Below are 56,477 nucleotides of genomic sequence, written 5' to 3' on the forward strand. Positions count from 1 at the left end.
CGGGGCGCCGGCTGTCGGATCGAAGTCAGGATCCGGTCGGCCGGCGCTCGCCGTGCACCCGGATCAGGCCCTCGACGCCATCCCGGAAAGTCTGCGCCACCAGCTTCGGCTCGAAGAGACAGCCGGCCGCCATGGCACCGTCTCGCAGCATCACGAAGTGGCGGGCGGCGGCCTCCGAGGAGTCGTCGGCGACCTCGGCCAGCAGCGGGGTGAGCGTCTCCAGGAACCACTGCCGGTGCGCGATGATCTGGACGTGCACCGGGTTGCCGGGATTCGGGTACTCGGCGGCGGCGTTCAGGAAGGCACAGCCCCGGAAGCCCGGTGACTGGATGTTCGCGACGATCGCACCGGCGATCGCGAGCAGCGCCTCGGATGGTGACGGGGCGGCGGTCACGGCTGACTCGATCGCGCCCCGCTCCAGCCGGTGGACCTCGCGCAGATAGGACAGCACGAGGTCCTCTTTGCTGGGGAAATGCCGGTAGAAGGTGGCCCGGGTCACCTTCGCGTCGGCGATGATCCGGTCGACTCCGATCGCGTGGATCCCCTCGGTGTAGAAGATCCGCATCGCCGTCTCGAGCAGCCGCTGTCGCGCCGCTGAGGAGCGGGCGCCGATTTCGCCGTCAGTCACGGGACAATGGTAAACGAACAGAACGTTCGTTCTTGTGTCGGCGCGGGGGTCGCCCGCGCGCGACAGCGAAGGAAGACAGAACGTTCGTTCTACGGCAGATCCCGCACCTACACGTAGCCGTGCTGCCCCAGCTCCTTCAAATGATCGACGAGCTGTTTGACCTCCTGCGCCCGCTCCCGCGGACAGACCAGAACCGCGTCCGGCGTGTCCACGATGACCAGGTCCCGGACGCCCATCGCCGCGACCAGCCGCCCCGACGACGGGACCACCACCAGACCTTCCGTCTCGCGGAGCAGGACCGTGTGCTTCTCGGCACCGGTGTCGTGCCCGACCACCACGTTCCCGGCCTGGTCCGCGGTCAGCACCTCACCCAGCGTGTGGAAGTCGCCGACATCGTTCCAGCCGAAATCGCCGGGGACGGTGCCCACCCGGCCGACCGAGGCGGCGCCTTCCATCACGGCGTAGTCCACCGAGATCTTCGGGAGGGTGGGCCAGACGTCGCCCATCACCTCCTCCTGCTCGGCGGTCCCCCACGCGGCGGCGATCCGGCTGACCCCGGCGGCGAGCTGTGGCTGCTGGCGGTGCAACTCGGCGAGGAAGGCGTCGACACGCCAGACGAACATGCCGGCGTTCCACAGGTAGGTGCCGGACTTCACGTAGCTCTCGGCCACGTCGTACGTCGGCTTCTCCTTGAATTCCTCCACCTTGACCACCGGGCCGTCACCGACGGCGGCGCCGCACTGGAGGTAGCCGTATCCGGTCTCGGGCCGGGTGGGGGTGATGCCGAGGGTCATCAGCAGGCCCTGGCTCGCGCCTTCCATGGCCTGCCGGATGACGCCGGCGAACGCCTCCTTGTCGGCGATCAGGTGGTCGCTCGCGAACGATCCCATGATGGCGCCGGGGTCGCGCCGGGCGATGACGGCGGCGGCGAGGGCGATGGCCGCGCACGAGTCCCGGGGTGACGGCTCGATGAGGACGTTCTCGTCGGGGACTGCGGAGAGTTGCCGGGAGACGGCGGCGGCGTGGGCCACACCGGTCACCACGAAGACCCGATCGGGTGATGTCAGCGTGTCCAGCCGGTCGACCGTGGCCTGCAACAACGACGCCTCGGTACCGGTCAGGGGGTGCAGGAACTTGGGATGACCGGCGCGGGACAGTGGCCACAGACGGGTTCCGGTGCCACCCGCCAGCACCACTCCGTACAACACAGCCTGTTCGTCGCTCATGCGCGGAGAGTTTAGTAGATGATCAAGCGGCGACCCGATTCCACGTTGTTACATGTACCTCCGCGCTTGACGCCCAGGTGAACTCTTTGGCACGATCCGCGCCCGCTTTGGCGAGCGTTCCGCGGCGCTGCTCGTCGTGCAGCAGATCGGCCAGATCCTCGGCGATCCGCTCCGGCGCTTCCGTCGTATATGCGACAGCGTCGCCACCGACTTCGGGCAGGGAGAGCCGCGGCGTGGTCAGCACCGGGGTGCCGCAGGCCATCGCCTCCAGGATCGGCAGCCCGAAGCCCTCACCGAACGACGGGTAGCAGGCGACGAGTGCGCCGCCGAGGAAGCCGGGCAGGTCCGCGTACCGCAGATAGCCGGGCCGCAGCAGCCGCAGGTGGGGTGGGACCTCGGCCACCGCACGGTCGATGTCGTCGTCGTGGCCCTGACCGCCGGCCAGCACCAGCGCGGGCGGGTGCGGCCAGTCGGCGACGGCGCGGGCCCAGCCACGGATCAGGTTGGGCACGTTCTTCCGGGGCTCCTTGGCGCCGAGGAAGGCGACATAGCCGGTGTCGCCGAGGCCGAGCCGGGCGCGGACCCGGGCCTTCTCGTCGGCGGTCGGCGAGTGGAACGCGGTCTGGTCGACGCCGTGGTAGGCCACGTCGATGCGGGTCGGGTCGGCGTCCAGCAGCCGGATCAGCTCGTCGCGGGTGGCCTTGCTGGGCACGATCACCCGGGCGGCCCGGCGCAGCGACGTCTTGATCGCGCTGCGGAAGAAGGTCCGCTTGGTGTTGTCGTAGTGCTCCGGCTCGGTGAAGAAGGTGGCATCGTGAACCGTGACGGTCACCGGGCAGCCGGTCCGCAGCGGGCAGGTGTAGAACGGCGAGTGCAGCACATCCGCGTTGACCTGCTGGGCGAGCAGCGGCAGACCGGTTTGCTCCCAGGCGAGACGGGCCGGCCGGTGCACGATCGCCGCGGGGCCGGGGATCACCTCAGCACTCGGAAGCATGCGGCGGTAACGCTCCGCATCGGCCCGCTGGGAAACGACGGCGAGGTCGACGCGGTCGGGGCTCAGCTGCCCGAGGGCGCCGAGCAGCCCGTCGACATATCTGCCGACACCGCCCCGGTCTGCGGGGACACTGGTGGCGTCGACAAGCACTCGCGGGGGGCGACCGGGGGTCACGAGGCATCTCCTTGGCGTCTCTGACGTACCGATGCGGTGGTACTCACCTACCTGTACGGCGATGGAACCACCGTCGGTTCGAGGGTACGCCGGGATCGCTTCGGCGAGGTGTCCGCGACACCGCCGATCATTGCGGTCCTGTCACGGCCATTACTGTGTGTGATCCGCCTATGGTGTGAGGCGATGAAGACGACGATTCCGCAGGTGTTCACTTCGGCGGTCCGGCGGGATCCGGCCGCACCGCTGCTGACCTGGTATGACGATGCCACCGGGGACCGCACCGAGCTGTCCGGGATCACTCTCGACAACTGGGTGCAGAAGACCGCGAATCTGCTGGTCGACGGGGTCGGCCTGGGCCACGGCGACGCGGTGGCGCTGTTGCTGCCCCCGCACTGGCAGACCGCGGCGCTGCTGCTCGGGGTCTCGGCCGCCGGGCTGGCCGCCGACCTGGACGGCGATCCGCAGCCGGTGGAGGCGCTCTTCACCACCCCGGACCGGGTGGACGCCGCCACCAACTGGCCGACCATGGACCGGTACGCGACCGGCCTGCTGCCCCTGGCGATGCCGCTGCGTACGGTGCCGGACGGCTACACCGACTATGTGGCCGAGGTCCGCAACTTCGGTGACCACTTCCGGGGCGCGCCGGTCGACCCGGCCGACCGGGCACTGGCCGGGCCGGTCGAGTTGAGCCACGCCGACGTGGTGGCCGCGGCCCACGACCGGGCCGCCGAGTTGGGGATCACGGCCGGCGCCCGGGTGCTGATCGACACCGCCGGCTACCCGGATCCGGCCGACTGGCTGCTGGCCCCGCTGGCGGCCGGCGCCTCGATCGTGCTCTGCGCCAACCTGGACGCCGCGAAGGTCGAGGCCCGGGCGGCCACCGAGAAGGTCACGCTGACGCTGGTGTGACCCGTTCGGCGTACAGGTCGGCGAAAGCGGTCAGCGACTCCGGGTTGGCCAGGGCGCCGGTCGCGGCCGCGGTGTCGACCGGGGTGCCGGTGAGGATGCGTTTCACCGGCACCTCCAGTTTCTTGCCGGAGAGGGTGCGCGGGACCGCCCGGACCTGGTGGGCGGCGTCCGGGACGTGCCGTGGGGAGAGGGCCGCGCGCAGTTCCCGGGCGATCCGGGTGCGCAGTTCGCCGTCCAGTTCGTGACCGTCGGCCAGGACGACGAAGAGCAGCAGTTCGCCGTTCGGGTCGCCGGGGGTGTCCAGGTGCACCACGAGCGAGTCGGTGATCTCCGGCAGGCTCTCCACCACGGCGTAGAACTCGGCGGTGCCCAGGCGTACGCCGCCGCGGTTGAGGGTCGCGTCGGACCGTCCGGTGATCACGCAGCTGCCGTCCGCCTCGACGGTGATCCAGTCGCCGTGCCGCCAGACCCCGGGGAAGACGTCGAAGTACGCCTCCCGCAGCCGGCTGCCGTCGGTGTCGTTCCAGAATCCGACGGGCATGCTCGGCATCGGTGCGCTGATCACCAGCTCACCGAGGCGGCCGACGACCGGGGTGCCGGATCCGTCGTACGCCTCCACCTTGGCTCCGAGGATCCGGCTGGTGATCACCCCGGCCCGGATCGGCAGCAGTGGCACCCCGCCGACGAAGCCGGTGCACACGTCGGTGCCGCCGGACAGTGACATCAGCCGTACGTCCGGGTCGACCGCCTCGTACACCCAGGTCCAGCCTTCGGCGGGCAGCGGCGCCCCGGTCGATCCGATGCCCCGCAGGCGCTTGCCGGGGGTGAGCCCGGCTTTGCGGCAGGCCATCAGGAACGGCGCGGAGGTGCCGAAGTAGGTGATTCCGGCGGTGTCGGCCAGGTCCCAGAGGGTGTTCAGCGTGGGCCAGCCGGGGTCGCCGTCGAAGAGCACGATGGTGGCGCCCACGGCCGGGCCGCTGGCCAGGTAGTTCCACATCATCCAGCCGGTGGTGGTGAACCAGAGGAAGCGGTCGCCGGGGCCGAGGTCGTGGTGCAGGGCCAGGATCTTGAGGTGTTCCAGCAGGATTCCGCCGTGCCCGTGGACGATCGGTTTGGGCAGGCCGGTGGTGCCGGAGCTGTAGAGCACGTAGAGCGGATGGTCGAACGGCACCGCGGTGAACTCCAGCGGGTCGTCGCCGGTCAGGTCGTCCCAGTCGCCGCCGTCCGGGTCGAGGTAACCGATGGTGACGACGTGTTCGATCGAGCCGATCGCGTCCCGGATCGCGGTGATCTCGGAGCGCCGGTCGACGTCCTTGGCGCCGTAGCGGTAGCCGTCCACCGCGACCAGCACCTTCGGCTCGATCTGGCTCCATCTGTCGATCACGCTGCGGGCGCCGAACTCCGGCGCGCACGACGAGAACACCGCGCCCAGGCTGGCGGTGGCCAGCATCAGCACGTAGGTCTCCGGAATGTTCGGCGCGTAGGCGGCCACCCGGTCCCCCCGCCCGACCCCGCGGGCCTTCAGCCCGGCACGCGCCCTCCGGACGTCTTCCCGCAGCTGCCGGGCGGTCACGGTGCGGGCTTCCCGCGATTGGGAGTACGCCAGGATCACCGCGTCGTCGTCCTCGAACCCAGGCAGGCGCAGCACGTTCTCCGCGTAGTTGAGCGTGGCCCCGGGGAACCAGCGGGTCCCGGGCATCGCCGCCGAGTCCAGCACGGCGGTGGCCGGCTCGTGCCCCACCACCTGGAAGAAGTCCCAGATCGACTGCCAGAAGGCGGACAGGTCGGTGACCGACCACTCCCACAGTGCGGCGTAGTCGGCGAACGCCAGCCCGTGTTCGGACTCCAGCCAGGTCAGATAGCGCCCGATCCGGGAGGTGTCCCGGATGTTCACCGGCGGCTCCCACAACAATGTGCCCGCCGTCACCCCACCTGTCGTCATCACCACACCTTAACGGTGTCTCAGTCGCCCGCCCGGTGCTCGGATCGTGCCCTCTGGATGGCCGCGCGCCGGGCCAGCCGGTGATCGCGGCGGATCATCGCCTCGGTGAACCGGCGCTTGTCCTCGTCCTCCTCGGGCAGCACCGGCGGCACCCCGCGCGGGTTGCCGGCCACGTCCACCGCCACGAACACCAGGTAGGCGGTGGCCACCGGGGTCGGTGCCGGGCCGACCGCGTCCCAGCGCTCGGCGGCCAGCTTCACCCCGACCTCCATCGAGCTGGTCCCGGTCCAGTTCACCTGGGCGTACGCGTGCACCAGATCGCCCACCCGGACCGGCTCCAGGAAGACGATCTCGTCGATCGCGGCGGTCACCGCGGTCCCGCCGCTGTGCCGGGCCGCCGCCGCGCCGGCCACGTCATCCACGAACTTCATCAGTACGCCACCGTGCACGGTCCCGTAGAGATTCACGTCGACCGCGGTCATGATCCGGCTGAGAGTGACCCGCGACAATGCGGTCAGGCGGCCGGGATGCAGTTCTTCCATGGTCGTACGGTATTCGTGCCAGTCGTCCGTGGCCGGTACCGGTTCGTTTGCCGCCGAGCGGTAGCGTTCCGGATCATGCGTCACCTCAGGTCGATCTTCTATGCACTCGTGCTGGCACCCTCCATCTGGGTGCTCATCGGCGTCGGTTTCACCAACGACCTGAGCAGCCGCGGCCGGGACTTCTTCTCCGTCGAGTCGATCAGCGGACTGCTGCTGGTGATCTTCGCCGGCATCCTGTTCACGATCCTCGCGCTCTTCCCGATCTCCCCGGCCGGCCCGGCCCTGGCCGGCGCGGCCTTCCTCGGCGTGACCATCTGGGCGTGGAACTCCCCCGCCGAGTACGCCGCCCTCTGGGCCCCCGAGGTCGCGAAAGAGGGCTTCGACCTGAGCCGGCCCGGCTACGGCCTGGCCGCGCTGCTGGCGTTCCCACTGCTGTGCACCGCGCTGAGTGCCCGGCGCTGGGCCCGCTACGAGCCCCCGGTCCTGCCGATCATCGGTGAGATCGGCCGGTTCAGCGGTTCCGCCAAGGCGCCCGGCATCCCGGTGGCCATCGAGCAGACCACGATCATCCGCACCGACGCGCCGGTCGCCACCCGGAACACCCCGGCCGCCGACCGCACCGTCGCCATCAACTCCCCGGCACCGGCCGACCGCACCGTGGCGATCAACTCCGCCTCGCCGGCCGACCGTACGGTGGCCATCAACTCCGCGCCGCCCGCCGACCGGACGGTGGCGATCAACGCGGACCGCACCGCACCGCTCGGAACGGGCGCCCCGGCCGCCGACCGCACCACGGTCCTCGGCTCCGGCGCGCCCGCCCCCGTGGCGCCGCGCCCGGCCGCCTCCCTGCCGCCCGCGCCTGCCCCGGCCGCGGCACTTCCGGCCGCCCCGGCCCCCGCCACGCCGCAGCCCGCCACGCCGCAATCCGCCGTGCAGCAATCCGCCGTGTCCCGGGCCGCCGCGGATCGGACCGTGGCCATGCCGAGCGTCGACCGCACGCCCGCCGCACCGGCCACCCCCGCCGCACCGATCAAGCCGGTGGTGCCGGCCGCGCCCGCGGTGCCCGCGTCGCCGGTCACGGCCACGAAACCCGCCGCGCCCGCGGTACCCGTTATGCCCGCCGCGCCCGCGGTACCCGTTATGCCCGCCGCGCCTGCGGTGCCCGCTGTGCCCGCTGTGCCCACGGTGCCCGCCAAGGCTTCCGCGTCCGTCAAGCCGCCGGTCACCGCCTCGGCGTCCGTCAAGCCGGTCCCGCCCGCCCAGCCCCAGCTCCCCTCGGTTCCCCAGCAGCGCCAGCCGCAGACGCTCCAGCAGGCCGGCCCGGCACGCCCGGCCCAGCCCGCCCAGCCCGTCCAGCAGGCTCCGTCGGCGAAGAACCGGCAGCAGGCCGGCCTGGCGCAGAGCCTCCAGCAGGCCGGCCTGGCGCAGGGTCTGCGACTGTCCAACGCACCGCAGCCGGCGAAGCCCGACGAGGCGGAGCCCACCACCTACGTCAAGCCCCCGGCCCCGAAGGACTCCTGACCCAGGGGTGGCCGGAACGGCTCAGTTCAGGGTCCACTTCTGGTTGGCGCCGGTGGTGCAGGTCCAGATCTGCAGGCGGGTGCCGTCGGCGGAGGTGTTCCCGGCCACGTCCAGGCACTTGCCGGAGCATTGGTCGACCAGCCGCTGCGATCCGTCCACAGTCCACTTCTGCGAGCTGCCGGTGTGGCAGTCCCACAGGTGGGCGACGGTTCCGTCGGCGTTACCGGGTCCGCTGACGTCGAGGCACTTGCCGAGTGACCGCAGGGTCCCGTCACCGGGCCGGCTCCACTGCTGGGCGGCGGTGCCGTTGCAGGTGTAGAGCTGGACGGCGGTGCCGTTGGCCGCGTTCGCCCCGGCCACGTCGGCGCATTCGCCGGCCAGGCCGGTGACGGTTCCGGCGGGTGCCGGGCTTCCGGTTCCGGACCAGGTGAAGGTCGCGGTGGTACGGGCCGGCAGGGTGTACACGAAGGACTGTGTCCCCCAGTTCACCCGCACCGACTGGCCACGTCGCGTACCGTCGCCCGCGTTGTCTCATCACCCGGTTTCACCGCGAGGAGGATACGACCTCACGCCGGCGCCAGCGCACCGCCGAACCGTAGAGATACATCGCGGCGAGCACGCCCGGCCCACAGCGGACGGCGAGCACCCCGGCCAGGCTGGGCCCACCCCAGGAATCGGAGTAGGTCGACGGATCGGCCACGTCGATCAGGAACGGCTGGGCCACCGCCCGCGCGATGAAAAACGCCGCTACGACGATCCCGAGCACCTTGAGCAGCACCTTCATAACCTCGACGGTAGGAAGGCGGTCATCCGGCCGCATCGGGAAGATCCCCGATGCGGCCCGTAATACCCGCGCCGAACCTGCCGATAAGGGTGCTGCAAAGGCCGAACCAATCGAGGGGGATCGCCGTGGGATCGTTCGGACTCCGATCGTTGAGCATCCGTGCCGCGCTGCTCGCCTCCGCGGGCATCGCCCTGCTGGTGGCCCTGGTCGTCGGCACGGTCGGCATCCTGCGGACCCAGTCGACCGCGGACGCGACCAAGGATCTCTACGACCGCTCCCTGATCCCGCTCGCGGTGGTCAAGGACATGCAGCAGCAGATCTGGCACGGCCGCTGGGCCAGCCTCTCCCAGCTCACCAACGACGACGCCGCGAAGGCCAAGGCCTACGGCGAGGAGTCGGCCAAGCACTACGACCTGGTGACCACCCGCCTCGCCGAGTACACCGCGCTGCCGCTCAGCGCCGACCAGCGGGCCTCGATCAGCACTTTCCAGGCGAGCTGGGGCGAGTACCTGGAGCTGCGCAAGCAGTCGACGGCGCTGAAGAACGCCGGGCGGCTCGTGGAGTGGCAGCAGTTCCGCAGCGAGAAGCTGGGCCCGGCGGTCGCCGAGGCCGTCGAGCAGCTCGAAGCCCTGGCCGCCAGCTCGGCGGCGGACGCCGCCGCGAAGGCCGCCGACGCGCAGCAGGCGGCCGGCCGGGCCCGCCTGACCATCGGCGGGGTGCTGCTCGCCGGAGTGCTGCTGGCCGGCGGGTTCGCCCTGATGATGGCGCGGGTGCTGAACCAGCGGATCACCGCCCTGCGGGAGGTCGTCTCGGCGATGGCCGCCGGTGACCTGACCGAACGGCTGGAGGACAACGCGGCCAACGAGATCGGCGAGATGTCCCGATCGGTGCACCAGGCCGTCGGCCAGATCCGGCACACCATGCGGACCGTCTCCGACATCAGCACCGGGCTGGCGTCCCGGTCCGGCGAGCTGAGCGGCGCCAGCCAGGACCTGAGCCGCAGCACCGACGAGGCGTCCCAGCAGGTCGGCACGATCGACACCGCGGCCAACGAGGTGAACGCCGGGGTGCAGGCGGTCGCCAGCGGCGCCGAGGAGATGGGCGCGGCGATCCGGGAGATCGCTCAGAGCGCCGCCGAGGCCGCCCTGGTCGCGGCACAGGCGGTCGAGGTGGCCGGGGAGGCCAAACAGACCATGGTGCAGCTCGACGCGTCGTCCGCACAGATCGACTCGGTGGTCAAGACGATCACCGCGATCGCCGAGCAGACCAACCTGCTGGCCCTGAACGCCACCATCGAGGCGGCCCGCGCCGGGGAGACCGGCAAGGGTTTCGCGGTGGTCGCCGGCGAGGTCAAGGACCTGGCCCAGGAGACCGCGAAGGCGACCGAGGAGATCAGCACCCGGATGGCGCAGATCCAGACCGACACCCGGCTGGCGGTCGAGTCGATCTCCGGCATCGGCGAGATCATCGGCCGGATCAACGACTTCCAGAACACCATCGCCTCGGCGGTCGAGGAGCAGAGCGCCACCACCCAGAACATGACCGGCGACCTGAACCGGGCGGCCGGCGGCAGCGCCGAGATCAGCGGCGGCCTGGCCCGGGTGGTCGAGGTGACCGGCGCGACCCGGGACGCGGCGATGGCCACCTCGGTCTCGGCCGACGACCTGCGCGACAACTCCCAGCGCCTCCGCGACCTGGTGTCCCGCTACCGCCTGTAGGGGTGCGGGGGGATTTCCGGGAACGCCGATGTGACGGTACCGTACCGCCCTACCGTCGAGTAACATGTGCGCGTTCGTACCGGCGTCCTTCGATCCCCTGAGGAAATGATGGCCAGCGACTGGTTCACCTTCCGCCGATGACCATCCGGACTGTTCTCTTCGTGCGGAACTCGGCCGGCAGCGGCCCGGGGCGGCTGCCCGGCTGGCTGGCCGAGGAGGGGCTGCGCACGCACGTGGTCGAGGGCGACCGGATTCCGGCGGCTCCGGGGGCGTACGGCGGAATCGTGTTGCTGGGTGGGGGTTTCCTCCCGGACGCGGACGACGATCATCCGTGGCTGGCCGCCGAGCGGGAGCTGGCCCGGGCCTGCGTCGCCGGCGGCGTGCCGCTGCTGGGTGTCTGCCTGGGCGCGCAACTGCTGGCCGCGGCGCTGGGCGGCACGGTCACCGGCGATCACGGCGAGCCGGAGCGGGGCGCGTGTGAGGTGACGCTGCTGCCGGAGGCGGCCGGGGATCCACTGTTCGGCGCGCTGCCCGGCCGGTTCCCGGTGCTGCAGAACCATCGGGACCAGATCACCGGGCTGCCGGCGGGCGCGGTGCGGCTGGCGGAGAGCCCGGCCTGCCCGGTGCAGGCGTTCCGGGCCGGCGCCCGAGCGTGGGGTGTGCAGTTCCACCCGGAGGCGGGCACCGACCGGCTGGCCCACTGGGACGAGGCGGCGCTGGCCGGTGCGGGCGTGGATCCGGCCGGGCTGCGGGCGGCGGCGGAACCGCACGAGCGGCGGCTGACCGCGGCGGCCCGTTCCCTCACCGCGGCGTTCGCGGCGCAGGTCAGAGTCCACTGACCTCAATTCCCGTCACATCGTGGAGAGCGGGGTTCCGAACCGGCCACGACGGAGAGCGGCACCTGGCCCGACGTGACGATCGGAATCATCGCCGCGCTATCCATCGAGGGGCCGACTCGACGGTCTGCTGGAGGGCGTGGGCGTACGCGTACGCGGAGATCTCCCGCTCGTCGCCGTCGACCTGGACCATCCGGGTCCGCCGGAATCGGGCGATGCCGAAGAAGGCGTGGATCCCCTGGATCGATCCCCGCGGCGGACGCGGATCGTCACGCCAGGGCGCGTTGCGATCGAATTCAGATATGCCCATACCGCCGATGGTTCGAGATCTCCGGCCCGGACGGCCGAGCAAGGGCCGATCACCTGACGGCAAGAACGACAGATCGGCGAATCCGCCCCCACCCGGGCCACCGACCACGCACCCTCGGAGACGCCCTGAGCTGGCAATCCGGAGATGACCCCGAGGCACACATCCCGCAAGTGGCCACGGAACCCGATATAGGCCGGTTTTGGCTGATCCATAGCGTCGTGCCCCCACGACGGACACCGTGTGCGACGCGAAATTCGAACGCATCGCAGATCATAAATCCCGCTGTGCCCAGCGAAGATCCGGACCAGGAGGAGAGGACGTACGCGTGACCGCCAGATCCGACCGTCGGCATCCGCATTCGACTCGGGAGGCGGGTGACGCGCGATGCCAGGACGGCTGATCGTCACGCGCGGACTACCCGCGGCGGGCAAGACCACCCGAGCCTTACGCTGGGTCGCCGAGGACCCGGAGCGCCGGGCCCGGGTCGGCACCGACCAGATCGCCGCGATGCTGCACCCACAGGTCCTGGCCGGTGACGACGCCGGCTACACGATGCACTACGCCCGGCGCGAGCAACTGGTGGTCAACGCGGCGATCGAGGCCCTGCTGCGATCCGGCATCGACGTGGTCTGCGACGACACCTTTCTGGCCCAGCACTATCTGGACGAAGCCCGGGACCTGGCCGAACGCTGCGGGGCGGACCTGGTGATCTGGGACATGATCGACGTGGACGTCGAGGTGTGCATCGCCCGGGACAAGCAGCGCGGGCGGGCCGGCGGCCGGTCGATCGGCGAACAGACCATCCGCAACAAGCACCGCATCTACCGGGAGAACGCACCACTGGTCTCGGTGTGCGCCGACGGTTGACGCGACCCGTGCGATTATGGGGCCGCACGGGAGACCACCGTCATCGATCGAACCGGCGGACCGCAACGGTATGCATCCGGAACCCATCACCTTCGCCGTGCTCGGCCCGTTGCGCGGGTGGCACGGCGACACCGAGATCGACCCCGGGCCACCCAAGCAGCAGGCGCTGCTGTCCCTGCTCCTGCTGCGGTCCGGGCACCCGGTCCCGCTGCACGAGATCCTCGACGTCCTGTGGGGAGAGAACCCACCGGACACCGCGCTGACCGTCGTGTACCGGCACGTCGGCGCACTCCGCCGGCTGCTGGAGCCGGAACTGCCGGCCCGCGGGTCGTCCCGCTGGCTGACCCGCGGGGCCGGCGGCTACCGGCTGGACGTCGCCGCCGACGACCTGACCCGGTTCCGTGATCTGCGGCAGCAGGCGGCCGGCGCTGCCGAAAAGGGCCGGCCGGACACCGCCGCCGAACTGCTCACCCGGGCGCTGGCCCGGTGGCGCGGCCCGGTCGGCACCGGGTTGCCCGCCGAGATCCGGTCCCATCCGGTCTTCGCCACCGTGGACAACGAGCGACTGACCGCGATCAAGACCGCCGCCGAGTACGCCTCCACCGCCGGCCCCGAAATCGCCGCCCGGGTGCTGGAGCTGGTCCGGCAGGCCGCCACCGGGCACCCGCTGGACGAAGCCCTGCAGGCCCGGCTGATGCTCCTGCTCGCCGGCACCGGGCACCAGGCCGAGGCGCTGCGGGTGTACCAGTCGGTGCGTACCGCGCTCGCCGACGAGCTGGGCCTCGACCCGGGCGCCGAGCTGCGGGCCGCCCACCGGCGGGTGCTCCAGCCGGACTCCGTGCCACCCGCCGCGCCCGGCCCGGCCCCGGCGGCACCGATGACCCGCCCGGCACAGCTGCCGGCCGGGCTCAGCGTGTTCGCCGGACGGCACCACGAACTCGACCGGCTCCGGGAACTGAGCGACGGCCCGGCCCCGGCCACCCTGGTCACCATCGGCGGCATGGCCGGAGTCGGCAAGACCACACTCGGGGTGCAGTGGGCCCACCGGATCGCCGATCGATACCCGGACGGGCAGCTGCATCTCGACCTACGGGGCTTCCACCCGGACGGGGTGCTCACCTCGGCCGGGGCGTTACGCGTACTGCTGGAGGCTCTGGGCACGCCACCCGGCGGCGTCCCGTCCGGCCTGGACGCCCGGTCCGCGCTGTTCCGCAGCCTGCTCGCCGACCGCCGGGTGCTGATCCTGCTCGACAACGCCCGGGACAGCGCCCACGTCCTGCCGCTGCTGCCCGGCGCGCCCGGCTGCCTGACCGTGGTCACCAGCCGGCACCAGCTCTACGACCTGGCCGTCTCGCACGGCGCCACCGCCGTCTCCCTGGACCCGCTGCCCGCCGGGGAGGCGACCGCCCTGCTCAGCCGGCGGATCGGCGGCGGCCGGACCGAACGGGAGCCGGAAGCCGCCGCCGAGATCGTCGAACTGTGCGGCCGGCTCCCGCTGACCCTCGCCATGGTCAGTGCCCGGGCCGCGATGAACCCCGGCTTCACACTGTCCGCGATCGCCGCCGAACTGCGCCGCGACCGGGACGGCCCGGACCCGTTCAGCGGTTTCACCGGCGAGACCGAACGCTCCGACGCCCGGTCCGTCTTCGACTGGTCGTACCGGGTGCTCAGCCCCGAAGCGGCCCGGCTGTTCCGGCTGCTGGCCCTGCACCCGGGGCCGGACTGTTCGCGGACCACCGCCGAGGTGCTGGCCGGCACGCCCGGCGCCGAACTGCGCCGCTCGCTCACCGAACTGCTGCGCGCCAGCCTGATCACCGAACCGGCGCCGGGCCGGTACGGCTGTCATGACCTGCTCCGGGCGTACGGCGCCGCATTGGCCCGCAGTGCCCCCGACACCGGCCCGGCCCGGTCCCGGGCCCTCGACCACTACCTGCACAGCGCCCACGCCGCCCTGAGCCTGCTGTACGGCGACCGGGCCCCGTTCCGGCTCGACCCGGCCGTCGACGGCGCCAGCCCGCTCACCTTCACCGGTCCCGCCGACGCCGCCGCGTGGATCGACACCGAACTCCAGGTCCTGCTCGCGGTGGTGGAACGCCCCGGCGACGGCGACACCGGCCGGCAGCGCTGGCAGCTGGCCGTCCTGCTCGACCCGCACCTGGACCGGACCGGCCGCTGGGCCGCCCAGCGCCGGATCCAGACCGCGGCCCGCACCGCGGCACTGCGCCTCGGCGACAAGCACGCGCTGGCCTGCACCGAGCGGGCGCTCGGGTTCGCCGAGGGCCGATCGGACCGCTACCCCGAGGCGGACCGGCACCTCGACCACGCGGTGGCCCTGTTCACCGAGATCGGCGACCAGGGCGGCCAGGCCCGGACCCACCGGCTGATCGCCTTCCTGGCCAACCGGCGCGGCGAACACCACCGGGCCCTGGACCACTACCGGGTCGCGGCCGAGCTGTACCTGAGCATCGGGCAGGTCACCGGCCGGGCCGCCGTGCACAACGAGGCCGGGTGGACGTACATCCTGCTCGGCGACTACGCGAAGGCCCTGGACGAGTGCCGTCCCGCGATCGACCACCACCGGGCGGCCGGCGACCTGAACGGCGAGGCGGCCGCCTGGGACAGCCTGGGCTACGCCCAGCACCATCTGGGCGCCTACGACGAGGCCCGCGAGTCCTTCGGCAACGCGCTGCGCATCTATCGCGAGGTGTACGACCGCTACCTGGAGGCCGACACCCTGTCCCACCTGGGCGACACCGAACAGGCGGCGGGCCACCCGGCAGCCGCGTCCGCAGCCTGGCAACAGGCCCTGACCATCCTCGACGACCTCGCCCACCCGGACGCCACCGCCCTCCGCACCAAGCTGACCACCCTCGACAGGTCGCTTTGAGCCCTCCGAGGGTTCTGCTGAGTATGGTATCGCCAACGAAACCATCTTCAGCAGTAGTATCCATGGCGAAACAATTGTCCGCTCGGCACGGGAGACATCGTGGTCGCGTTCGTCGGCAGAGAGCGACAGCTCGCCACGCTCAACGCCCTACTGGCAGACGTCGGGCCCGCCGACGGCGATCCGTCCCCGGGTCAGTGCCTTCTCATCCGGGGTCGGCGCCGTATCGGCAAGTCCAGCCTGGTGGAGGCATTCGTGGATCGCGCGAACGTACCCGCGGTCTTCTTCACCGCGGCCGGGGCGTCCACCGACATCGAACTGGAGGCGTTCACCGAGGCGGTCCGATCATCCACGCTGCCCGAGCGTGCGGTGTTCGACGACGCGGCCCCCGGCAACTGGAGCGCCGCCCTGCGTCAGCTCGCCGGCGTTCTGCCCGACGACCAGCCGAGTGTCGTGGTGATCGACGAGGTGCCCTATCTGGTCGATCGAGTGGACGCCTTCGAGGGGATCCTGCAACGCTCCTGGGACCGCGAGCTGAGCCGCAAACCCGTCCTGCTCGTGCTGATCGGATCCGACCTGTCGATGATGGAGGCGCTCGGCTCCTACGGCAGGCCGTTCCACCAGCGCGGCAAGGAGATGGTCCTCGGCCCGCTGAACCCGGCGGAGGTCGGTGCGATGCTCCGGCTGGACCCGGCCGAGGCCTTCGACGCGGCCCTGGTGACCGGAGGCCTCCCGCTGATCTGCGCCGGCTGGCGACCGGGTGCCGATCTCTGGGAGTTCCTCGCCGCCGAACTCGCCAATCCGGTCTCACCGCTCCTGGTGTCGGCCGAGAGGTCCCTGGCAGCGGAGTTCCCCGATGCCGCGATGGGCCGGACGGTCCTGTCAGCGATCGGGAGCGGCGAACGGACGTTCACGAACATCGGCCGGGCCGCCGGGGGCATCTCCCACTCGACGTTGACGCGAGCCACGCAGGTCCTCGTCGACAAGCGTATCGTCGCGGCGGAGTTGCCGATCTCCACCAGCACCTCGAAGGAACGGCGCTATCGGGTCACCGATCCGTACCTGCGTTTCTGGCTGACCTTCGTGGCACCCCACCTGGCCGAGATCGAACGCCTGCGGGGCGATCTCACCCTGGAACGCGTCAAGAGGGGCTGGACCGGGTGGCGTGGGCGGGCGGTGGAACCACTGCTCAGGGAATCCCTGGCCCGGCTCCTCCCGGACGGAGTACTGCCCGCCGCACCGGTGATCGGTTCCTACTGGACGCGATCCAACAGCATCGAGATCGACATCATCGGCGCCGACCGCGAACCCGTGGCGAAGCGCCTGCTCTTCATCGGCTCGATCAAATGGCTGGAGTCCGCGGCCTTCGACGACCACGATCTGGTGGCCTTGCAGAGACACCGCGCGACCATCATCGACGACCCGGTTCCCCTGGTCGCCGTGAGCCGCAGCGGCGTGTCGGCCGATGGCCTGAGCGCGACCTACGGCCCCGCCGAACTCCTTCAGGCCTGGCAGCCCCGTAGGTAGCGGACCGGGGCCGGCTCCGAAGAGGCGGCCCCGTCCCGGGATGCGAAACTCGTCAGCTCTTCAGGAGCTGGCGGGCCATCACGATGCGCTGGACCTGGTTGGTGCCCTCGTAGATCTGGGTGATCTTGGCGTCTCGCATCATGCGCTCGACCGGGTAGTCGCGGGTGTAGCCGTACCCGCCCAGGATCTGGACCGCGTCGGTGGTGATCTCCATGGCGGCGTCCGAGGCGAAGCACTTCGCGGCCGCGCCGAAATAGGTCAGGTCGGCGTCGCCGCGCTCGCTCTTGCCGGCCGCGGCGTAGGTGAGCTGCCGGGCCGCCTCCAGCTTCATGCCCATGTCGGCGAGCATGAACTGCAGGCCCTGGAAGTCGGCGATCGGCTTGCCGAACTGCTTGCGCTCCTTGGCGTAGGACAGCGCGTAGTCCAGCGCCCCCTGCGCGATGCCGAGCGCCTGGGCGGCGATGGTGACCCGGGTGTGGTCGAGGGTCTTCATCGCGGTGGCGAAGCCGGTGCCCTCGTCGCCGATCATCCGGTCGGCGGGGATGCGCACATTGTCGAAGTAGACCTCGCGGGTCGGGGAGCCCTTGATGCCGAGTTTCTTCTCCGGCGCGCCGAAGCTGACTCCGGGGTCGCTCTTCTCCACCACGAACGCGGAGATGCCGCGGGAGCGGGCGGCCGGGTCGGTGACGGCGAAGACCGTGTAGAACTCGGAGACGCCGGCGTTGGTGATCCAGCGCTTGACCCCGTTGAGCACCCAGTGGTCGCCGTCGCGGACCGCGCGGGTGGTCATCGAGGCGGCGTCGGAACCGGCCTCCGGCTCGGACAGGCAGTAGGAGAACATGCCCTCACCGGCCGCCACCTTCGGCAGGTACCGCTGTTTGAGGTCGTCGGAGGCGGACAGGATGAGCGGCATGGTGCCGAGCTTGTTGACCGCCGGGATCAGTGAGGACGAGGCGCACGCGCGGGCGACCTCCTCGATCACGATCGCGGTGGCGAGGGCGTCCGCGCCGGCCCCGCCGTACTCCACGGGGATGTGTGGGGCGTGGAAGTCGGCGGAGCGCAGGGCGTCGTACGACGCCTTGGGGAAGTCCCCGGTCTCGTCGGCCTCGGCGGCGTGCGGGGCGACCCGCGCGTCGCAGATCTCGCGCACGGCGGCGCGGATCGTCTCGTGGTCCTCCGGAAGACGGTAGACGTCGAAGTCAGCCATGCCCTTAACCTTCCCTAAGCCGGTCCCGGGGCTATGTTACCGGCGCGTAGCGTGGGCAAGGCAACAGTGCCCCGTGTGCCGAATATCGCCGCCCGATCAGGGGCATGCTGGGAAACCGCCGGGTTCGGGGTCGTTTCCACAGATCTCCACCCGGTTGAGACTGTTCTAATGAGGTGTCATAGCGGCATGCTCTAACTACAGAGAGCGGCTGGTCTAGGAGGTTCTGTGGCGCAGGCTGACGAGCCCGATCACCTTGACGAACAACTGTCTCGCATCGACGCCTCCATAGCGGACCTGAAGATCCGTGACATGGCGGCGGCCGCCGAGCGGACCACGATCGCGAGCAAGCTTCAGGCCGCCATGTTCCAGCGCGACATCATCGCGCACGCGCACGCCCAGAAGCAGCAGAAGGGCGCCAAGAGCAAGCGGACCACCCGCCGCAGACCACCCGCCGACTACCCGCCGCCACCGCCGCCCGGCACCCCGCACGTGGCCCGCGCCGACCAGGACGAGGATCCGGACGCCCGCCTGCTGGTGGACGAGCCGCCACCCCGGGAGGAGAGAGCGGCTCGGGCCGAGCGGATCGAGCGGCCGGCCCCACCACCGCCGCCACCCCCGCCGCGCCGGCCGCCGCTGGCCACCATGGACCACCCGGCCGAGGCGTCCACCCAGTCGGTGCAGAACATCCTGCTCGCCCTGGGCGCCCTGCTGCTCGGGGTGTCCGCGGTGGTCTTCGCCGGGGTGGCGGTCTCCAACCCGTTCGGCCGCGCGCTGATCCTGGCCCTGGTCACCGGCATCGCCCTGTCGGTGGCGCCCGGAGTGGCCCGTCGCGGGCTCTCCTCGACCGGTGAGACGATCGCGGCGATCGGGCTGATCCTGCTGCCGATGACGCTGTACGCGCTGCACGGCAGCCCACTGGTCGGCGGCGACGTGCCGATCTCGATCTACCTGGGTGTCACCTTCGCGATCACCGCGGTGGCCGCGTTCGCCTACGCCGGCGCCACCCGGCTGGCCGCTCCCCGGTACGCGACGGTCATCGCCACCCAGCCGGTCGCGCCGTTGCTGGCGTACCCGCTGATCCAGAGCCCGGCCGGCTGGGGCGTCGCGCTGACCGCCGTCGCCCTGCTGGATCTGCTGCTCCTGACCACGGTGATCCGGGCCGGGCGCCTGGTGCCGCGCTGGCCGCTGGGCCGGCCGGGCGCCGCCGACCGGGAGGCCGAGGACCCGCACCGCCCGGAGTCGCATCCGGAGGAGCCGGACCTGGTCATCTCCGGGATGCGCCGGTCCCGGAGCCGCTGGTCGCCGAGCCGGATCTTCCCCGGGCCACGGCCGGAGGGCGCCCCGGCGGCCGGTTCGGTGCCACTGGCCCCGCCGGCCACCCCGCCGTCCGCCGACTGGCTGCGGGAGCTGACCTTCGCCCTGCTCTGTTTCGCGTGCGCGGGCGCGCTGCTGTATTCCTCGGTGGCGCTGCTGCAGGCCCAGGTGGTGGCGGACGCGCTGCGCTCCGGCCTGATCCTGGTGGCGGCCGCGCTGACCGGGGTGGCCGCGGCCCGGCTGCTGCGCAACCCGTTCGCGGTCAACGTGGCCGGCGCCGTCCTCACCCTCGCGGTGATCGGGACGACCGCCCGGATCGCCGGGGTGATCGCGCCGAACTGGAGTGTGGTGGCGGCCGCCGCGACGGTCGCCCTGGCCGGCGCCGCGGTCGGCATGCTGCCGGACGAGACACGCCGCGGCCCGCAGTGGGCGTCGACCGCCGCGCTGGCCCTGATCGGCCTGGTGGTCGGGGTGGACGCGCTGCGGGCGGCGATCGCCCCGGTGGCCGCGGCCCGGCCGATCTGGGACGCGGACACCACGGCGTACGCGCAGAGGCTCGCCGAGGCGGTCGGCCCGAGTGGCTGGCTGCTGGCGTTCAGTGCCCTGCTGATGACGATCGGCGCGGCTCTCGCGCTGCCCGCCTCGTTCCGCCGCGAGGGCGCCGTGGTGGGCATCGCGGTGACCGCCCTGGCCGTTCCGGCGTCGCTGGGCCTGCCCTGGTCGGAGGCCCCGTGGCCGCTGGTGCTGGCGGCGATCGGCCTGGGCGCGGCGGGTCTGTGGGCGGACACCCGGCGGGTCGCGGTCACCCATGTGGCGGCGGCCGGGGTGGTCGGGGTCTTCGGCGCCTGCGCGGCGCTGAGCGCGTCCTGGCTGACCGCCGCGGTGCTGACCGCGCTGGCCGGCGCCGGGGTGATGGTCGCGGTCGCGGCCCGGCAGATCCCGGTGCGGCTGTTCGCCTGGATGGTCGGTGACTGGGCGGCGGGTGCCGCCGCACTGGCCGTGCCGGGCGCCGCGGTGACCGCGGCGCTGGCCGTCTCGGACCCGGGTGGCGGCCCGCCGCCGAACGCGGGTTCCACCGTCCCGGCCCTGGCCGCCGGGTTCCTCGCGGTGGCCGCCACGCTCAGCTACGCGGCCGTCTTCCAGGTGGCCCGCCGGGAGATCAGTCTGCCGCTGACCGTCGGGACCGGGCTGGGCGCGGTGGCGATGGCCCTGGCCGCGCTGTTCGCCCCGGGCGCCACCGCGCCGGACGTCTGGGTCGGCGCGCTGCTGCTCGGCGCGGCCGGTCTGCTCTTCTTCGCCAAGTCGATCGACAACCGGGGCCGCACCGACCGGGTGCTGGACGGCCCGGACATCGCCGCCGCGGCGGCCACCGTGGCGATCTGCGGTGCGCTGGCGCGGGTCGCCGCGCTCGCCTTCCCGGCCGCGCCGCTGGCCGTGGCCGCGGTGATGGTGCTGCTGGTGGGCATGGGCGTGATGGTGTTGCCGGACGACTGGCGGCCGGGCCCGGCCCGTGGTCTGGGCATCGCCGCCCTGCTGGTCGGCGCGATCGCCGGCTGGCAGGCGCTGGTCGGCGGGGTGAAGGTGCTGTCGCTGCCCGGCCCGTTGTGGGCGGCCGACCTGAGCGCCTATCCGGCCACCGCTCCGGAGGGCGCCTGGCAGGCGCCGTTCGCCCTGGTCGCGATCGCGATCACGGCCGCGATCGCGATGCCCCGGCCGTGGGCGCCGTACGCCTCGGGGCTGGCCGCCGCGCTGGCCACCATCGCCGTGCCCTTCGCGTTCGGTCTGCCCTGGTGGTCCTCGCTGATCGTGGGGACCGCCGTCGCGGTGGCCTTTGCCCTGGCCGCGGTGGCGTCGAACGAGGCGCACGCGGCGCGGGCCCGGGCCGGGGTCGCCGCCGTGGTGCTGTTGCACGCCACCTCGGCCGCGCTGGCCCGCCCCTGGTCGACCGCGCTGGCCCTGCTGGTCGTGGTGCTGCTGGGAGTGCTGGTGGCGGCGATGGCCCGGATCCCGACCCGGGCCCCGGCCACCTCGTTCGAGGACGGCGACATCGCCGAGCGGCCGCGCGAGCGGGTCCTGCCCCGGCACCGGGCGCAGATCGGCGGTGCGGCCACCGGCGCGGTGCTGCTGGCCCTGCCGGGATTCCTGGCCTCGGTGGCCGCCGATCAGGGGCACGGCATCCAGGTGGTGCTGACCGCCGCGCTGGCCGGTTCCACGCTGGGCCTGGCACTGTTGGCGGCCCTCGGCCGGTTCCTGCCGCAGTACCTCCCCTGGGCCACCATCGGGGTGGTTCTCGGCGCCTCGGTCACCGCGCTGGCCTGTGTGCCGACCGACTATCCGACGGCTCTCTACGCGGCCGCCGCGGCCCTGGTCGGGGTGCTGGCCGAGATGCTGCGCGCGGCGGTTCCGGCGCCCCTGGCGGAGCCGGCCGAGCCGTTGTTCGACGACAGCCCGGCGGGCAGCCGTTATATGCGGCTGCGCCGGTCCGGCTGGGCGGAGCGCTGGCTCGCCGACCCGGCCACCGGCGCCGTGATGCTGGCCCTGCTGCCCACCCTGCTGGCCCTGTTCTCGCTGGCCCCGGCCCTGCGGGCGGCCCTGATCGACCCGCTCGGCCAGCTCTCCGCGATCTGGCAGGGGCCGATCGCGGAGCTGGCCGACCCGGCCGCCGGCAACGTCGACGGCACCAGTGCCCTGGCGGCCGTCCTGCTCACCGGGGCGGCCGCGCTGGCCGCTGTCGGGTTCGGCGGGCGGGCCTGGGAGGCGGTACCGGTGATCCTGCCGGGTGTCGCGCTGACCCTACTGATCGTCCCGATCGCGCTCGATGCCCCGTTCCCGGCGGCCACCGGGTCGGCGCTGATGGTCTTCACCATCGCGATGCTGGGCCTGGCGCTGACCCCGCCGCCGGTGGCGGTCCGGGCGCCGATCCTGCGGATCACCAGGGGTGCGGTCTTCGCGATCGGCCTGCTCGCCGGTGCGGCGGGCCTGGCCGGGAGCCTGGCCCAGGAGCCGCTCACCCTGGCCACGCTGGGTTGCGCGGTCGGTGTCGGGCTGGTCGCGGCGATCAACGGCCGGTCCCAGCTGGCCCGCCTGCTGGGCTGGTTGTTCGCGGCGCTGATGGGCCAGATGTTCGTGCTGGCGGTGACGGTCTCGGCCGGGCTGGAGCGGCACTGGGCGGCGTTCGGGGTGCTGGCCGTCGGCGCGGCGCTGCTCTCGCTGGAGACGGTGCTGCCCCGGCTCGGTCTGGCGCAGTACCGGCCCGAGGCGGTCACCGTGGAGTGGTGCGGTTACGCGTCGGCGGCGATCGCCGCCGCGCTGGCCTTCGACTCCCCCGCCCATCTGGCCGCGCTGCTGGCGGCCTGGGGTGCGGTGCTGGGCCTGACCGCGTCCCGGCCGGATCGCAGCCCGAGTCAGCGGCGCACGCTGTTCTGGGTGGCGGTCGGGTTCGAGATCGTCGGCTGGTGGCTGTTCATCTCGCTGGCCGAGGTGGGGCTGCCGGAGGCGTACACGCTGCCGTTCGCGGCTCTGGCCCTGGCCGTCGGGGTGGTGGAGGCGCATCACCGGCCGGAGCTGAGCAGTTGGGCGGCGTACGGCCCGGCCCTGCTCGCCGCGTTCGTGCCGACGATCGGGATCGTGCTGGCCGGCAACGGCGGCGATCTGCGGGCGGTGCTGCTCCTGCTCGGCGCGGTGGTCACGCTGCTGATCGGGTCGCGGACCCGGCAGCAGGCGCCGGTGGTGGTCGGCACGATCGCCACCGTGGTCGCGGCGCTGGCGTTCGTGTTCACCCTGGGTGGTCCGTGGCTGATGCTGATCCCGGTCGGGGTGGTGCTGCTCTTCCTCGGCGCGTCGAGTGAGAACCGGCGGCGCACGACCGAGTTCCGTGAGGTCCTCTCCAAGATGCGCTGACGGTGGGGTCCTCCGGCGCGCTGCACGCCGGAGGACCCCACGAGAACCGAAACGGTCGGCGCTGCGTCCTTACCCTGCGTGGGAGTGGAGATGGGCGGGGACGACGCGGCACTGCGCCGGATCGCGGCCGGGGACCGGGCCGTCTTCCAGGCGTTCTACCGCGCGCACTCGCCGTGGCTGTCGGTGCGCCTGCGCCGCCGCTGCCCCGATCCGGAGCTGGCCGCCGAGCTGCTCCAGGAGACGTTCCTGGCGGTGTGGCGGGTGGCCGGCGGATACCGGGGTGGCGCGGACGCGGCCGGCTGGCTGTGGTCGATCGCGCTCAGCCGCCTGATCGACTCCCAGCGCCGGGCCGCGGTCCGCCCGCGCACCGTCGTGGCGGCCGGTGACGAGGTGCCCGGGCGGCATCCGTCGGCCGAGGACGAGGCGCTCACCCGGGTCTGGGACTCCGCGGTAGTCGAGGCGTTGCAGCAGCTCTCCCCCGAATTGCGGGCCGTGTTGCGGGCGACGGTGCTGGACGGTCTGAGCGTCCGGGAGACCGCCGTCCTGCTGGGCGTGCCGGAGGGAACCGTGAAGACCCGCGCGATGCGGGCCCGGCGTCAGTTGCGGGAGGCACTCTCATGACCGGATTCCATGTCGCCGACGGTGATCTGCGGGCGTGGGCCGAGGACCGGCTCGGCGAACCGGCGGCCTGGTCGGTGGAGGCCCATCTGGACTCCTGCCGGGATTGCCGGTCGCGGGTGCCGGCGACTCCGGCGGTACCGGGCGCGCCGACGGTTCTGCCGGTGCAGGGCCGGGTGCGCCGGCCCACTCCGGCGCGCCGGGTGCGGCTGCTGCTGGGGGCCGGTCCGCAGGCCCGGCTGGCCTGGTTCTCCGCGGTGGCGGTGACCGTCGCGCTCACCCTGCTGGTGGCGACGCAGCCGGCCGGCACAGTGCCGCACTGGATGCTGCTGCTGGTGGCTCCGCTGTTGCCGGTGCTCGGGACGGCCGTCTCCTACGGGCGGCACACCGATCCGTTGTACGAGATGGTCGCCTCCAGCGCGTACGGCGGTCTCCGGATCATCCTGTGGCGCACCTTGTCGGTTCTGGCCGTCTCGTTGCCGGTGACGGGCGCCGGTGGGCTGGTCTCCGGTCTGGGGGTGCCGGCGGTCTGGCTGCTGCCGGCGCTGGCGCTGACCGCGACGACGCTGGCGCTGGCCTCGCCGGTGGGCCCGGTGCCGGCCGCCTCGGTGGTGGCCGGGTGCTGGTTCCTGCTGGTCACCGCGACACTGTGGAGCCGGGAGAGCGGTGCCCAGCTGGTCGGCTGGACGGCGTCCCCGGCCTGGCTGACGGTGCTGGTCGCGGCGGCTGTGGTGATGTTCGTGCGGAAGACGCGGGAGGCACGCCGGTGACGGTCGCGGTCGAGGAAATCCGGATCAGTTACGGCCGCCGGGTCGCCCTGGACGGGCTGACCTTGACGCTGGACACCGGTGTGCACGGGCTGCTCGGCCCGAACGGGGCGGGCAAGACCACCCTGATGCGGGTGCTTGCCACGGTGACCCGCCCGGACAGCGGCGGGGTGCGGTTGCTCGGATCGACGATCAACGACGACAAGACCCTTCGTTCGGTACGCCGTCAGCTCGGCTATCTGCCACAGACCTTCGGTTTCTACCCGCGATTCACGGTGCGCGAGTTCGTGGAGTACTTCGCCTGGCTGAAGGAGATGCCGGCCGGCCGGATCCCGGTGGCGGTGGACCGGGCGCTGGAGCGGGTCGGGCTGCTGGACCGTGCCGACGACCGGATGCGTTCGCTGTCCGGGGGGATGCTGCGCCGGGCCGGGATCGCGCAGGCGATCGTCAACGATCCGCGGCTGCTGCTGCTGGACGAGCCGACGGCGGGGCTGGACCCGGAGCAGCGGCTGGAGTTCCGGGCTCTGCTGCGGGAGCTCGGCGTGGACGCGTGTGTGCTGGTCAGTACACACCTGGTGGAGGACGTCGCGGTGGCGTGCGAGCGGGTCGGCCTGGTCGACGGGGGCAGGCTGGTCTTCACCGGCACACCGGAGCGACTGGCCGCGGCCGGCGGCGACGGTGATGCCGGTGACTCCGCCATCGAACGCGGGTACACCGCTGTGCTGCGGGCGGCCCGGTGACCGGCCGGATCCTCTGGACCGAGCTGCGCCGGGGCACACCACCGCTGGCCTTCCTGCTCACCATGGCGGCGATGACCTGGATGCTGCTGGTGCACCAGGACGGGTGGGTCGGCCAGTGGACCGGGCTGGCCACGTACCTCCGGGTGTCGCTCTTGATCCTCGGTCCGCTCTTCGTCGCCGCCGGGGCGTGGCAGGCCGGCCGGGAGCGCCGCCGGCAACTGGCGGAGTTGCTGTCGTCCCTGCCCCGGCCGGTGTGGCAGCCGATGGTGACCGCCTGGGCCGCGGTGACCGTGGCCGGGCTGGCCGGGCTGGTGCCGCCGCTGGCGGTCGCGGCCGTGCTGACCGGTGTGCGGGCCACCTGGACCGGGACCGGCTGGTGGTGGATCGTGGTGACCGCCGTGGTCGCGCTGGGCACCGCGTCGGCACTCGGTGTGCTGGTGGGCCGGCTGTTGCCGATGCGGGTGGTGGCTCCGGTGGCCGGGGTGGTGACCTATGTGGCGCTGGGTGTGCCGATGTATCTGGACGGCACCCGATGGTCGGCCGCCTCCCCGGTGCTCCCCTACGCCCGGCCCGCGGACGTCTGGCCGGCCGGGTTCCACGCCTGGCAGGTCGGCTGGCTGATCGCGCTGGCCGTGCTGATGCTGACGCTGGCGGCCCGGAACTGGCGGTCCGCCGTGGTGCCGGGTGTGCTGGCCTCGGCTCTGCTGGTGGTGCCGCCGCCGTCCGAGCCGGGCACCGACGCCGGGGCGACCGCTCTGGTCTGCACCTCGGCCGGCCCGGAGATCTGTGTGATCAGGGCTCACGCGTTCATGCTCCCGGCGGTGGCCGCCGCGCTGGCACCGGGGATGAACCGGCTGGCGGGAGTGCCTGGCGCGCCGACCCGGGCGGTGCAGGAGCCGGCCCGCGATCCCGGGGCTCTGGAGTTCTCCCTCCTCGGTCAGGCGACATTGAGCGGCCGCCTCGCCAGGCCCGACTGGATCGTGAGCAATTTCGGACAGATCTTCAACGAGGGCCGCTGCCCCGATCAGACCTTCGACACCACCTGGCAGGTGACCGGTGACGCCATCGCCTGGCTGGAGGGGCGGCCCACCGGGAAACCGGTGACCCGGACCGAGGCCGCCCAGAAACAGTGGGTCGGCGAGGTGCTGGCCGCGTCCCGCGCCTGCGATCCGGCCGGGCTGCTGCGCAACACCCTCGGCTGCATCGGGCTGATCGCCGGGGCCGCCGCCCTGATCGGGGCCCGGCTGGCCTGGCTGCCGGCGTTCGGCTACATCTGCGCGGTCTACGCCGCCCGGCCGCCCCGCACCGGCGGGCCGGCCGAGATCTGGGCGTGGCCGGTCCAGCCGTCCACCGCCCCACTCGCCTGGATCCCGGCGCTCGCCGTCTTCACGGCCGGCGCCGGGTACTACATCCTGCGGGGATCACGGGGGGCGAAGAATTAGCCCATCAGCTTCCCGCGCAGCGCCGCGTCCTTCTCGGCCACCATCTTCTCCAGGCCGGCCTGGAAGTCGGTCATCCGCTGGCGCAGCCCGGCATCCGCGGCGCCGAGGATCCGCACCGCGAGCAGCCCGGCGTTACGCGCCCCGCCGATCGACACCGTCGCCACCGGCACCCCGGCCGGCATCTGCACGATCGACAGCAGCGAGTCCATCCCGTCCAGGTGCTTCAGCGGCACCGGGACACCGATCACCGGCAGCGGGGTCAGCGCGGCCACCATGCCCGGCAGGTGGGCGGCGCCACCGGCCCCGGCGATGATCGCCTGGATGCCCCGGCCGGCCGCCGACTCGGCGTAGTCGACCATCTTGCGCACCGTCCGGTGCGCGGAGACCACCCCGACCTCGAACGGCACCTCGAACTCGGCGAGCGCGACAGCCGCCGCCTCCATGGTGGGCCAGTCCGAGTCGCTGCCCATGATGATGCCGACGCGCGGGGACATCAAACGCCTTCCTGAAGCCACTTCGCGGCGCGCGCGGCTCGCGCCCGCACCTGTTCCAGATCGTCGCCGAGCACCGTCACGTGCCCGATCTTGCGGCCCGGCCGGACCTGCTTGCCGTACAGGTGGACCCGGGCGTCCGGCACCTCGGCGAACAGGTGGTGCAGCCGCTCGTCGATGCTGATGCCACCGGGCTCGCCACCCAGCACGTTCGCCATCACCACGACCGGCGCGGCCAGCGCGGTCGACCCCATCGGATAGTCCAGCACGGCCCGCAGGTGCTGCTCGAACTGCGAGGTCCGGGCCCCCTCGATGGTCCAGTGGCCGGAGTTGTGCGGGCGCATGGCCAGCTCGTTCACCACGATGCCGTCGGCGGTCTCGAACAGTTCGACCGCCAGCAGGCCGACCACACCGAGCTCGTTGGCCAGATCGATGGCGAGCTGCTGCACCTCCAGGGCCAGCTCGTCGGAGAGCCCCGGGGCCGGGGCGATCACCTCGACGCAGATGCCGTCCCGCTGCACCGTCTCCACCACCGGGTAGGCCGCGACCTGCCCGAACGGGGACCGGGCGACGAGTGCGGCCAGCTCCCGGCGGAGCCCGACCTTCTCCTCGACGATCAGCGGGACACCCGTCGACACCAGATCGTCGGCGGCCTCACGGGAGCCGACCATCCAGACGCCGCGCCCGTCGTACCCACCTCGGGTGGCCTTGGCCACGACGGGCCAGGAACCGGCCGCGAAGGTCTCGATCTCCGCCCCGGTGGTGACCCGCGCCCAGCGCGGAACCGGAGCCCCCGACGACGCCAGGCGCTCCCGCATCAGGCCCTTGTCCTGTGCGAAGACCAGCGCCTTCGACCCCGGGAAGATCTTCACACCCTCGGCTTCGAGCGCCTCGATGTGCTCGGTCGGCACATGCTCGTGGTCGAAGGTGACGGCGTCGCAACCTTTCGCGAACTCACGCAGAGCCGCGAGATCGGTGTGCGTGCCGATCGGGACGTCCGCCGCGACCAGCGCGGCACTGTCATCGGGCTTCTCACTGAGCACACGCAGTGACTGGCCGAGGGAAATGGCGGCCTGGTGGGTCATCCGGGCCAGCTGGCCGCCCCCCACCATGCCGACTACGGGCAGACCGGTTCGGTTATCCATCGCCAGGCCAGCCTAGCGACGCCCCAGTTCAACCCCAAAATCCAGGTCCGCCGGTACGGTCACCGGACGGTCGCAGACAAACCCCCGGCAGACGTACGCCGTGGCCGCGCCGTCCCGCAGAGGCCGATCGGCCAGCAGTGGAACCCCACTGCGATCCGGCTCCCCCACCACGATCACCGATCCGCCGGGCGCCCGCCGGTACACCTCGGCCACCAGCGGATCCGCCGGATCGGTGGTGGCTACCGCGATCTCGAACGGACCGGCCAGCGCCGCCTCGGCCACCGTCGACGCGTACCCGGAGAACCGTGGATGCCCACTGATCAGCGGCCCCAGAGTGGCCAGCGCGGTGTCGGCCGCCTCCCGGTAGGAGGTCTCCCCGGACAGCGCCGCGTACGAGATCAACGCCGCGCAGATCGCCGAAGCCCCCGACGGGGTGGCGTTGTCGGTCGGGTCGGCGGGCCGGGTGAGCAGCTTCTCCGCGTCGTCGGCGGTGTCGTAGAACCCACCGTCGGCGGTCCGGAACCGGGCCAGCGCCACATCCAGCAGCTGCCGGGCCAGGTCCAGCCAGCGCGCCCCGGCGGTCACCTGGTGCACGGCGAGGAACCCCTCGGCCACACACCCGTAGTCCTCCAGCACCCCGGCGGGCTCGCCCACCACACCGTCCCGGGAGACCCGCCGCAGCCGGCCGTCGACCAGGTGCCGCCCGGCCAGCGTCTCGGCCAGCGCGACCGCCGCGTCCCGGGTCGTCTTGTCCCCGGTGAGCAGGCCGTGCTCGGCCAGTGCGGTGATCGCCAGCCCGTTCCAGGAGGCCACCACCTTGTCGTCGCGGGCCGGCTGCGGGCGCGAGTCCCGGGCGGCCAGCAGCCGTCGCCGGACGTCCCGCCAGCGTTCGACCAGTACCGGATCCGCCTCGTCGATGTCCCGGCCCAGCACCAGGACGCTCTTCCCGTGTTCGAAGGTGCCCTCGGCGGTGACCCGGAACAGGTCGGCGGCCCACGCGCCGTCCTCGTCGCCGAGCACCTCGGTCAGCTGCCCGGGTGTCCACGCGTAGGTGGAGCCCTCCACCCCTTCGGCGTCGGCGTCCAGTGCGGAGGCCAGGCCGCCCTCCGGGGTGCCGAGATCACGCAGCAGGAAGGCGGCCGTCTCATCAGCGATGCGGCGGGCGAACGCGTCCCCGGTGAGACGCCACGATTGGGTGTACGACCGGAGCAGCAACGCGTTGTCGTACAGCATCTTCTCGAAGTGCGGAACCGTCCACGTGGCGTCCACCGAGTAGCGGGCGAACCCACCGGCCAGCTGGTCGTAGATGCCACCCCGGCCCATCCGCTCGGTGGCGTGCCGGACGATCTCCAGCGCCTCCGCCGACCCGGTCCGCTCGTGGTGCCGCAGCAGGAACAGCAGGTTCATGTGCGGCGGAAACTTGGGCGCCCCACCGAACCCGCCGTTGGTGTCGTCCTGCTCCCCGGCCAGCCCGGTGGCCGCGGTCGCGAGCAGCTCCGCCGAGATCGGCGCCGTCGGCCCACCCACCAGCTGCGCCCCGCCGACCGCCTGCACCACCGCGGCCCCCTGCGCGATCACGTCCGCGCGCTGGTCCCGCCAGGCGGTGGTGACCGAGGTGAGCAGCCGCGCGAAGTCCCCTTTGGGAAAGTAGGTGCCACAGAAGAACGGCGCCCCGTCCGGCGTGGCGAACACCGTCATCGGCCACCCACCCTGCCCGGTCATCGCCTGGGTGGCGGTCATGTAGACGGCGTCGACGTCCGGCCGCTCCTCCCGATCCACCTTGACCGCCACGAACGCGCTGTTCAGCTGAGCCGCGATCCCGTCGTCCTCGAACGACTCATGAGCCATCACATGACACCAGTGGCAGGCGGCGTACCCCACACTGATCAGCACGGGCACGTCCCGCCGTCGAGCCTCCTCGAACGCCTCCGCACCCCAGGGCCACCAGTCCACCGGGTTGTCCTTGTGCTGCAGAAGGTAGGGCGAGGTCGCCCGAGCAAGACGATTGGCCATGCCCAAACCCTCTCACGACACTAGGTCGTGCACGACCCGCGGCGCGGGCTCTACGGCACCGGGACGAGCGGGCTGCGCGCCATCCTCGACGGGGCTTTCGTCGACGACCTGATCCGCCGGGTCCTGCTCAGTAGTAGGAGTCGAGATCTCCGGTGAGGTCGGGGACGCCACCTTGCGGGTACGGGATGCCGAACTCCTGGAAGAACACGTGCGCGAGCAGTTCGGTGTGGTGGTGGTAGACCATCGCGGCCCGGGGTGACGGGAAGGACTCCGGGCGTTCGTCCAGGTTGGCCAGTGCCTGACGTAGATAACCCATCGACCGCTCCCACTGGCCGGGATACCGCTCGGCGTGCTGGAACCGTTCCAGGCCGGTGGCGGCCACGGCACCGCGGATCCGGGCGGTGACGGCTTCCGTGTAGGCCGGGACGTCGGCGGCCGCCAGTCGCGCCGCCGGCTCGTTGACCCCGGTCACCGCACCGTCCGGCCCGATCTCGAAGAGCGCCACTCCGGTCTCGCCGGCGGCCGCGATCGCCTCGCCGGTGTACCCCGAGGTCGCATAGAACAGCGGGCTGCCGGTCGCCGAGTCGCGCAACTGCCGCACCGCTGCCGCGTCGACCGGCAGGGCCGCCATCCGCACCCGGGCCACCGCGTCCTTCGCGAGGATGTCTCCGGCCTCGACCCCGGTCGCGGTGAAGCCGAGGGATTCGAGGTGGGTCCGGGCGATCTCCTCGGCGCTTCGCCAGGCCGCGGAGGTCACCGCCGGCGTGGGAGCGGTGGCCGGCATCGGCGGGACGCTCCCGGTTTCCGGGATCCGCTTGATGTACGCGCCCGCCCCGCCCTCCAGAACCGCCTCCTCGACGGCCCCACCGACGAAAACCTTCATCGTGAACAGCGTCTCGTCCGGCGCCTCCAGCGTGACCGCCCAGCCCGGCTCCGGATGGGCGGCCGTCCGCGACACGCCCCGGTCCACCTCGCCGTCGGCGACGATCGTCTCCCCTTCGCGCCGGTCGACCAGGACCCATTTCCGGAGGGTGCGCATGGCGACAGCCGGTTCGGCGTCGTCCCGGCCCCAGGCGGCGGCGACCGCCATGTCGGTGACCTCGTCGGCGACCGCGTCGAGGATGAGTTCGGCGTGGTCGCCGGGTTCCAGGGCGGCCAGCAGCCGCTCCCCCACCAGAGGGCTGACGCCTTCGGCGCCCCGACGGGCGAGATAGCTCCGGTACGCCCAGGCGGTCCGCGCGTCCTCACGAAGAAGTTCAGCGGTCCCCGCGTCCTCATGAAGGAATTCAGCGGTCCCCGCGTCCTGGGAAGGAGGGTCAGCGGATCGGAGGCCGGCGGAGCCGGTGGCGGCCGGGACGGCGATCGGTGACGCCGTTTCGGCCCGGCGCCGTTTCGCTCCACGGATCTGGACCCAGGTGAGGAGCAGGAACACGAGCGCCACCAGGCCGTACCCCCGGGCCACGTCCGCCCGCCTGTCCTCGCCGATCAGCATGTCGATCGCCGCGAAGGAGCAGATCAGGCCGAGGAAGCCGGTGGTCAGCACCCGGCCGGGCGGTCCGGACTGGAGCGGGAACCGGGTTCGCCGCAGGTGCCACCACCGGATCAGCGCCACCCCGCCGCCCCCGAAGATCAGCAGGTCCAGCAGCCGGGAGACCGGGTGGGTGATGTTGCCGGCGAGCTGGTGGGACAGGGCGAGGACGAGGAAGAACAGGCCGAAGATCAGACGCCCGGCACCGGTGTTCGGTTGCGGCGTGGTGGGCGTACTCAATGGGGTCCTTCCGGGGAGGCGTCTAGCGATCTTGAAGGAGCCTCGTCCGGCCGGGCCGGGCGGGGTGCCCGGAAGGGATGAGTGAAACCGGCGGTCCGGAGCCGTCCTGGTTAGCCTGCGGGGGTGAAGCTCAAGATGCCGGGACGGGTCAAATGGTTGGCGATCGCCGCGGTGGCGGTGGTGGTCGTGCTGGTGATGGGCAATCGGGACCGCTCCGAGGAGCCGGCGGCGGTGGGCCCGCTCGACGAGGTGGCGAAGACCACCTGCGACGGGTTCGCTGAGGACTATCCGGATGCGAAGTCCCGGACCGCCCGGCTGGCGCTCGCCGATCGCACCGCCACCGCGTCGTCCCGGACCGACAACGAGGCGGTCGAGGACCGGGCCGGTGGGCTGGGCCGGACCGCCGGTGACGACACCGAGTGGAAGGCAGCCGCCGAGGCGCTGCTCAAGGCCTGCCGGGACTCCGGGTGGGTGGAGGGCTGACCCCGGTCAGGAGACCTCGTCGGTACGCAACTGGGTGACGTTGGCCGGGGCGGTCCGGGCCAGTTGGGACAGCGCCTGCACGATCTTGTCGGCGGGCATCGGCTTGCAGAAGTGGTAGCCCTGCGCGTTCGGGCAGCCCAGCGCGATCAGGGCGGCCCGCTGTTCGATCGTCTCGATGCCCTCGGCCACCACCCGCACGCCGAGCCGGGCGCCCAGTTCGACCGCCCCGCGGACCACCGCGCCGGCCGCCGCCGAGTCGATCATCTCGATCACGAAGGACCGGTCGATCTTGATCTCGTCGACCGGCATCCGGGTGACCGACGACAGCGACGAGAACCCGGTGCCGAAGTCGTCCAGCGACACCTGCACCCCGGAGGCGCGCAACCGGGCCAGCACCTCGTCGACGATCTCCTGCTCGCTGACCGCCACCGACTCGGTGATCTCCAGGACCAGGCGGGACGCGGGGGTACGGTGCCGGCGGAGCGCTTCGGTGACCTGCGCCGGGAAGGTCGGGTCGGTGAGACTGCGAGCCGACACGTTGACCGAGACCGGCACCTCGATCCCGCTGGCCGTCCAGTCCGCGGCCGAGGCCAGGGCCAGGTCCAGGACCCGCCTGGTGAACGGGATCAGCAGCTCGCTGCGCTCCACCGCGGGCAGGAACTCGGCCGGTGACAGGTGCCCGCGCCGCGGGTGCCGCCAGCGGACCAGCGCCTCCACCCCGGTCGGCTCGGCGGTGATCAGGTCGACGGCCGGTTGCAGGTGCAGCAGGATCTGGTCGTCGGCGGCGAACGCGTCCTGCAGGTCGGCGAGCAGGGCCAGCCGGTCGGTGCTGCTGGCGTCCCGGCCGCTGTCGTACGTCCCGACGGTGGTGCCCAGCTCCCTGGCCCCGCCGACGGCCAGTGCGGCCCGGCGCAGCAGCTCGTCCACCTCGGACTCGCCGGCCGGGCAGACCGCCACGCCGACGGTCACCTCGATGGAGAGCCGGACCCCGGCCACCTCCATCGGCAGCCGGAGCTGTTCGACGATCTCGCGGGCCCGGCGCAGGGCGGTCGGCAGTGGACTGGGCTCGCCGTGCTGCCAGGCCGCCGAGTCGGTGAGGGTGGCCACCGGCACCAGCAGGGCGAACTCGTCGTCGCCGGTCCGCGCGACCAGCTCCCCGCCACGGGCCAGGCCGGTGAGCCGGCCGCCGATCAGCCGCAGCACCTCGTCGCCGGCGGCGTGCCCGAGCGTGCTGTTCACCTCGCGGAAGCCGACCACGTCGAGCAGGAGCAGGGCGACGTGCTGGCCGCGGTCCAGGGAGCGCAGCAGCGGGTCGCCCTCGGAGCCCAGCGCGGACCGGTTGATCAGCCCGGTGAGCGGATCGTGCACCCGGTCGTGGGCGGCGGCCGAGTCCAGGTCGGCGATGCGCTGGTGGGTGGCGGCGTCGCGCAGGGCGGTGGCCAGGGCCTCGCCGTACGCCGCGATGGCCGCCTCGTCCCGGGGGACCGGCAGACCGGGTTCGCCGAGCCAGACGGTGAGTTCGCCGACCGGCCGGCCGGCCACCGTCATGCCGCGGGTGATCGCCGGGCCGGAGCGGGTGCCGGTGACGCCCTCCAGGCCGGGGCCGTCCTGGGCGTAGCGCCGGCGGCCGTGCCCGGTGCGGACCTCCAGCTCGACCCGGCGGGCGCCGAAGACGTCCAGGGCGCCGAGCATCCCGGCGCGGGCCACCTCGGCCTCACTGGTGCCGGGCAGCCGGGCGGTGGCGGCCGCGAAGGCCTCCCACATCCGGCGTTCCTCGGCGGCGCGCAGGTGGAAGCGGTAGGTGCGGTGCAGCAGCCACAGCACCGGGCCGAAGGCGAGCAGCCAGAGCGGTTCCCGGACCAGGGCGTAGACGGCCAGCACACCGACGATGACGTTGCCGATCGACATCGGCAGTTTGGCGTAGAGCACCCGGGCGGCGATCTGACCGGGCTGGGCGTCGCGGTGCAGCATCAGGGTGAGCACGACGAGCCCGAACGTGATCGCGAGGTAGGTGCCGGCGCCGGCGGCGAGGGCCAGCGGGAGCCGGGCGCTGTGCACCGGGACGTCCCCGGCCAGCATCGAGGTGACCAGGGCGGCGCCGGCCACGCCGAGTGTCATCGAGGCGACCAGGTGCACTATCTCGGCGGCGTTGCGCAGCCCGGTGAGCCAGGCCAGCAGCAGCCAGGCGGCGCCGGTGCCGGCCAGGGTGGCGGCGGGCAGCCAGCCGGCCGGGGCGACCACGAACCCGACCACCACCGCGGCCTCGGCCCAGCTGACCGAGATCGCGTCCGGCCCGAGCCGGAACCGGAGCCCGGCGAGCTGGGCGATGGCGGCGAGGACCGCGGCGACGCAGACGCCGTCGACCGGGGAGAGCGGGCGGCCGGTCACCTCGGGCACCGGCTGGAGGGCGCCGAGGACCACCGCGGCGGCCGCGGCGATCACCACGGCGACGGTGAGGATCCGGACCGGCCGGGGACTCTTCACCCAGCCGTTGAGGGAAGTCACGAGGCCGCCCGACCGTGCACGACCCGGTGCACATCTGTCTGCACGTGCATCTCAGTCACGGAGAGTTTGCGCCGGACAGTGTGCATGTCGGCGCCCCCTTCCGCGCAGGGTCCAGGGATTGAGCAGTCCCCGGCGGAAGGCTAAATCAATCGCGATGAACGCAACAGGGCTTGACGGGGCCGAGACGGACACACTCGTCGTTCCGAGTGCCAAACCACCCGGGAGGGGCGGGGGCGGAAACGGTCACGCCCGCTCCGGGCCACCGCCCGCCGCGGATCCGGTCTGCTCCTCGCGCACGCCCGCCACCTCGGCATCCTCTGCCTGCGTGGCGACCGCCGATCGATCGGCCTCGACCTCGGCGGGCGCGGCAGCGGCGGAGGAACCGGAACCGTCACCGGTCCGGGCGATCTCCGCCACACGCTCACGCTGGCCGACAACCTCGAAACTGTCGGGAAGCCGACGAATGCGCTTGTTCATGTTGCGGATCAACAGAACCGTAGCTATGCACATCAGGATGATGAGGAACAACCCCATCGGGCCGGCCAGGCCGCCCGATCGGGTGTCGCCGAAGTTGTTGACCGCGATGAACTCCACGCCTCGAGAGTAACCGCTCAGTGGGCGTCGACCTTCTCCCGGATGCCCGCGAACAGGTCGGACTCCGGAATCGGGCTGTCCACCAGTGAACGGGCCAGCTCGAAGTCCTCGGTGGGCCACACCTTCTGCTGCATCTCCAGCGGGATGTGGAACCAGAACCCGTCCGGGTCGACCTGGGTGGCGTGCGCGCGCAGGGCGTCGTCGCGGATCTCGAAATACTCACCGCACTCGACCCGCGTGGTGATCTTGTCGCCCCGGTCCTGCCGGTCCGACCACTTCTCCAGCCACTCCGCATACGGCGACTCCAGCCCCGCCGCCAGCATCCCCTCGTGCAGCGCGAGCATCCGCGCCCGGGTCCAGCCGGAGTTGTAGTACAGCTTCAGCGGCTGCCACGGCTCGCCCAGCTCCGGGTAGAGCTCCGGGTCACCGGCCGCGTCGAAGGCGACCGCCGAGATCTTGTGACACATGATGTGGTCGGGGTGCGGGTAGCCACCGTTCTCGTCATAGGTGGTCATGACGTGCGGCCGGAACTCGCGGATCAGCTTGATCAGCGGTTTGGCCGCCTCCTGCGGGTCCTGGAGCCCGAAACAGCCCTCCGGCAGCGGCGGCAGCGGGTCACCCTCGGGCAGCCCGGAGTCGACGAACCCGAGCCAGGCCTGCTCGACACCGAGGATCTCGCGCGCCCGGTCCATCTCGGCGCGGCGGATGTTGGTGATGTCGGCGAGCACCTCGGGCCGGTCCATCTTGGGGTTGAGGACGCTGCCGCGCTCCCCACCGGTACAGGTCGCGACCAGCACCTGGACGCCCTCGGCGACATACTTCGCCATGGTGGCGGCACCCTTGCTCGACTCGTCGTCGGGGTGCGCGTGCACGGTCATCAGACGCAACTGCTCGGCCATGGTGTTGTTGAGATCCTCTCGACCAGGCCTGCGATGAGCGGGCCGGGATCGGCTGCGAAGATGGAACCCTGCCATTCTTGCCGATCCCACTGACAAGAACTGCACGAGAGGTGGTCAGGTGAGCGAGACGCACGCCACAACGCCGGTCTTCCCGCCCGGTCGCTACGGCTGGCGCCGTGACGGTGGCCGCCGCCGGTTGATCCCGATCGTCTACACGATCGTGTTCGCTCTGGCGCTGGGCGGGATCACCTGGGGCTACTGGGCACGCTACGGCGGCACCGACTACACCGCCGACATCATCGGCTGGGAGGTCACCTCCGACCGGGAGATGGCCATCGAGTTCCGGGTGCGGGTCCCCGAGGACGGCGCGGCCATGTGCATGCTGCGGGCCCGGGACTACGACGGCTTCGAGGTGGGCCGCCGGGCGGTCACCGTGCCGGCCCCGGACGGCGGCGGTTCGGTGGAGGTCCGGGAGACGGTGCCGACCAACGCGCGCGGCGCGGTGGGCGACGTGATGGGCTGCCGGGACGCCGCCGCGGGTGAGGCGGCCGAGTGATGGACCGCCGGGACGCCGCCGCGCGGTAAGGCGACAGAGTTTCGTCTTCCGGCCGGACTGCATACCGCTGGTAAGCTTGGTGATTCGCTGCGTTCAACACCCCACTTCTCAGTGGTGTGTTTCCGCCCCATATGCAGCGTCATTTGCCCAGTTCCAGCAAGGAGACCGACCGTGTCCAGTTCCGAGGCGCCGAAGACCTGGCTCTCCCAGGACGCTCACGACCGGCTACAGGCCGAGCTCGACGAGTTGATCGCCAACCGGCCGGCTGTGGCGGCGGAGATCAACGAACGGCGCGAGGAAGGCGACCTCCGCGAGAACGGGGGCTATCACGCCGCCCGGGAGGAGCAGAGCCGGCAGGAGGGCCGGATCCTCTACTTGAAGGAGTTCCTGCGCAACTCGGAGATCGGCGAGGTCCAGGCCTCGGACACGATCACCGCGGGTTCGGTCGTGACGATCTACTTCGACGACGACCAGGGCGACACCGAGACCTTCCTGCTGGGCTCCCGGGAGATCTCCTCCACCACCAAGTTCACCGTCTACAGCCCCGAGTCGGCGCTGGGCCAGGCCATCCTCGGCGCCCGCCCCGGCCAGACCGTGACCTACACCGCCCCGAGCGGTGCCGACATCAAGGTCACCGTGGTCGAGTTCGGCCCCTTCGAGGGCTGACGATCGGAACGTGAGCCCGCGGCGTCACCGGCCGCGGGCTCCTCTGTCAGGGTGTCGTGTCGGCCAGCAACGCCACCCGATAGCCGGCGTCGCGCAACGCGCCGATCAGCGCCGACGAGTGCGCCGGCCCGCGCGTCTCCACCGACAGCGCCACCTCCACCTCGCCGAAACTCAGCCGCGGGCTCTGCCGCGAGTGGTTGACGTCCACGATGTTGGCCCGCTGTTCGGCGATCCGGCCCAGCACCCGGGTCAGCTCCCCCGGCCGGTCCACGCAGCGCACCGCCAGGCGCAGGAACCGGCCGGCCGACGCCAGCCCGTGCTCGATCACCCGCAGCAGAAGCATCGGGTCGATGTTGCCGCCGGACAGCACCGCCACCGCGGGCCCGCCGGACGGCACGTAGGCGCCGGTCAGCAGCGCCGCCGCGGCCGCCGCACCGGCCGGCTCGACCACCGTCTTGTGCCGCTCCAGCAGCACCAGCAGGGCCGCCGACAGGTCCTCGTCGTGGACCGTGACGACCTCGTCGACAAGCTTCTCCACATGCGCGAAGGTGAGATCACCGGGGCGCAGCACGGCGATCCCGTCGGCGATCGTGGCGCACGACTCCAGCTTGCGGGGCGCCCCGGCGGCGAGCGACGGCGGGTACGCCGCCGCACCGGCCGCCTGCACGCCGACCACCCGGATGTCCGGCCGCAGCGCCTTCGCCGCCACCGCGATCCCGGAGATCAGGCCACCGCCACCGACCGCCGTCACGATCGTGGACGCCTCCGGGCACTGCTCCAGGATCTCCAGCGCGACGGTGCCCTGCCCGGCGATCACGTCGGCGTGGTCGAACGGGTGGATCAGCACCGCCCCGGTGGTACGCGCGAACTCGTGCGCCGCCTCCAGCGCGTCGTCGACGCTGGTCCCGGCGTACTCGACGGCCGCGCCGTACCCCTTGGTGGCGGTGACCTTCGGCAGCGGCGCGCCCTCCGGCATGAACACCGTGGCCCGCGCGCCGACCAGCCCGGCGGCGAGCGCCACACCCTGCGCGTGGTTGCCGGCGCTGGCCGCGACCACGCCGCGGTCGCGTTCCTCGGCGGAGAGCCGGGAGATCCGGGTGTACGCCCCCCGCACCTTGTACGACCCGGCCCGCTGCTGGTTCTCACACTTGAGCCAGACCGGCACGCCGGTGATCTCGCTGAGCGGCCGGGACGGGATCAGCGGCGTCTGCTTGACCACCCCGGCCAGCAGCTCCCGGGCGGCCTCGACGTCGGCGAGGGTGAGCAGGTCGAGCGGGGTACCGGCGGTCATGGACACCTATCGTGCCATCGCTGCCTCACACCAGTGCGTGTCGCTGCCAGGGATTGGCGACCTCGAATTGGCCGGCCACCGCGAGCAGCAGCAACTCCGATCCGGGCGGCCCGACCAGCTGCACCGCGAGGGGCAGCCCGTCCGGCCGGAACCCGACCGGCACCACGATCGCGGGCAGTCCGGCGAAGTTCCACGGCGCGCCGTACGGTGCGTAAGCGGCGTTGATCGTCATGTTCCTGCGCCAGGAGCCGGTGGAGTACTGATCAGCCGGCGGCGGAGCGCTCGCCAGCGCCGGGGTGAGCAGCAGATCGATCGACTTGTCGGCGAAGAACTGGATGGACCGCTCCCGCCACGCCGCCCGCTGGGTCTGCCGGACCAGCCCGGCCCGCAACGCCGCCCGCCCGAGCCGGATGTGCTGCCGGGTCCGCGGCTGGAGGCGCTCGAACGGCAGGCCCTCGGAGTTCACCGCCGCACCGGCGAACCACGTCGCGAGCACACCCAGCGCCACCCCGGTCGAGTAGACCGGATCCGCCTTGACCGTGTCGTGCCCGGCGTCGACCAGCAGTTTCGACGCGGTGGCGACCGCCGAGACGTTCGGCGCGTCCGGCCGCACCCCGGCCACCGGGGACCGCAGCGAGACGCCGACCCGCAGTTTCGCCGGCTCCACCAGTTTCGCCGGGGTCTGCCCGGCCAGCACCGAGAAGCCCAGCGCGGCGTCGGCCACCGTGGTGGCCAGCATGCCGTTCTCCACCAGGCCGAACCAGTCCTTGTCACCGAAGTCGACAGGCACCACGCCCCGGCCGGGTTTCAGCCCGACCAGACCGCAGCAGGCGGCCGGGATCCGGATCGAGCCGAGGCCGTCGTTGCCCTGCGCGATCGGTACGAGCCCGGACGCCACCGCCGCGGCCGCCCCACCGGACGAGCCGCCCGGGGTCCGCTCCAGATCCCACGGGTTGCGGGTCGGCCCGTCCGCGTCGTCGGTGAGCGCCCAGAGGCCCATCTCCGGCATCCGGGTGACCCCGACCACCACCGCGCCCGCCCCGCGCAGCCGGCGGACCACCTCGTGGTCCTGCTCGGCCACCTCGGGGGTGCGGGCCGCGGCCGAGCCGTGCCAGGTCGGCAGCCCGGCGACCGCGGTGTTCTCCTTGACCGCCACCGGCACCCCGGCCAGCGGAAGGTTCGCCAGGTCCTCCTGGTCGTCGACCTTCTCCGCCTCGCGGATCGCCTCGACGTCACGGACCACCCGGAACGCGCCGAGCGCCGGATCGGAGATGCCGATCTGCTCCAGATGGTCGGCGACGACCTGGGTGGCGTTCGTGTCACCGCGGCGTACCGCGCGGGCGATCTGTTTGGCGGTCGCTCCCACCCAGGTCGTCGTGTCCATCGCGCAGAATCTCCAGCGTCGGGCTATGAACCGAGCGCCTGCTCGAGGTCGGCGAGCAGATCGTCAACGGTTTCGATGCCGACAGACAGTCGCACGAGATCGGCGGGAACTTCAAGCGCTGAGCCCGCAGCCGACAGATGTGTCATCTGGCCCGGGTGCTCGATCAGCGATTCCACCCCACCGAGCGACTCGGCGAGCACGAAGAGCTTCGCCCGGTTGCAGATGGCCACCGCCTGCTCGGGGCCGCCCGCGGCACGGAACGAGACCATCCCGCCGAAGCGGCTCATCTGCTTGGCCGCCACCTCGTGACCGGGGTGCGTCTCCAGGCCCGGGTAGAGCACGCTCGCCACCGCCGGGTGCTCGCTCAGGTAGCCGACGATCCGCTCGGCGTTGTCACAGTGCCGGTCCATGCGTACCCCAAGGGTCTTGATCCCCCGGAGGGTCAGCCAGGCGTCGAACGGACCGTTCACCGCGCCCATCGCGTTCTGGTGGAAGGCCAGCTCGTCGCCGAGCCCGGCGTCCGCGGTGACCAGCGCGCCACCGACCACGTCCGAGTGACCCCCCAGGTACTTCGTCGTCGAATGGATCACCACGTCGGCGCCCAGGGTCAACGGCTGCTGGAGGTACGGGGACGCGAAGGTGTTGTCCACCGCGAGCATCGCGTCGTACTCGTGGGCCAGAGCGGCCAGCTGCGCGATGTCGTTGACGTTGAGCAGCGGGTTGGTCGGCGTCTCGGACCAGATCAGCCGGGTGTGGCCGGGACGGAACGCGGCCCGCACGGCGTCGATGTCGTCCAGCGGGGCGGCCGTCCAGTCCAGGCCCCACTTCTCGGCGACCTTGCTGAACAGGCGGAAGGTGCCGCCGTACGCGTCGTTCGGGATCACCACGTGATCACCGGGGCGGCACACCGTACGCAGCAGGGTGTCCTCGGCCGCCAGGCCGCTCGCGAAGGCCAGACCGCGCCGGCCGCCCTCGATCGCCGCCAGGCACTCCTGGAGGGCGTCGCGGGTCGGGTTGCCGGAACGGCTGTACTCGTAACCCAGGCGGGGGGCGCCGACGGCGTCCTGGGCGTAGGTGCTCGTCTGGTAGATCGGCGGCACCACGGCGCCGGTCCGCGGATCCGGCTCCTGGCCGGCGTGGATGGCGAGGGTGTCGAACCCATAGTTGTTAGCCGTCATGTTGCGCAAGGCTAGTCTCACGTGATGGCGGACTGCGTGTTCTGCGGCATCGTGGCGGGATCGATCCCGGCTTTCCTGGTCGCGTCCGCGCCCGCCGGGGTGGCGTTCCTGGACATCCGCCCGGTCTTCAAGGGTCATGTGCTGGTGGTCCCGCGCACTCACGTGGTGGAGCTCCCTCTCCTGAGCGCCGAGCTTTTGCCGGATTATTTCCGATTCGTCCAGATGATCTCCGCCGCGGTTCCGGCCGCTCTGGGCGCGAAAGGGACATTCGTCGCGATGAACAACATCGTCTCGCAGTCCGTCCCGCACCTGCACACCCACGTCGTGCCCCGCACCAAGGGCGACGGCCTGCGCGGCTTCTTCTGGCCGCGTCGCAAGTACGACAGCGACGACGAGGCCGCGTCGTTCGCCGACACCATTGGTAAGGAATACCTCCGCCTCAGCGTTACAGACAGCGGACGAAGGGAGTGACCGTGTTCCTGCGGTACAAGAAGCTCGACCTGCCCACCGCCGAGACCGCGCTGCCCGGCCGGGACGCCGAGCTGTGGGTCGCCGACCGGCACACCGTGCTCGGCACACCGATGAAGGGCCCCTGGCCGGCCGGCCTGGAGGTCGCGGTCTTCGGGATGGGCTGTTTCTGGGGGGTGGAGCGCATCTTCTGGCAGCTGCCGGGCGTCTACTCCACCTCCGCCGGATACGCCGGCGGCTTCACGAGGAACCCCACCTACGAGGAGACGTGCTTCGGCACCACCGGGCACGCCGAGGTGGTCCAGGTCGTCTACGACCCGGCGAAGATCAGCTACGAGGACCTGCTGAAGGCGTTCTGGGAGAACCACGACCCGACGCAGCACATGCGCCAGGGCAACGACGTGGGCACCCAGTACCGGTCCGCGATCTACACCACCACGAACGCCCAGGCGGCGACGGCAGCGGCCTCGCGGGACGCCTTCCAGCCGGTGGTGACGGCGGCCGGCCACGGCCAGATCACCACCGAGATCAAGCCGCTGACGGAGTACTACTACGCCGAGGACTACCACCAGCAGTACCTGGACAAGAACCCCGGCGGCTACTGCAACCACGGCCCGAACGGGATGTCTTGTCCGATTGGCGTCGCCCGCGTCGCCGATTAGGCCCACGAAACGATGGTCTTCCTGCGTACGAACGTTTGTCCGTGCGCAGGCGGGCAAGCGGACCTTTCCCCTTCTTCGTGAGACGATGGCATGGGAGGTGACCTGTCGTGCGCCGATACGCCAAACCGATCGTCGTCGCGGACGATCTCGCGATGTTGAACGGCCGGACCAGCGGTGTCGTCACCCTGCCACGTCATCTCGACTGGTCCGGCACGGCGGACTACGACCTCGACAACGCCGGCCGGATCGTCGACCTCTACCGCACAGTCCTCATCGAGGCCACCAAGGTGGCCGACCTGCACGAATTCCTCGATCAGGCGACCCTGGCCCGGCTGTGGCCTTCACTCTGGTTGGCACCTGAACTCCGCCGATCGTGGGAAGAACGCTTTCCAGCGCTCCGGCGGGCCGATTCAGAGGTGACTGCGGCGTAGTGTGCCGCCATGGATCCGCATCACCGGAGGCTCGCCGAGATCGCGCTTCAGGCCGCGGGCGGTGACCACGGACTCGCGCTCGCCGGCGGCTACGCCGTTCGAGCCCATGGCATGGGTGACCGACCGAGCGGTGATGTAGACCTGTTCACCGACTGGCAGCGCCGAGCGGACTTCCCTGCTGTCGCCGATCTCGTCATCGAAGCATTGACCGGCCATGGCTTCGTGGTACACGTCGACTCCCGAGCAGAGACATTCGCCCGGCTGCTGGTCGCCCGGGATGACGAGCCCGGCGCCGAGCCCCAGAAGATCGAGTTGGCAGCAGACTGGCGCGCTCATCCGCCGGTCACCTTGAGCATCGGTCCCGTGCTGCACCCTGACGACGCCGTCGGCAACAAGATGGCGGCGCTCTACGGTCGCGCACTCGCGCGAGACTTCCTCGACATCGACGCCGTCCTGGAGAGTGGACGCTACTCGGGCAATCAACTCCTGCGCCTGGCGGAGACCGCCGATCCCGGATTCGACCGCGCGATGTTCGCCGCGGCTCTGGGCGCCCTGGACCAGATCAGCGACACTGCTTTCGCGGCGTACGGAACCGACGCGACGCACGTTCGGAGTATGCGTCAGCGCTTCGCCGACTGGCGACACGAGTTGAGACGGGCCTGAGATGGGTCACACACCCTCAGCCCCGTCCCGAACGGCATGACCTGCCCGGTCGGCGTCGCCCGCACCGCCGGCTAGACCGGATCCAGTGAAGGACGGAGGGCACGATGAGCCCGGACCCGCAGCCGCCGGCTCGCGGCTACGCGAAACCCGTCGTCGTGCCCGACCCGTCTCGACGACCCGACCGGGCGCACGTCCGGGGTCGTCATCCTGCCCGGCAATCGACTGGTCCGGCTCGTCCGAGCACGACCTCGACAGCCCGGGGCGGGTGGTCGGCCTCTATCGCACCGTCCTGATCGAGGCTCCGGGCCGCCGGCGGAAATGCGGGCCAGCGCCGGCCGGCGGGGTACGCGGTCCGCGCCCACGGCATGGGCGACCGGCCGAGTAGCGACGTCGACTTGTCCACCGGTCGGGAGCGACGCGCCGGCTTCCCCGCCGCGGCCGATCTCGTCATCGAAGCACTGGCCGGCAACGGGTTCGCCGTGCGGACCGACGCCCGAAACGAGACCTTCGCCCGGTTGCTGGTCACCCGAGCCGAGGAGCCGGACCTCGATCCCCAGAAGGCCGAACTCGCCGCGGATCGGAGCGCCCACCCACCGGTCACCCCGAGCATCGGCCCGGTGCCGCATCCGGACGACGCGGTCGGCACCAGGATGGCGGCTCCCTACGGGCGGGCGCGCGCTCGCCCGCGATTTGCGCCGCCGGTTCGCCGTCTGGGGCGCGGCGCCGCGCCGCTGATCAGCGGATCCGGTCGGCGGCAAGAGGGTGACCGCGGATTTCACACCGGCGATCGAACTTGTTCGACAGACACCGAAGCAGCCCACAGAATTTCAGCAGTGGGAGCGGGAGGTGCACGATGTCGCCCAGATGGCACGACGAGGAACGGGACGCCTGGGAGCTTGCCGAGTCGCTGCTTCAGCAGGCCCGCAACATGATGCGGGAGGCGGAGGGTGCGATGGAGGCCTGGCGGACCGGCAAGGAGATGAACCGGCTGCGTTGTGAACGCCGCGGGATCAGCCAATCGGACGCCGAGATCCGTTACTCGGCGTCGGCGAATGCGAAGAATGCCATCACCAACAACAATTTCCATGTCGGGCTGGCGCAGATGTACTACAACGCGGCGGCCGCCAATTACGCGCGGGCGATGTATCTGCACACCCGGGACGGCGCGAGACTCTAGATCTCGGGCGTCTCGTCGGCGGTGTCCTGCGTGGTGGCCGGCGGGCGGGGCGGATCGGCCTGGGCGGGTGAGGCCGGCACCGCGAGGGCGAGGCCGAGGACCGCACCGGCGCCGATCAGGCGCAGGCCGGCGAGTGAGGCAGCGAGAGTGATGGGACGGCGTTCGGACTTCTCCATGCAGTTCTCCTAACCGATCCGGGACTTCACGATGCCAGGCGAACCTGAGACACGGCTGTGCACGAGCCGTGACTCCGGGCACCATGGACGGGTGGAGATCGCCACCGAGACCGAGCGCAAATACGACGTTCCTGAAACGTTCGAGCTTCCTGACCTGGTCGGTGCCGGCGTGATCGCCGGCACCGGCGACGCCGAGACACATGATCTCGACGCCACCTACTTCGACACCGACGACCTCCGGTTGATGAGAAATCGCCGGACTCTTCGCAAACGCAGTGGCGGCAACGACGCGGGCTGGCATCTGAAGACGCCCGCCGACGGTGAGGGCCGCAAGGAGCACCGGCTGAGCGGCGACGGTGACGTGGTGCCGGCCCAGCTGACCGGCCTGGTGCGCACGATCGTCCGGACCCGGCCGCTGGTCCCGGTGGCCCGTCTGGTGACGCACCGGGTGGAGACTCCGCTGCGGGACGCCGACGGCCGGGTTCTGGCGCTCGTCGCGCAGGATCAGGTCCGGGCCGAGTCGGCGGGTTCCGAGTCGGCCTGGCAGGAGGTCGAGGTGGAGCTGGTGGACGGCGACGTCGCGGTGCTGGACGAGGTGGAGCGGCGGCTGTTCGCGGCGGGCGCCCGCCCGGCGCGGGGCCCGTCGAAGGTGTCCCGGGCGCTGGCCGGCCGGCTGGCCGCGCTGCAACGGCCGAAGAAGAGCAAGACCAAGGTCAACCCCGTGTTGCGGTACGCCCGGGAGCAGCGGGACGCGATCCTGGCCCACGACCCGGGTGCCCGCCGGGGTGAGCCGCGCGCGGTGCATCAGATGCGGGTCGGGACCCGTCGGCTGCGGAGCACGCTGAAGACGTACAAGAAATCGGTCTCGCAGTCGGATCTTCGGGACGAACTGCGCTGGCTGGCCGGGGTGCTGGGCGCGGTCCGCGACCCGCAGGTGCTGGAGGAGGCACTGCTGGGTCTGGTGGAGAAGGCGGGCCCGGAGTTCGAGCCGTCGGCCCGGCGGGTGCGGGAGCATCTGGAGCACCGGATCGAGACCGGGCTGGCCGAGTTGTCGGAGGCTCTCGACTCGGATCGCTATCTGGCTCTGCTGGACCGGATCGACGAGCTGGTGGATCAGGATTCGCTGCGGACCGCCGATCCGGTCAAACGTGCCCGGAAGGTGCTGGCCAAGGCGGACGCGAAACTGGACGAGGCACTGGAGTCGGGTGTCGAGGAGGAGATCCACGAGTCGCGCAAGGGCTTCAAGCAGGCGCGGTACGCCGTCGAGCTGCTCGTCCCGGACCATGGCAAGCTGGCGAGACAGCTGGTCAAGGCGTTGACGAAGTTGCAGGACGGGCTCGGCGAGTACCAGGATTCGAATGTGGCCCGCGGTGTGTTGCGGGAGCTGGGTGAGGGCAGTTTCCACTTCGGGATGCTCTACGGCCGGCAGGAGCAGGTCGGCCGGGACGCGCTGGCCGGGGTTCCGGAGCTGGCCCGGGACGCCCGGCGGCGGAAAGTTCGCCGACTGTTCTGATCAACTCGGTTGTGGTCTCGGCTCGCGCGGGTATGAATCGGTGCATGCGATCCGAGTTCGACGTGCGGGCCACCCAGCCCTATGAGGGGCCGATCTCCGAGCTGACCGGTTACCGGGTCGTCGACGACGAGGACGACGACCCGGTTCTCCTGAGCGCCGACGGCCTTCCGGTCGACACCTGGCGCGAGGACTACCCGTACGACGAGCGGCTGTCCCGCGCCGAGTACGACCACGACAAGCGCCTGCTGCAGATCGAGCTGCTGAAGCTGCAGAACTGGTGCAAGGACACCGGCGAGCGGCTGCTGATCCTGTTCGAGGGGCGGGACGCGGCCGGCAAGGGCGGCACGATCAAGCGGTTCATGGAGCATCTGAACCCGCGGGGCGCCCGGGTGGTGGCTCTGGAGAAGCCGAACCCGAAAGAGGAGTCCCAGTGGTACTACCAGCGGTACATCAAGCATCTGCCGGCCGCTGGTGAGATCGTGCTGTTCGACCGGTCGTACTACAACCGGGCCGGCGTGGAGAGGGTGATGGGCTTCTGCAACCGCCGGGAGTACCTGGAGTTCCTGCGCCAGACCCCGGAGCTGGAGCGGATGCTGGTCCGGTCGGGCATCCGGCTGGTCAAGTTCTGGTTCTCGGTGACCCGGGGCGAGCAGCGCACCCGGTTCGCGATCCGGCAGGTGGACCCGGTCCGGCAGTGGAAGCTGTCACCGATGGACCTGGCGTCGCTGGACAAGTGGGACGACTACACCGAGGCCAAGGAGGCGATGTTCTTCTACACCGACACCGCGGACGCCCCGTGGACGGTGGTGAAGAGCAACGACAAGAAACGGGCCCGCCTGGCGGCTATGCGGTACGTGTTGAGCCGTTTCCCGTACCACGGCAAGGACCCGGAGATCGTCACCCCGCCGGACCCGCAGATCCTCGGGCCGGCCTCGCTGGTGGTGGAGAACACCGAGGAGTCGCCACAGGTATTCCCGCGTCTGTAGTGATTCAAAATCATTGGCGCGCCCTTCTGATCGTGGATAACGTGGCCGTACACGTGAAGGGAGGTGGTCCGAAGTTGTATAGCAACGGGACTCGTGAGGTGGCTGTCCGCTAGCCGCTGTCCTTGACAGCAACGTCGAGACCGTGTGGCAGCGGTGCGGCGAAACCAACACAGCCACCCGACCCCTGGGGATCCGGCCTTGTCCGACCGGACCTCGCTGCGCGCAGTGAGGAAGTCCCCAGGGGTCGCTTCATATCCGGAGTGGAAAATGCGTGAGTTAGTGGTCCTCGGCACGGCCAGCCAGGTGCCGACGAGGCATCGCAACCACAACGGTTACCTGCTGCGCTGGGACGACGAGGTGATCCTCTTCGATCCGGGCGAGGGCACCCAGCGGCAGATGCTGCTGGCCGGCGCCCCGGTGACCCCGCTCAAGCGGATCTGCATCACCCACTTCCACGGCGACCACAGCCTCGGTCTGCCCGGCATCCTGCAGCGCATCTCCCTGGACCGGGTGCCGCATCCGGTGACGGTCCACTATCCGGCCGGTGGCCAGGAGTTCTTCGACCGCCTGCGGCACGCCACCAGCTACTGGGACAACGCCGAGATCGTGCCCGGCCCGGTCGGCGCCGGATTCGCTGTCGAGACGTCCGCGGGGCGCCTCACCGCGTTGCCGCTGCGACACCCGATCGAGACGTACGGGTACCGCCTCACCGAACCGGACTCCCGCCGGATGATTCCGGCGCTGCTCGCCCGGCACGGGATCAGCGGACCGGCGATCGGCGAGCTGCAGCGGGCCGGCCGGCTCGGGGACGTGACGATCGAGCAGGTCAGCGAGGCCCGCCCCGGTCAGAGTTTCGCCTTCGTGATGGACACCGGCCTGTGTGACAGCGTGTTCGAGCTGGCCCGGGGTGTCGACATGCTGGTGATCGAGTCGACGTTCCTGGCCGAGGACGCGGAGATGGCCGCCCAGGTCGGGCACCTGACGGCGGGGCAGGCGGCGATGGTGGCGCGCGAGTCCGGCGTACGCCAATTGGTTCTGACGCATTTCTCCCAGCGCTATCCGGACCCGGACCGCTTCCTGGCGGAGGCGCGCCTGGAGTTCGACGGCCCGGTCGTGATCGCCGAGGATCTGGCGCGCGTGCCGGTTCCGGCACGGCGTTAACGTCGACGCCATGACCGTTCTGCTCCGTCCGGCCGGTGACGACGACACGATCGCGGTGGGCGCGCTGCATCATCGTTCCCGGGCCGACGCCTACGCGCATCTGATCCCGGCGGAGACGTTCGCCGCCCGCGGGCCGGAGGCGATGGGTGCCTGGTGGCGGGAGCGCTGGAAGTGGGAGCGGGACACCCACCGGATGACGCTGGCCGAGGTGGACGGTGTGCTGGCCGGGTTCACCTATGTGGGCCCCAGCGAGACGGACGGCGCCGTCGAGCTGTACGCGATCCACGTCGACCCGGCCCACGTCGGCACCGGTGTCGGCCGGGAGCTGATGGTGAACGCGCTGGCCGAACTGGCCGCGCTCGGCGGCGAGCGGGCGGTGCTCTGGGTGCTGGCGGACAATCCGGTGGCCCGCCGCTTCTACGAGCGGGGCGGCTGGACACCGGACGGGGCGACCCGGGTGTCCGCGGTGAACGATCAGGATCTACCGCAGGTGAGATACACGAAACGCCTGCCGCGGTGGGGTGCGGCAGACGTTTCGTGACCCTGATGGTCGGGCGGGGACACGCGATCGAGTGAATGCGGGGGAACCTGTGATCGCGTGTCCCCGCCCACCGCCCCGCCCGAACCGGATGCGCCTGGCCGGAGGCGCTCGATCAGCGGAGGCGTGCCGATCTGGGATCCGGTTCTAGGACGGGTCTGGGCGCGGGATACCGGAACGCTGGCGGGGCGTGCCGGTGTCACCGCCGGGCGACGTCGACCGGGCCGGGAAGCCGTACTTGCCGGGGGACGGTCAAGCGTTGTTTCGGCGACGTCTGGTCAGTTCAGGGGTCAGTCCCGGTACCTCCGAAAGTCGTCGTTGCGGGGATGCGGGCCGGCGGCGTACCGGTTCCCGATCTCCTCGATCCCGGACCGTCGCCCGGGGATCTCCCGCATGCTGTTCAGGTCGTGCCGCATCGTCCACGCGTCGCGCCACGGCCGGCGGGCGACGGCGTCGGCGCGTTCGGCCAGTTTCCGGGCCGAGCACGGCCAGCGCCAGCCACACCAGTCGCATCGGCCGTCCGGTCCGGACAGGTGCCGTCCGAGCATCCGTTGCGCGTCCCGCCACAGCAGGCGGTCCACGATGTCGGCGGGCGCCGCCTCGTCGACGTCGACCATCCCCTACCCCTTCGTCCGCTTCGTCCGGGAGTGGCTCATAGCTCCGTCACGACACATACAACCGCAGTCACCCCACCCCTGGTCGGACTGTCTGTGCGACTGTGGCGACTATCCGTAACTGTCCATGTCGTGGGGCGCTCCGAAACTGTCGGACCCCAGCGGTAGTTTGCGGGCGTGATCTTCCGACGTGGGCGCAAGAGCAAGCCGGATCCGGCCAGGGCCATCGATGAGTTCTGGCGGTGGTGGGCCGATACGCGGGCCCGGGTGGAGCAGCAGATCGGCGGCCGGCCCGACCCCGGCCTGATCGACGAGATGGGCGCCGCCGTCGCCGCCATCCACCCCGGGCTGGAGTGGGAGTTCACCGCCGGGCGCGACGGCGGGTCACGGCATCTGGTGGTGCTCAGCTCCGCCGGTGACGCCGAGCTGCGGGTGCTGGCCGAGCGGTGGCGGCGGGCCGGGCCGGAGCCGGACGCGACCTTCGGGTTCGTGACCAGCCGGCAGGGTGATCCAGCCGCGTTGGAGGAGGCCCGGATGGAGATCGCCGGCCGCCGGCTGGACCTGTCCGAGCTGCGGTTCTCCGCGGATGTCGACGAGGACCGCCATCAGGTGCACGTCGAGGTGTGGCACCCGGCCTTCCCGGACCTGCCGGACGGCGCCCGCGACCAGGTCACCTTCCTGTCGCTGGACTGGGTGCTCGGCGAGGACCCGGTGGAGATCTGGGTCGGCGCGATCACCGCGGCCGGCGGCCCCGGCCCGGCGCTGACCGCCCGGCAGCTGGCCGCCGTGGTGGCCGGGCTGGCACCCGCCGACGGCGAGGAGCGCTGGCTGACGATGAGCAGCACGGTGGACGGCAAGCCGGTGGTGGCGCTCGCGCAGACCCCGCTGCGCCCGGCCCGCTGGCCGGGCCTGGGCCTGCACATCCGGGTCGACGTGCCGTATGCACGGCGGGATCCGAACGGCTTCCCGGCCAAGGACGCCTTCCCCGGGCTGTACGCGCTGGAGGACCACATCACCCGGCACGCGGACGGCGCGGTGGTGGTGGCGCACGAGACGTCGGACGGGATCCGCACCACACATCTGTACGCCGACCGGCCCGCGGCGGCCGAGGCCCTGAAACCCCTGACCGCCGCCTGGCCGGATGGTCGCGTCCAGATCACCGCCACCCCCGATCCGGCGTGGAAGGAGGTGGCGCATCTGACCTAGCTGAGGTGCGCCAGCAGGTCCTGCCTGGTCAGCACCCCGGCGGGCTTGCCGTCGACGAGCACCATCGCGGCGTCGGCCTTCTCCAGCAGGCTGACCGCCTCGGCCACCGGCTCGCCGCCACCGATCATCGGCAGCGGGTCGCTCATGTGCCGTTCGATCGTGTCGTGCAGGTGGGCCTGGCCGGTGAAGAGCGCGTCCAGCAGCGCCTTCTCCGAGATGGACCCGGCCACCTCACCGGTCACCACCGGCGGCTCGGCCTTGAGGACGGGGAGCTGGCTCACGCCGTACTCCCGCATGTAGTCGATGGCGTCGCGCACCGTCTCGGTCGGGTGCACGTGGACCAGTGGCGGGATGCCCTCGCCCTTGCCGGCCAGCGCGTCCGCCACGGTCGGCGTGCCCGCCTGCGAGCGGAGGAACCCGTACCGGGCCATCCATCTGTCGTTGAAGATCTTCGAGAGGTAGCCACGGCCGCCGTCCGGCAGCAGCACCACGACCACGTCGTCCGGGCCGGCCTTGCGGGCCACCTCGAGCGCGGCCACCACGGCCATCCCGCACGAGCCGCCGACCAGCAGGCCCTCCTCCCGGGCCAGGCGGCGGGTCATCTCGAACGAGTCCGAGTCGCTGACCTCGATCACCTCGTCGGTGACACTGCGGTCGTAGGCGGTGGGCCAGAAATCCTCGCCCACACCCTCCACCAGGTACGGGCGTCCGGTCCCACCGGAGTAGACGGAGCCCTCCGGGTCGGCCCCGATCACCCGGACGTCGCCCTGCTCCTTGAGGTAGCGCCCGACACCGCTGATCGTGCCGCCGGTGCCGACACCCGCCACGAAGTGGGTGATCCGGCCCTCGGTCTGCTCCCACAGCTCGGGGCCGGTCTGCTCGTAGTGCGAACGCGGGTTCGCCGGGTTGCTGTACTGATCCGGTTTCCAGGCGCCCGGGATGTCCCGGGTCAGCTGGTCGGAGACGTTGTAGTAGGAGCGGGGATCCTCGGGGGCGACGGCGGTCGGGCAGACCACCACTTCCGCGCCGTACGCCCGGAGCACGTTCTGCTTGTCCTCGCTGACCTTGTCCGGGCAGACGAAGACACACTTGTAACCGCGTTGTTGCGCCACGAGGGCCAGGCCGACACCGGTGTTGCCGCTGGTCGGCTCCACGATCGTGCCACCGGGTTGAAGCAGGCCGGCCTTCTCGGCGTCCTGCACCATCCGCAGCGCGATCCGGTCCTTGACCGAGCCACCGGGATTCATGTACTCGACCTTGGCCAGCACTGTGGCACTGATGCCGTCGGTCACGCTGTTGAGTCGGACCAGCGGAGTGTTACCGATGATCTCGACGACGTTGTCGTAATAGCGCACGACTCACTTTACGCCCAGCGTGGGCCGAGTCCTCTCCCACTCCAGGAACCGCTCCGTCTCGGACAGGATGCTGCCGGCCAGCCAGGTGACCGCCACCGCGTCGTCGACCAGCCCGAACACCCAGAGGAACGCCTCCGGGACAGCGTCGATCGGGGACACCACGTAAGCCGTGGCGGCGGCCATCAACGCCAGCCGCATGCCGCCGTCATACTCCTTGCGCGCACTCGCCCGCATCATCCGCGGAAGCGCGCCGAGCCGCTGGCCCAGGGTCGGGCCACCACGGCTGCCCGAACTGAGCGCCCGCGCCAGTGCGGTGAACGCCGCCGCACGTTTCAAAGTCTTGGCCATCTATGTTCCCCTCTCCGCAACTCAAGCATGACGTGGCTGCGCCAGAATTACCCCTCGCGGTCGCGAGTTAGCCTCGAATTCCGACAGCACCCGCCGATCTTGGGCGAGCCGGATGGTTCCCTTCGAGCGACAGCGAGGGAGACTATGAGCACCAACGAAGTGACCCGGGTTCGCGGACTGACCGAAGCGGACTTGCGCCGGATCAGAACAGTCGGCCGGGTGGTCGGCGCCGCGGGCGGCGCGGCGGTCACCCTGACCGCCCTCTCCGCCGGGCTCCTGCTGCGGCAGGCCGCCGACGCCCGCCGGATCATCCCGCTGGCCGAGGCCCCACCACCACGCGGCGACGGGGTGTACGGCGCGAAGTTCGGTGGCCGGCCACTCGTGCTGGTGATCCTGGGTGACTCCTCGGCCGCCGGATACGGCGTGCACCGTCCCCGTGAGACACCGGGCGCCCTCTTCGCCACCGGCATCTCCCGGCGGTTGCGCCGCCCGGTCCGGCTGCACCGGCTCGCCGTCGTCGGCTCCGTCTCCGCCGGCCTGCCGTACCAGGTGGACGCCGCCCTGGAGTACGAACCGGACATCGCCGTGATCCTGATCGGCGGCAACGACGTCACCCACGTCTCGGCCCGGCCGGTCGCCGTCCGCCATCTGGGTGACGCCGTCCGGCGGCTGCGCGCCACCGGCTGCCGGGTCGTCGTCGGCACCTGCCCCGACCTCGGCGCGATCAAACCGATCAAACCGCCGCTGCGCTGGCTGGCCCGGCGCTGGAGCCGGGACCTGGCCGCCGCACAAACCGTCGCGGTGGTCGAGGCCGGTGGGCGTACGGTGTCGTTGGGTAACCTGCTCGGCCCGATGTTCGAAGCCGATCCGGTCCGGATGTACAGCTCTGACCGTTTCCACCCGTCCGCAGAGGGGTACGCCAGAGCCGTGTCGGTCATGATGCCGACCGTGCTGGCCGTGCTCGGCACCGAGGACCGGGTGACCACCCCGGTCGCCGAGGACGTGCGGGCCCTGTCCGAGGCCGCCGACGAGGCGGTTCGCGCGCCGGGCACCGAGGTGGCACCGGTCGGCCGCTGGGCCCGGATGCGGAAGTACCGCTGGTTCAGCGCACGGTCGACTGTCAACGTCAGCGGTGACCCGCAGAACGGGACCGTAGGGTATACCCCAGAGGATCATCAGGTCGGCTGACGCAGGGAGGCGGGACATGGCTGGGTTGCCGGAGCGATTGACCAGGGCCGCGGCCACGAGCCTGCTGGCCGGTGCGGTGGGCGGTGTCGCCCTGATCGCCGGAGAGCTGCTCGCCGCACGGTCCAGGCGTTATGCCAAACCGACGATGGGCCTCGCCCTGCGCACGTCGATGGGACCACAGAGCGCGCCACCGCTGCGCCTGGTCCTGCTCGGCGACTCGGCGGCCGTCGGCGTCGGGGTGGAATGGCTGTCCGACACGGTCGGCGGCCAGCTCGCCCGGCTGCTCGCCGACGGCGGCCCCGACGGCGGCCAGCGGCACGTGCTGCTGTCCAGCGTCGGAGTGGCTGGCTCGCGGTCCAGCGACCTCGCCACCCAGGTCGCCCGGGCCCTGCTCGGCGACCCGCCGGACGTGGCGGTCGTGCTGATCGGGGCATATGACGCGGCGTCCGGCCGGCGTCCCGACGAGGCGTCCGGGCATCTGGGCCAGGCGGTCCGGCGGCTGCGGTCGGCAGGCGTCCAGGTGGTCGTCGGCACCTGCCCCGACCTCGGCGCCTCCCGGTCGATGGCGCCGCCGCTGCGGCAGATCGCCGGGCTGGTCGGCCGGCGGATGTCCCGGGCCCAGGCCCGCGCGGTGACCGAGGCCGGCGGGGTGGTGGTCGACCTGGCCGCCGAGACCGGGGCGGTGTTCCGGGCCGACGCGGGGACCCTGTGCTACGACGGTTTCCACCCGTCCGCCGACGGCTACCGGGTCTGGGCCCACGCCCTGTACCCGGCGGTGGCGAAGGCGGCGACATTCCGCTCGGCGTGACGGCCCACCCTTCGGACTCCGGCGCCACGCGCTCTTCCCCGTGCCGGGCCACCCCACCTCGCGCCTTGATCCATCCGCACCGGGTCCTCAGGCCGACCTCCCGCCCCGCGCCCCGGGTCACCCAGCCCCACCTCACACGCCGCGCCCCGGGTCACCCCACTCCACACCGCCCCACCTCACACGCCGCGCCCCAGGGCATCCCACTCCACACCGCGCGACTCGCCTCGCCCCTTCACACCGCGCGTCTCGACCACCCTCACCGCGGCTACCGGAGGCCTCGCGCGGCGGTTTTCGCGGCCCGCGACACTTCGTGCACGGCATGTGACAAATTCGCGCTTCCGACCATGTTACTGGTGAGTAAACTGAGCGGATGCCGGAAGCTGTCATCGTCGCCACTGCCCGCTCCCCCATCGGCCGCGCCCACAAGGGCTCGCTGAAGGCCCTGCGCCCCGACGACCTCGCCACCACGATCGTCGACGCCGCCCTGTCCAAGGTGCCGCAGCTCGACCGCACCCTGATCGAGGACCTCTACCTCGGTTGCGGTCTGCCCGGCGGCGAACAGGGCTTCAACATGGCCCGTGTGGTCGCCACCAAGCTCGGCCTGGACGGCCTGCCCGGCGCCACCGTCACGCGCTACTGCTCGTCGTCGCTGCAGACCACCCGGATGGCCTTCCACGCCATCAAGGCCGGCGAGGGCGACATCTTCGTCTCCGCCGGGGTCGAGACCGTCTCCCGGTTCGCCCGCGGCAGCTCCGACGGTCTGCCCTCGGCCGCGCAGGAACTGGTCGGCGGCCCGTGGACCAACCCGGCCTTCGCCGACGCCCAGACCCGCACCGCGACCTCCGCCAAGAACGGCACCACCTGGCACGACCCGCGCGAGGACGGCCTCGTCCCGGACATCTACATCGGCATGGGCTACACCGCGGAGAACCTGGCCCAGATCAAGAACGTCTCCCGTACGGAGATGGACGAGTTCGGCGTCCGCAGCCAGAACCTCGCCGAGAAGGCCATCGCCAACGGCTTCTGGGAGCGGGAGATCACCCCGGTCACACTGCCCGACGGCACCGTGGTGTCGAAGGACGACGGCCCCCGCGCCGGCGTCACCATCGACGCGGTCTCCCAGCTCAAGCCGGTGTTCCGGGAGGACGGCCGGGTCACCGCCGGCAACTGCTGCCCGCTCAACGACGGCGCCGCCGCTGTCGTGATCATGAGTGACACGAAGGCCCGCGAACTGGGCGTCACCCCACTAGCCCGGATCGTCTCCACCGGCGTCACCGCCCTCTCCCCGGAGATCATGGGCCTCGGCCCGGTCGAGGCGTCCAAGCAGGCCCTGGCCCGCGCCGGCATGACCATCGGCGAC

General features: G+C 71.7%; 51 protein-coding genes (1 of these 51 cut by a window edge). 28 read left to right on the forward strand and 23 right to left on the reverse strand.

What is annotated here, in order from left to right; translation table 11 throughout:
• Positions 1-25: 25 nt before the first annotated feature.
• From ACQ0O7_RS18000 to ACQ0O7_RS18010, 3 genes are all read right to left on the reverse strand, one after another.
• Positions 26-628 carry a TetR/AcrR family transcriptional regulator gene (locus ACQ0O7_RS18000; RefSeq protein WP_430783247.1) on the reverse strand — a complete coding sequence of 201 codons (603 nt, stop codon included), beginning with the start codon at positions 626-628 and terminating at the stop codon, positions 26-28.
• A 107-nt stretch (positions 629-735) separates the two neighbouring features.
• Positions 736-1,836, reverse strand: coding sequence for a mannose-1-phosphate guanylyltransferase (locus ACQ0O7_RS18005; RefSeq protein ID WP_430783324.1), 1,101 nt, complete (start codon positions 1,834-1,836; stop codon positions 736-738).
• A 40-nt stretch (positions 1,837-1,876) separates the two neighbouring features.
• Positions 1,877-3,022, reverse strand: coding sequence for a glycosyltransferase family 4 protein (locus ACQ0O7_RS18010; protein ID WP_430783248.1), 1,146 nt, complete (start codon positions 3,020-3,022; stop codon positions 1,877-1,879).
• Positions 3,023-3,205: 183 nt separating this feature from the next.
• Here ACQ0O7_RS18010 and ACQ0O7_RS18015 point away from each other — a divergent pair, with 183 nt between their 5' ends.
• Positions 3,206-3,931: a TIGR03089 family protein gene (locus ACQ0O7_RS18015; RefSeq protein ID WP_430783249.1), complete on the forward strand. Its 726-nt coding sequence runs from the start codon at positions 3,206-3,208 to the stop codon at positions 3,929-3,931.
• On the opposite strand, the gene ACQ0O7_RS18020 is transcribed toward ACQ0O7_RS18015, so the two are convergent.
• Both ACQ0O7_RS18020 and ACQ0O7_RS18025 read right to left on the reverse strand, forming a co-directional pair.
• Complete coding sequence (locus ACQ0O7_RS18020) at positions 3,912-5,873, reverse strand: acetoacetate--CoA ligase (protein WP_430783250.1); 1,962 nt, start codon at positions 5,871-5,873, stop codon at positions 3,912-3,914. The two genes, ACQ0O7_RS18015 and ACQ0O7_RS18020, sit on opposite strands and share 20 nt — an antisense overlap.
• 20 nt (positions 5,874-5,893) lie before the next feature.
• Positions 5,894-6,415: an acyl-CoA thioesterase gene (locus ACQ0O7_RS18025; RefSeq protein ID WP_430783251.1), complete on the reverse strand. Its 522-nt coding sequence runs from the start codon at positions 6,413-6,415 to the stop codon at positions 5,894-5,896.
• A gap of 75 nt (positions 6,416-6,490) precedes the next feature.
• Here ACQ0O7_RS18025 and ACQ0O7_RS18030 point away from each other — a divergent pair, with 75 nt between their 5' ends.
• Positions 6,491-7,936, forward strand: a complete 1,446-nt coding sequence (locus ACQ0O7_RS18030) for a hypothetical protein (protein WP_430783252.1) — start codon at positions 6,491-6,493, stop codon at positions 7,934-7,936.
• A gap of 21 nt (positions 7,937-7,957) precedes the next feature.
• Here ACQ0O7_RS18030 and ACQ0O7_RS18035 read toward each other — a convergent pair whose 3' ends face one another.
• Entirely contained in the window at positions 7,958-8,431 is a 474-nt protein-coding gene (locus ACQ0O7_RS18035; RefSeq protein ID WP_430783253.1) for an RICIN domain-containing protein, read from the reverse strand.
• A gap of 49 nt (positions 8,432-8,480) precedes the next feature.
• The gene (locus ACQ0O7_RS18040) at positions 8,481-8,720 is read right to left on the reverse strand and encodes a hypothetical protein (RefSeq protein WP_430783254.1); all 240 of its coding nucleotides are present in this window, start codon (positions 8,718-8,720) and stop codon (positions 8,481-8,483) included.
• A 149-nt stretch (positions 8,721-8,869) separates the two neighbouring features.
• Between ACQ0O7_RS18040 and ACQ0O7_RS18045 the strand changes: the two genes are divergently transcribed.
• Positions 8,870-10,438, forward strand: coding sequence for a methyl-accepting chemotaxis protein (locus ACQ0O7_RS18045; RefSeq protein ID WP_430783255.1), 1,569 nt, complete (start codon positions 8,870-8,872; stop codon positions 10,436-10,438).
• A gap of 137 nt (positions 10,439-10,575) precedes the next feature.
• Positions 10,576-11,277 (forward strand): type 1 glutamine amidotransferase, encoded by a 702-nt coding sequence (locus ACQ0O7_RS18050; protein ID WP_430783256.1) that lies wholly within the window; start codon positions 10,576-10,578, stop codon positions 11,275-11,277.
• An 85-nt stretch (positions 11,278-11,362) separates the two neighbouring features.
• Here ACQ0O7_RS18050 and ACQ0O7_RS18055 read toward each other — a convergent pair whose 3' ends face one another.
• Positions 11,363-11,584 (reverse strand): aKG-HExxH-type peptide beta-hydroxylase, encoded by a 222-nt coding sequence (locus tag ACQ0O7_RS18055; protein WP_430783257.1) that lies wholly within the window; start codon positions 11,582-11,584, stop codon positions 11,363-11,365.
• A gap of 384 nt (positions 11,585-11,968) precedes the next feature.
• On the opposite strand from ACQ0O7_RS18055, the gene ACQ0O7_RS18060 reads away from it, so the two are divergent.
• From ACQ0O7_RS18060 to ACQ0O7_RS18070, 3 genes are all read left to right on the forward strand, one after another.
• Entirely contained in the window at positions 11,969-12,451 is a 483-nt protein-coding gene (locus ACQ0O7_RS18060; protein WP_430783258.1) for an AAA family ATPase, read from the forward strand.
• Between the two features lie 70 nt (positions 12,452-12,521).
• Positions 12,522-15,338 carry a BTAD domain-containing putative transcriptional regulator gene (locus ACQ0O7_RS18065; protein WP_430783259.1) on the forward strand — a complete coding sequence of 939 codons (2,817 nt, stop codon included), beginning with the start codon at positions 12,522-12,524 and terminating at the stop codon, positions 15,336-15,338.
• A gap of 99 nt (positions 15,339-15,437) precedes the next feature.
• On the forward strand, positions 15,438-16,862 hold the full coding sequence (locus ACQ0O7_RS18070; protein WP_430783260.1) for an ATP-binding protein: 1,425 nt from the start codon (positions 15,438-15,440) through the stop codon (positions 16,860-16,862).
• A gap of 52 nt (positions 16,863-16,914) precedes the next feature.
• On the opposite strand, the gene ACQ0O7_RS18075 is transcribed toward ACQ0O7_RS18070, so the two are convergent.
• Entirely contained in the window at positions 16,915-18,069 is a 1,155-nt protein-coding gene (locus ACQ0O7_RS18075) for an acyl-CoA dehydrogenase family protein (RefSeq protein WP_430783261.1), read from the reverse strand.
• A gap of 225 nt (positions 18,070-18,294) precedes the next feature.
• Between ACQ0O7_RS18075 and ACQ0O7_RS18080 the strand changes: the two genes are divergently transcribed.
• The 5 genes from ACQ0O7_RS18080 (at position 18,295) to ACQ0O7_RS18100 (ending at position 26,850) form a co-directional block, all read left to right on the forward strand.
• Positions 18,295-23,283, forward strand: a complete 4,989-nt coding sequence (locus tag ACQ0O7_RS18080) for an SCO7613 C-terminal domain-containing membrane protein (RefSeq protein ID WP_430783262.1) — start codon at positions 18,295-18,297, stop codon at positions 23,281-23,283.
• Positions 23,284-23,373: 90 nt separating this feature from the next.
• The gene (locus ACQ0O7_RS18085; RefSeq protein WP_430783263.1) at positions 23,374-23,904 is read left to right on the forward strand and encodes an RNA polymerase sigma factor; all 531 of its coding nucleotides are present in this window, start codon (positions 23,374-23,376) and stop codon (positions 23,902-23,904) included.
• Positions 23,901-24,671, forward strand: coding sequence for a zf-HC2 domain-containing protein (locus tag ACQ0O7_RS18090; protein WP_430783264.1), 771 nt, complete (start codon positions 23,901-23,903; stop codon positions 24,669-24,671). The genes ACQ0O7_RS18085 and ACQ0O7_RS18090 overlap by 4 nt, the downstream gene beginning before the upstream one ends.
• Complete coding sequence (locus ACQ0O7_RS18095; protein ID WP_430783265.1) at positions 24,668-25,408, forward strand: ABC transporter ATP-binding protein; 741 nt, start codon at positions 24,668-24,670, stop codon at positions 25,406-25,408. The genes ACQ0O7_RS18090 and ACQ0O7_RS18095 overlap by 4 nt, the downstream gene beginning before the upstream one ends.
• Positions 25,405-26,850, forward strand: coding sequence for a hypothetical protein (locus ACQ0O7_RS18100; RefSeq protein ID WP_430783266.1), 1,446 nt, complete (start codon positions 25,405-25,407; stop codon positions 26,848-26,850). The genes ACQ0O7_RS18095 and ACQ0O7_RS18100 overlap by 4 nt, the downstream gene beginning before the upstream one ends.
• Here ACQ0O7_RS18100 and purE read toward each other — a convergent pair.
• The 4 genes from purE to ACQ0O7_RS18120 all read right to left on the reverse strand — a co-directional run bounded on the left by purE (position 26,847) and on the right by ACQ0O7_RS18120 (position 32,267).
• On the reverse strand, positions 26,847-27,344 hold the full coding sequence (gene purE, locus ACQ0O7_RS18105; RefSeq protein ID WP_430783267.1) for a 5-(carboxyamino)imidazole ribonucleotide mutase: 498 nt from the start codon (positions 27,342-27,344) through the stop codon (positions 26,847-26,849). The two genes, ACQ0O7_RS18100 and purE, sit on opposite strands and share 4 nt — an antisense overlap.
• The gene (locus ACQ0O7_RS18110) at positions 27,344-28,486 is read right to left on the reverse strand and encodes a 5-(carboxyamino)imidazole ribonucleotide synthase (RefSeq protein WP_430783268.1); all 1,143 of its coding nucleotides are present in this window, start codon (positions 28,484-28,486) and stop codon (positions 27,344-27,346) included. The genes purE and ACQ0O7_RS18110 overlap by 1 nt, the downstream gene beginning before the upstream one ends.
• Positions 28,487-28,498: 12 nt before the next feature.
• Positions 28,499-30,499 carry a thioredoxin domain-containing protein gene (locus tag ACQ0O7_RS18115; RefSeq protein WP_430783269.1) on the reverse strand — a complete coding sequence of 667 codons (2,001 nt, stop codon included), beginning with the start codon at positions 30,497-30,499 and terminating at the stop codon, positions 28,499-28,501.
• Positions 30,500-30,626: 127 nt separating this feature from the next.
• A complete protein-coding gene (locus ACQ0O7_RS18120; RefSeq protein ID WP_430783270.1) occupies positions 30,627-32,267 on the reverse strand; it encodes a hypothetical protein in 1,641 nt (546 codons plus the stop codon).
• Positions 32,268-32,390: 123 nt separating this feature from the next.
• Between ACQ0O7_RS18120 and ACQ0O7_RS18125 the strand changes: the two genes are divergently transcribed.
• Entirely contained in the window at positions 32,391-32,750 is a 360-nt protein-coding gene (locus ACQ0O7_RS18125) for a hypothetical protein (RefSeq protein WP_430783271.1), read from the forward strand.
• A gap of 6 nt (positions 32,751-32,756) precedes the next feature.
• Here the strand turns inward: ACQ0O7_RS18125 and ACQ0O7_RS18130 are convergent, their stop codons facing one another.
• The 3 genes from ACQ0O7_RS18130 to mca form a co-directional block, all read right to left on the reverse strand.
• Positions 32,757-35,255, reverse strand: a complete 2,499-nt coding sequence (locus tag ACQ0O7_RS18130) for a putative bifunctional diguanylate cyclase/phosphodiesterase (protein WP_430783272.1) — start codon at positions 35,253-35,255, stop codon at positions 32,757-32,759.
• A gap of 243 nt (positions 35,256-35,498) precedes the next feature.
• Positions 35,499-35,849, reverse strand: a complete 351-nt coding sequence (locus ACQ0O7_RS18135; RefSeq protein ID WP_430783273.1) for a hypothetical protein — start codon at positions 35,847-35,849, stop codon at positions 35,499-35,501.
• A gap of 17 nt (positions 35,850-35,866) precedes the next feature.
• Positions 35,867-36,748: a mycothiol conjugate amidase Mca gene (gene mca / locus ACQ0O7_RS18140; protein ID WP_430783274.1), complete on the reverse strand. Its 882-nt coding sequence runs from the start codon at positions 36,746-36,748 to the stop codon at positions 35,867-35,869.
• A gap of 118 nt (positions 36,749-36,866) precedes the next feature.
• Between mca and ACQ0O7_RS18145 the strand changes: the two genes are divergently transcribed.
• Together ACQ0O7_RS18145 and greA are read left to right on the forward strand one after the other, a co-directional pair.
• On the forward strand, positions 36,867-37,304 hold the full coding sequence (locus ACQ0O7_RS18145; RefSeq protein ID WP_430783275.1) for a DUF4307 domain-containing protein: 438 nt from the start codon (positions 36,867-36,869) through the stop codon (positions 37,302-37,304).
• Between the two features lie 171 nt (positions 37,305-37,475).
• A complete protein-coding gene (gene greA / locus ACQ0O7_RS18150; protein WP_430783276.1) occupies positions 37,476-37,970 on the forward strand; it encodes a transcription elongation factor GreA in 495 nt (164 codons plus the stop codon).
• 46 nt (positions 37,971-38,016) lie between these two features.
• Here greA and ilvA read toward each other — a convergent pair whose 3' ends face one another.
• From ilvA to ACQ0O7_RS18165, 3 genes are read right to left on the reverse strand one after another with little or no spacing between them, the layout of a single operon-like run.
• On the reverse strand, positions 38,017-39,261 hold the full coding sequence (gene ilvA, locus ACQ0O7_RS18155) for a threonine ammonia-lyase (protein WP_430783277.1): 1,245 nt from the start codon (positions 39,259-39,261) through the stop codon (positions 38,017-38,019).
• 25 nt (positions 39,262-39,286) lie between these two features.
• Positions 39,287-40,645 carry an amidase gene (locus ACQ0O7_RS18160; protein ID WP_430783278.1) on the reverse strand — a complete coding sequence of 453 codons (1,359 nt, stop codon included), beginning with the start codon at positions 40,643-40,645 and terminating at the stop codon, positions 39,287-39,289.
• 23 nt (positions 40,646-40,668) lie between these two features.
• Positions 40,669-41,823: a cystathionine gamma-synthase gene (locus ACQ0O7_RS18165; protein ID WP_430783279.1), complete on the reverse strand. Its 1,155-nt coding sequence runs from the start codon at positions 41,821-41,823 to the stop codon at positions 40,669-40,671.
• Between the two features lie 24 nt (positions 41,824-41,847).
• On the opposite strand from ACQ0O7_RS18165, the gene ACQ0O7_RS18170 reads away from it, so the two are divergent.
• The 5 genes from ACQ0O7_RS18170 (at position 41,848) to ACQ0O7_RS18190 (ending at position 45,224) form a co-directional block, all read left to right on the forward strand.
• Positions 41,848-42,294: an HIT family protein gene (locus ACQ0O7_RS18170; protein ID WP_430783280.1), complete on the forward strand. Its 447-nt coding sequence runs from the start codon at positions 41,848-41,850 to the stop codon at positions 42,292-42,294.
• A gap of 2 nt (positions 42,295-42,296) precedes the next feature.
• Positions 42,297-42,953 (forward strand): peptide-methionine (S)-S-oxide reductase MsrA, encoded by a 657-nt coding sequence (gene msrA, locus ACQ0O7_RS18175; RefSeq protein ID WP_430783281.1) that lies wholly within the window; start codon positions 42,297-42,299, stop codon positions 42,951-42,953.
• A 107-nt stretch (positions 42,954-43,060) separates the two neighbouring features.
• Positions 43,061-43,384 carry a hypothetical protein gene (locus tag ACQ0O7_RS18180; RefSeq protein WP_430783282.1) on the forward strand — a complete coding sequence of 108 codons (324 nt, stop codon included), beginning with the start codon at positions 43,061-43,063 and terminating at the stop codon, positions 43,382-43,384.
• Positions 43,385-43,393: 9 nt separating this feature from the next.
• Complete coding sequence (locus ACQ0O7_RS18185; protein ID WP_430783283.1) at positions 43,394-44,047, forward strand: nucleotidyl transferase AbiEii/AbiGii toxin family protein; 654 nt, start codon at positions 43,394-43,396, stop codon at positions 44,045-44,047.
• Positions 44,048-44,900: 853 nt separating this feature from the next.
• Positions 44,901-45,224: a hypothetical protein gene (locus tag ACQ0O7_RS18190; RefSeq protein WP_430783284.1), complete on the forward strand. Its 324-nt coding sequence runs from the start codon at positions 44,901-44,903 to the stop codon at positions 45,222-45,224.
• Here ACQ0O7_RS18190 and ACQ0O7_RS18195 read toward each other — a convergent pair.
• On the reverse strand, positions 45,221-45,400 hold the full coding sequence (locus tag ACQ0O7_RS18195; protein ID WP_430783285.1) for a hypothetical protein: 180 nt from the start codon (positions 45,398-45,400) through the stop codon (positions 45,221-45,223). The two genes, ACQ0O7_RS18190 and ACQ0O7_RS18195, sit on opposite strands and share 4 nt — an antisense overlap.
• Before the next feature lie 91 nt (positions 45,401-45,491).
• On the opposite strand from ACQ0O7_RS18195, the gene ACQ0O7_RS18200 reads away from it, so the two are divergent.
• The 4 genes from ACQ0O7_RS18200 to ACQ0O7_RS18215 all read left to right on the forward strand — a co-directional run bounded on the left by ACQ0O7_RS18200 (position 45,492) and on the right by ACQ0O7_RS18215 (position 49,601).
• Entirely contained in the window at positions 45,492-46,913 is a 1,422-nt protein-coding gene (locus ACQ0O7_RS18200; protein ID WP_430783286.1) for a CHAD domain-containing protein, read from the forward strand.
• A 44-nt stretch (positions 46,914-46,957) separates the two neighbouring features.
• Positions 46,958-47,899 carry a polyphosphate kinase 2 gene (gene ppk2, locus ACQ0O7_RS18205; protein ID WP_430783287.1) on the forward strand — a complete coding sequence of 314 codons (942 nt, stop codon included), beginning with the start codon at positions 46,958-46,960 and terminating at the stop codon, positions 47,897-47,899.
• A gap of 267 nt (positions 47,900-48,166) precedes the next feature.
• Positions 48,167-49,060 carry a ribonuclease Z gene (locus ACQ0O7_RS18210; protein ID WP_430783288.1) on the forward strand — a complete coding sequence of 298 codons (894 nt, stop codon included), beginning with the start codon at positions 48,167-48,169 and terminating at the stop codon, positions 49,058-49,060.
• 10 nt (positions 49,061-49,070) lie between these two features.
• Positions 49,071-49,601, forward strand: coding sequence for a GNAT family N-acetyltransferase (locus ACQ0O7_RS18215; protein WP_430783289.1), 531 nt, complete (start codon positions 49,071-49,073; stop codon positions 49,599-49,601).
• Positions 49,602-49,888: 287 nt separating this feature from the next.
• Here ACQ0O7_RS18215 and ACQ0O7_RS18220 read toward each other — a convergent pair whose 3' ends face one another.
• Positions 49,889-50,215 (reverse strand): hypothetical protein, encoded by a 327-nt coding sequence (locus ACQ0O7_RS18220; RefSeq protein ID WP_430783290.1) that lies wholly within the window; start codon positions 50,213-50,215, stop codon positions 49,889-49,891.
• A 174-nt stretch (positions 50,216-50,389) separates the two neighbouring features.
• On the opposite strand from ACQ0O7_RS18220, the gene ACQ0O7_RS18225 reads away from it, so the two are divergent.
• Positions 50,390-51,418: a DUF695 domain-containing protein gene (locus ACQ0O7_RS18225; RefSeq protein ID WP_430783291.1), complete on the forward strand. Its 1,029-nt coding sequence runs from the start codon at positions 50,390-50,392 to the stop codon at positions 51,416-51,418.
• Here the strand turns inward: ACQ0O7_RS18225 and ACQ0O7_RS18230 are convergent.
• The gene (locus ACQ0O7_RS18230) at positions 51,415-52,773 is read right to left on the reverse strand and encodes a cystathionine beta-synthase (protein WP_430783292.1); all 1,359 of its coding nucleotides are present in this window, start codon (positions 52,771-52,773) and stop codon (positions 51,415-51,417) included. The two genes, ACQ0O7_RS18225 and ACQ0O7_RS18230, sit on opposite strands and share 4 nt — an antisense overlap.
• Positions 52,774-52,776: 3 nt before the next feature.
• Complete coding sequence (locus tag ACQ0O7_RS18235; RefSeq protein WP_430783293.1) at positions 52,777-53,121, reverse strand: YkvA family protein; 345 nt, start codon at positions 53,119-53,121, stop codon at positions 52,777-52,779.
• A gap of 144 nt (positions 53,122-53,265) precedes the next feature.
• On the opposite strand from ACQ0O7_RS18235, the gene ACQ0O7_RS18240 reads away from it, so the two are divergent.
• The 3 genes from ACQ0O7_RS18240 to ACQ0O7_RS18250 all read left to right on the forward strand — a co-directional run.
• A complete protein-coding gene (locus ACQ0O7_RS18240; RefSeq protein ID WP_430783294.1) occupies positions 53,266-54,309 on the forward strand; it encodes an SGNH/GDSL hydrolase family protein in 1,044 nt (347 codons plus the stop codon).
• Positions 54,310-54,325: 16 nt separating this feature from the next.
• A complete protein-coding gene (locus ACQ0O7_RS18245) occupies positions 54,326-55,117 on the forward strand; it encodes an SGNH/GDSL hydrolase family protein (protein ID WP_430783295.1) in 792 nt (263 codons plus the stop codon).
• Between the two features lie 370 nt (positions 55,118-55,487).
• Positions 55,488-56,477, forward strand: partial view of an acetyl-CoA C-acetyltransferase gene (locus tag ACQ0O7_RS18250; protein WP_430783296.1) — the 5' portion only. The gene runs 255 nt beyond the window's last position; only the first 990 of its 1,245 coding nucleotides appear in the window; its start codon is at positions 55,488-55,490; the stop codon falls past the right edge of the window.

The organism is Actinoplanes sp. G11-F43 (genome assembly GCF_050589265.1).
GTDB lineage: Bacteria > Actinomycetota > Actinomycetes > Mycobacteriales > Micromonosporaceae > Actinoplanes.

What these genes read in the sequence shown, in the direction of transcription:
- ACQ0O7_RS18015 (WP_430783249.1), top strand. Translation starts at nt 3,206, where the DNA reads ATGAAGACGACGATTCCGCAGGTGTTCACTTCGGCGGTCCGGCGGGAT.
- ACQ0O7_RS18020 (WP_430783250.1), bottom strand. Translation starts at nt 5,873, where the DNA reads ATGACGACAGGTGGGGTGACGGCGGGCACATTGTTGTGGGAGCCGCCG.
- ACQ0O7_RS18025 (WP_430783251.1), bottom strand. Translation starts at nt 6,415, where the DNA reads ATGGAAGAACTGCATCCCGGCCGCCTGACCGCATTGTCGCGGGTCACT.
- ACQ0O7_RS18030 (WP_430783252.1), top strand. Translation starts at nt 6,491, where the DNA reads ATGCGTCACCTCAGGTCGATCTTCTATGCACTCGTGCTGGCACCCTCC.
- ACQ0O7_RS18040 (WP_430783254.1), bottom strand. Translation starts at nt 8,720, where the DNA reads ATGAAGGTGCTGCTCAAGGTGCTCGGGATCGTCGTAGCGGCGTTTTTC.
- ACQ0O7_RS18050 (WP_430783256.1), top strand. Translation starts at nt 10,576, where the DNA reads ATGACCATCCGGACTGTTCTCTTCGTGCGGAACTCGGCCGGCAGCGGC.
- ACQ0O7_RS18055 (WP_430783257.1), bottom strand. Translation starts at nt 11,584, where the DNA reads ATGGGCATATCTGAATTCGATCGCAACGCGCCCTGGCGTGACGATCCG.
- ACQ0O7_RS18060 (WP_430783258.1), top strand. Translation starts at nt 11,969, where the DNA reads ATGCCAGGACGGCTGATCGTCACGCGCGGACTACCCGCGGCGGGCAAG.
- ACQ0O7_RS18065 (WP_430783259.1), top strand. Translation starts at nt 12,522, where the DNA reads ATGCATCCGGAACCCATCACCTTCGCCGTGCTCGGCCCGTTGCGCGGG.
- ACQ0O7_RS18075 (WP_430783261.1), bottom strand. Translation starts at nt 18,069, where the DNA reads ATGGCTGACTTCGACGTCTACCGTCTTCCGGAGGACCACGAGACGATC.
- ACQ0O7_RS18085 (WP_430783263.1), top strand. Translation starts at nt 23,374, where the DNA reads ATGGGCGGGGACGACGCGGCACTGCGCCGGATCGCGGCCGGGGACCGG.
- ACQ0O7_RS18090 (WP_430783264.1), top strand. Translation starts at nt 23,901, where the DNA reads ATGACCGGATTCCATGTCGCCGACGGTGATCTGCGGGCGTGGGCCGAG.
- purE (WP_430783267.1), bottom strand. Translation starts at nt 27,344, where the DNA reads ATGTCCCCGCGCGTCGGCATCATCATGGGCAGCGACTCGGACTGGCCC.
- ACQ0O7_RS18110 (WP_430783268.1), bottom strand. Translation starts at nt 28,486, where the DNA reads ATGGATAACCGAACCGGTCTGCCCGTAGTCGGCATGGTGGGGGGCGGC.
- ACQ0O7_RS18115 (WP_430783269.1), bottom strand. Translation starts at nt 30,499, where the DNA reads ATGGCCAATCGTCTTGCTCGGGCGACCTCGCCCTACCTTCTGCAGCAC.
- mca (WP_430783274.1), bottom strand. Translation starts at nt 36,748, where the DNA reads ATGGCCGAGCAGTTGCGTCTGATGACCGTGCACGCGCACCCCGACGAC.
- ilvA (WP_430783277.1), bottom strand. Translation starts at nt 39,261, where the DNA reads ATGACCGCCGGTACCCCGCTCGACCTGCTCACCCTCGCCGACGTCGAG.
- ACQ0O7_RS18160 (WP_430783278.1), bottom strand. Translation starts at nt 40,645, where the DNA reads ATGGACACGACGACCTGGGTGGGAGCGACCGCCAAACAGATCGCCCGC.
- ACQ0O7_RS18165 (WP_430783279.1), bottom strand. Translation starts at nt 41,823, where the DNA reads ATGACGGCTAACAACTATGGGTTCGACACCCTCGCCATCCACGCCGGC.
- ACQ0O7_RS18170 (WP_430783280.1), top strand. Translation starts at nt 41,848, where the DNA reads ATGGCGGACTGCGTGTTCTGCGGCATCGTGGCGGGATCGATCCCGGCT.
- ACQ0O7_RS18185 (WP_430783283.1), top strand. Translation starts at nt 43,394, where the DNA reads ATGGATCCGCATCACCGGAGGCTCGCCGAGATCGCGCTTCAGGCCGCG.
- ACQ0O7_RS18190 (WP_430783284.1), top strand. Translation starts at nt 44,901, where the DNA reads ATGTCGCCCAGATGGCACGACGAGGAACGGGACGCCTGGGAGCTTGCC.
- ACQ0O7_RS18195 (WP_430783285.1), bottom strand. Translation starts at nt 45,400, where the DNA reads ATGGAGAAGTCCGAACGCCGTCCCATCACTCTCGCTGCCTCACTCGCC.
- ppk2 (WP_430783287.1), top strand. Translation starts at nt 46,958, where the DNA reads ATGCGATCCGAGTTCGACGTGCGGGCCACCCAGCCCTATGAGGGGCCG.
- ACQ0O7_RS18210 (WP_430783288.1), top strand. Translation starts at nt 48,167, where the DNA reads ATGCGTGAGTTAGTGGTCCTCGGCACGGCCAGCCAGGTGCCGACGAGG.
- ACQ0O7_RS18215 (WP_430783289.1), top strand. Translation starts at nt 49,071, where the DNA reads ATGACCGTTCTGCTCCGTCCGGCCGGTGACGACGACACGATCGCGGTG.
- ACQ0O7_RS18220 (WP_430783290.1), bottom strand. Translation starts at nt 50,215, where the DNA reads ATGGTCGACGTCGACGAGGCGGCGCCCGCCGACATCGTGGACCGCCTG.
- ACQ0O7_RS18235 (WP_430783293.1), bottom strand. Translation starts at nt 53,121, where the DNA reads ATGGCCAAGACTTTGAAACGTGCGGCGGCGTTCACCGCACTGGCGCGG.
- ACQ0O7_RS18240 (WP_430783294.1), top strand. Translation starts at nt 53,266, where the DNA reads ATGAGCACCAACGAAGTGACCCGGGTTCGCGGACTGACCGAAGCGGAC.
- ACQ0O7_RS18245 (WP_430783295.1), top strand. Translation starts at nt 54,326, where the DNA reads ATGGCTGGGTTGCCGGAGCGATTGACCAGGGCCGCGGCCACGAGCCTG.